General features: G+C 71.9%; 48 protein-coding genes and 1 pseudogene (1 of these 49 running past the window's edge). 38 read left to right on the top strand and 11 right to left on the bottom strand.

Annotated features, from left to right (window positions below; genetic code table 11):
* The 6 genes from ABKA17_RS46480 to ABKA17_RS46455 all read left to right on the top strand — a co-directional run.
* Positions 1-325: the 3' end of a dienelactone hydrolase family protein gene (locus tag ABKA17_RS46480; RefSeq protein WP_353698521.1), read on the top strand. The gene continues 494 nt to the left of window position 1, outside the view; only the last 325 of its 819 coding nucleotides appear in the window; the start codon falls outside the window, past its left edge; its stop codon occupies positions 323-325.
* 113 nt (positions 326-438) lie between these two features.
* On the top strand, positions 439-2,073 hold the full coding sequence (locus ABKA17_RS46475; protein WP_353698520.1) for an MFS transporter: 1,635 nt from the start codon (positions 439-441) through the stop codon (positions 2,071-2,073).
* 62 nt (positions 2,074-2,135) lie between these two features.
* Complete coding sequence (locus ABKA17_RS46470; RefSeq protein ID WP_353698519.1) at positions 2,136-3,635, top strand: FAD-binding oxidoreductase; 1,500 nt, start codon at positions 2,136-2,138, stop codon at positions 3,633-3,635.
* A gap of 36 nt (positions 3,636-3,671) precedes the next feature.
* Positions 3,672-4,226 (top strand): flavin reductase family protein, encoded by a 555-nt coding sequence (locus tag ABKA17_RS46465; protein WP_353698518.1) that lies wholly within the window; start codon positions 3,672-3,674, stop codon positions 4,224-4,226.
* A 25-nt stretch (positions 4,227-4,251) separates the two neighbouring features.
* Complete coding sequence (locus ABKA17_RS46460) at positions 4,252-4,668, top strand: nitroreductase/quinone reductase family protein (RefSeq protein WP_353698517.1); 417 nt, start codon at positions 4,252-4,254, stop codon at positions 4,666-4,668.
* A gap of 27 nt (positions 4,669-4,695) precedes the next feature.
* Positions 4,696-6,042, top strand: coding sequence for a cation:proton antiporter (locus ABKA17_RS46455; RefSeq protein WP_353698516.1), 1,347 nt, complete (start codon positions 4,696-4,698; stop codon positions 6,040-6,042).
* An 11-nt stretch (positions 6,043-6,053) separates the two neighbouring features.
* On the opposite strand, the gene sigJ is transcribed toward ABKA17_RS46455, so the two are convergent.
* A complete protein-coding gene (gene sigJ / locus ABKA17_RS46450; RefSeq protein ID WP_353698515.1) occupies positions 6,054-7,067 on the bottom strand; it encodes an RNA polymerase sigma factor SigJ in 1,014 nt (337 codons plus the stop codon).
* 265 nt (positions 7,068-7,332) lie between these two features.
* Here sigJ and ABKA17_RS46445 point away from each other — a divergent pair, with 265 nt between their 5' ends.
* From ABKA17_RS46445 to ABKA17_RS46380, 14 genes are all read left to right on the top strand, one after another.
* Positions 7,333-7,959, top strand: a complete 627-nt coding sequence (locus ABKA17_RS46445; protein ID WP_353698514.1) for a hemerythrin domain-containing protein — start codon at positions 7,333-7,335, stop codon at positions 7,957-7,959.
* Between the two features lie 302 nt (positions 7,960-8,261).
* Entirely contained in the window at positions 8,262-8,531 is a 270-nt protein-coding gene (locus ABKA17_RS46440) for an acyl carrier protein (RefSeq protein WP_353698513.1), read from the top strand.
* Between the two features lie 27 nt (positions 8,532-8,558).
* On the top strand, positions 8,559-9,341 hold the full coding sequence (fabG, locus tag ABKA17_RS46435; RefSeq protein ID WP_353698512.1) for a 3-oxoacyl-ACP reductase FabG: 783 nt from the start codon (positions 8,559-8,561) through the stop codon (positions 9,339-9,341).
* 41 nt (positions 9,342-9,382) lie between these two features.
* Positions 9,383-10,321 (top strand): aromatase/cyclase, encoded by a 939-nt coding sequence (locus ABKA17_RS46430; protein WP_353698511.1) that lies wholly within the window; start codon positions 9,383-9,385, stop codon positions 10,319-10,321.
* A 2-nt stretch (positions 10,322-10,323) separates the two neighbouring features.
* The gene (locus ABKA17_RS46425; RefSeq protein ID WP_353698510.1) at positions 10,324-13,416 is read left to right on the top strand and encodes an FAD-dependent monooxygenase; all 3,093 of its coding nucleotides are present in this window, start codon (positions 10,324-10,326) and stop codon (positions 13,414-13,416) included.
* A gap of 32 nt (positions 13,417-13,448) precedes the next feature.
* On the top strand, positions 13,449-14,942 hold the full coding sequence (locus ABKA17_RS46420; RefSeq protein WP_353698509.1) for an FAD-dependent monooxygenase: 1,494 nt from the start codon (positions 13,449-13,451) through the stop codon (positions 14,940-14,942).
* Positions 14,943-15,391: 449 nt separating this feature from the next.
* Positions 15,392-16,285 carry an alpha/beta hydrolase gene (locus tag ABKA17_RS46415; RefSeq protein ID WP_353698508.1) on the top strand — a complete coding sequence of 298 codons (894 nt, stop codon included), beginning with the start codon at positions 15,392-15,394 and terminating at the stop codon, positions 16,283-16,285.
* A gap of 69 nt (positions 16,286-16,354) precedes the next feature.
* Positions 16,355-16,693, top strand: coding sequence for an acyl carrier protein (locus ABKA17_RS46410; RefSeq protein ID WP_353698507.1), 339 nt, complete (start codon positions 16,355-16,357; stop codon positions 16,691-16,693).
* Positions 16,690-17,508, top strand: coding sequence for a 4'-phosphopantetheinyl transferase family protein (locus tag ABKA17_RS46405; RefSeq protein ID WP_353698506.1), 819 nt, complete (start codon positions 16,690-16,692; stop codon positions 17,506-17,508). Before ABKA17_RS46410 ends, ABKA17_RS46405 begins: the two co-directional genes overlap by 4 nt.
* Positions 17,509-17,543: 35 nt before the next feature.
* Positions 17,544-19,073: an acyl-CoA carboxylase subunit beta gene (locus tag ABKA17_RS46400; protein WP_353698554.1), complete on the top strand. Its 1,530-nt coding sequence runs from the start codon at positions 17,544-17,546 to the stop codon at positions 19,071-19,073.
* A 10-nt stretch (positions 19,074-19,083) separates the two neighbouring features.
* Positions 19,084-19,293: an acyl-CoA carboxylase subunit epsilon gene (locus tag ABKA17_RS46395; protein ID WP_353698505.1), complete on the top strand. Its 210-nt coding sequence runs from the start codon at positions 19,084-19,086 to the stop codon at positions 19,291-19,293.
* 30 nt (positions 19,294-19,323) lie between these two features.
* A complete protein-coding gene (locus tag ABKA17_RS46390) occupies positions 19,324-19,812 on the top strand; it encodes a nuclear transport factor 2 family protein (protein WP_353698504.1) in 489 nt (162 codons plus the stop codon).
* Between the two features lie 87 nt (positions 19,813-19,899).
* Positions 19,900-20,424: an anthrone oxygenase family protein gene (locus ABKA17_RS46385; protein ID WP_353698503.1), complete on the top strand. Its 525-nt coding sequence runs from the start codon at positions 19,900-19,902 to the stop codon at positions 20,422-20,424.
* 90 nt (positions 20,425-20,514) lie between these two features.
* Entirely contained in the window at positions 20,515-20,811 is a 297-nt protein-coding gene (locus tag ABKA17_RS46380) for a DUF1330 domain-containing protein (protein WP_353698502.1), read from the top strand.
* Between the two features lie 407 nt (positions 20,812-21,218).
* Here ABKA17_RS46380 and ABKA17_RS46375 read toward each other — a convergent pair whose 3' ends face one another.
* Positions 21,219-23,918, bottom strand: a complete 2,700-nt coding sequence (locus ABKA17_RS46375; protein ID WP_353698501.1) for an AfsR/SARP family transcriptional regulator — start codon at positions 23,916-23,918, stop codon at positions 21,219-21,221.
* A 221-nt stretch (positions 23,919-24,139) separates the two neighbouring features.
* Between ABKA17_RS46375 and ABKA17_RS46370 the strand changes: the two genes are divergently transcribed.
* Together ABKA17_RS46370 and ABKA17_RS46365 are read left to right on the top strand one after the other, a co-directional pair.
* Positions 24,140-25,924: an acyl-CoA dehydrogenase family protein gene (locus tag ABKA17_RS46370; RefSeq protein ID WP_353698500.1), complete on the top strand. Its 1,785-nt coding sequence runs from the start codon at positions 24,140-24,142 to the stop codon at positions 25,922-25,924.
* Between the two features lie 56 nt (positions 25,925-25,980).
* Positions 25,981-26,826: a 4'-phosphopantetheinyl transferase family protein gene (locus ABKA17_RS46365; protein ID WP_353698499.1), complete on the top strand. Its 846-nt coding sequence runs from the start codon at positions 25,981-25,983 to the stop codon at positions 26,824-26,826.
* A 44-nt stretch (positions 26,827-26,870) separates the two neighbouring features.
* Here ABKA17_RS46365 and ABKA17_RS46360 read toward each other — a convergent pair whose 3' ends face one another.
* The 4 genes from ABKA17_RS46360 to ABKA17_RS46345 form a co-directional block, all read right to left on the bottom strand.
* Entirely contained in the window at positions 26,871-27,869 is a 999-nt protein-coding gene (locus ABKA17_RS46360; RefSeq protein ID WP_353698498.1) for an AfsA-related hotdog domain-containing protein, read from the bottom strand.
* Between the two features lie 211 nt (positions 27,870-28,080).
* The gene (locus ABKA17_RS46355; protein ID WP_353698497.1) at positions 28,081-29,118 is read right to left on the bottom strand and encodes a LuxR C-terminal-related transcriptional regulator; all 1,038 of its coding nucleotides are present in this window, start codon (positions 29,116-29,118) and stop codon (positions 28,081-28,083) included.
* A gap of 125 nt (positions 29,119-29,243) precedes the next feature.
* On the bottom strand, positions 29,244-30,272 hold the full coding sequence (locus ABKA17_RS46350; protein ID WP_353698496.1) for an AIR synthase-related protein: 1,029 nt from the start codon (positions 30,270-30,272) through the stop codon (positions 29,244-29,246).
* Between the two features lie 205 nt (positions 30,273-30,477).
* Positions 30,478-31,437, bottom strand: coding sequence for an AfsA-related hotdog domain-containing protein (locus ABKA17_RS46345; protein ID WP_353698495.1), 960 nt, complete (start codon positions 31,435-31,437; stop codon positions 30,478-30,480).
* Between the two features lie 906 nt (positions 31,438-32,343).
* Between ABKA17_RS46345 and ABKA17_RS46340 the strand changes: the two genes are divergently transcribed.
* From ABKA17_RS46340 to ABKA17_RS46290, 11 genes are all read left to right on the top strand, one after another.
* Complete coding sequence (locus ABKA17_RS46340; RefSeq protein ID WP_353698494.1) at positions 32,344-33,543, top strand: DegT/DnrJ/EryC1/StrS family aminotransferase; 1,200 nt, start codon at positions 32,344-32,346, stop codon at positions 33,541-33,543.
* Positions 33,540-34,658, top strand: a complete 1,119-nt coding sequence (locus ABKA17_RS46335; protein ID WP_353698493.1) for a DegT/DnrJ/EryC1/StrS family aminotransferase — start codon at positions 33,540-33,542, stop codon at positions 34,656-34,658. Before ABKA17_RS46340 ends, ABKA17_RS46335 begins: the two co-directional genes overlap by 4 nt.
* Positions 34,659-34,671: 13 nt before the next feature.
* The gene (locus ABKA17_RS46330) at positions 34,672-35,490 is read left to right on the top strand and encodes a class I SAM-dependent methyltransferase (RefSeq protein WP_353698492.1); all 819 of its coding nucleotides are present in this window, start codon (positions 34,672-34,674) and stop codon (positions 35,488-35,490) included.
* 37 nt (positions 35,491-35,527) lie between these two features.
* The gene (locus ABKA17_RS46325) at positions 35,528-36,466 is read left to right on the top strand and encodes a UbiA family prenyltransferase (RefSeq protein WP_353698491.1); all 939 of its coding nucleotides are present in this window, start codon (positions 35,528-35,530) and stop codon (positions 36,464-36,466) included.
* Between the two features lie 23 nt (positions 36,467-36,489).
* Positions 36,490-38,109 (top strand): class I adenylate-forming enzyme family protein, encoded by a 1,620-nt coding sequence (locus tag ABKA17_RS46320; protein ID WP_353698490.1) that lies wholly within the window; start codon positions 36,490-36,492, stop codon positions 38,107-38,109.
* 44 nt (positions 38,110-38,153) lie between these two features.
* Positions 38,154-39,422 carry a nucleotide sugar dehydrogenase gene (locus ABKA17_RS46315; protein ID WP_353698489.1) on the top strand — a complete coding sequence of 423 codons (1,269 nt, stop codon included), beginning with the start codon at positions 38,154-38,156 and terminating at the stop codon, positions 39,420-39,422.
* Positions 39,419-40,381 (top strand): NAD-dependent epimerase/dehydratase family protein, encoded by a 963-nt coding sequence (locus tag ABKA17_RS46310; protein ID WP_353698488.1) that lies wholly within the window; start codon positions 39,419-39,421, stop codon positions 40,379-40,381. The genes ABKA17_RS46315 and ABKA17_RS46310 overlap by 4 nt, the downstream gene beginning before the upstream one ends.
* 117 nt (positions 40,382-40,498) lie before the next feature.
* The gene (locus tag ABKA17_RS46305; RefSeq protein ID WP_353698487.1) at positions 40,499-42,076 is read left to right on the top strand and encodes an FAD-dependent oxidoreductase; all 1,578 of its coding nucleotides are present in this window, start codon (positions 40,499-40,501) and stop codon (positions 42,074-42,076) included.
* Complete coding sequence (locus ABKA17_RS46300; protein WP_353698486.1) at positions 42,073-43,077, top strand: alpha/beta hydrolase; 1,005 nt, start codon at positions 42,073-42,075, stop codon at positions 43,075-43,077. The genes ABKA17_RS46305 and ABKA17_RS46300 overlap by 4 nt, the downstream gene beginning before the upstream one ends.
* Before the next feature lie 35 nt (positions 43,078-43,112).
* Positions 43,113-45,383: an MMPL family transporter gene (locus tag ABKA17_RS46295; protein ID WP_353698485.1), complete on the top strand. Its 2,271-nt coding sequence runs from the start codon at positions 43,113-43,115 to the stop codon at positions 45,381-45,383.
* 108 nt (positions 45,384-45,491) lie between these two features.
* Positions 45,492-47,105: an AMP-binding protein gene (locus ABKA17_RS46290; RefSeq protein WP_353698484.1), complete on the top strand. Its 1,614-nt coding sequence runs from the start codon at positions 45,492-45,494 to the stop codon at positions 47,103-47,105.
* Positions 47,106-47,197: 92 nt separating this feature from the next.
* On the opposite strand, the gene ABKA17_RS46285 is transcribed toward ABKA17_RS46290, so the two are convergent.
* On the bottom strand, positions 47,198-47,794 hold the full coding sequence (locus ABKA17_RS46285) for a TetR-like C-terminal domain-containing protein (protein WP_353698483.1): 597 nt from the start codon (positions 47,792-47,794) through the stop codon (positions 47,198-47,200).
* Between the two features lie 218 nt (positions 47,795-48,012).
* Between ABKA17_RS46285 and ABKA17_RS46280 the strand changes: the two genes are divergently transcribed.
* The 4 genes from ABKA17_RS46280 (at position 48,013) to ABKA17_RS46265 (ending at position 53,095) form a co-directional block, all read left to right on the top strand.
* On the top strand, positions 48,013-49,257 hold the full coding sequence (locus ABKA17_RS46280) for a cytochrome P450 (RefSeq protein ID WP_353698482.1): 1,245 nt from the start codon (positions 48,013-48,015) through the stop codon (positions 49,255-49,257).
* Positions 49,258-49,291: 34 nt separating this feature from the next.
* Entirely contained in the window at positions 49,292-50,035 is a 744-nt protein-coding gene (locus ABKA17_RS46275; protein WP_353698481.1) for a nuclear transport factor 2 family protein, read from the top strand.
* A gap of 174 nt (positions 50,036-50,209) precedes the next feature.
* On the top strand, positions 50,210-51,154 hold the full coding sequence (locus ABKA17_RS46270) for a bifunctional transcriptional activator/DNA repair enzyme AdaA (protein WP_353698480.1): 945 nt from the start codon (positions 50,210-50,212) through the stop codon (positions 51,152-51,154).
* 258 nt (positions 51,155-51,412) lie between these two features.
* Positions 51,413-53,095 carry an FAD-binding oxidoreductase gene (locus tag ABKA17_RS46265; protein WP_353698479.1) on the top strand — a complete coding sequence of 561 codons (1,683 nt, stop codon included), beginning with the start codon at positions 51,413-51,415 and terminating at the stop codon, positions 53,093-53,095.
* A gap of 85 nt (positions 53,096-53,180) precedes the next feature.
* On the opposite strand, the gene ABKA17_RS46260 is transcribed toward ABKA17_RS46265, so the two are convergent.
* The gene (locus ABKA17_RS46260; RefSeq protein ID WP_353698478.1) at positions 53,181-55,145 is read right to left on the bottom strand and encodes an FAD/NAD(P)-binding protein; all 1,965 of its coding nucleotides are present in this window, start codon (positions 55,143-55,145) and stop codon (positions 53,181-53,183) included.
* A 335-nt stretch (positions 55,146-55,480) separates the two neighbouring features.
* Here ABKA17_RS46260 and ABKA17_RS46255 point away from each other — a divergent pair, with 335 nt between their 5' ends.
* Positions 55,481-55,771, top strand: a complete 291-nt coding sequence (locus tag ABKA17_RS46255; protein WP_353698477.1) for an acyl carrier protein — start codon at positions 55,481-55,483, stop codon at positions 55,769-55,771.
* 31 nt (positions 55,772-55,802) lie between these two features.
* Here ABKA17_RS46255 and fdxA read toward each other — a convergent pair whose 3' ends face one another.
* The 3 genes and pseudogenes from fdxA to ABKA17_RS46240 all read right to left on the bottom strand — a co-directional run.
* On the bottom strand, positions 55,803-56,123 hold the full coding sequence (gene fdxA / locus ABKA17_RS46250) for a ferredoxin (RefSeq protein ID WP_353698476.1): 321 nt from the start codon (positions 56,121-56,123) through the stop codon (positions 55,803-55,805).
* A 49-nt stretch (positions 56,124-56,172) separates the two neighbouring features.
* Positions 56,173-57,198, bottom strand: coding sequence for a 2-oxoacid:ferredoxin oxidoreductase subunit beta (locus tag ABKA17_RS46245; protein WP_353698475.1), 1,026 nt, complete (start codon positions 57,196-57,198; stop codon positions 56,173-56,175).
* Positions 57,188-57,500 (bottom strand): annotated as a pseudogene (locus tag ABKA17_RS46240) (2-oxoacid:acceptor oxidoreductase subunit alpha); the annotation flags it as partial. The pseudogene ABKA17_RS46240 and the gene ABKA17_RS46245, both read right to left, overlap by 11 nt.

Below are 57,500 nucleotides of genomic sequence, written 5' to 3'. Positions count from 1 at the left end.
CCGCAAGGCCGACCCCGGGCTCGCCGCCGACGAACTCGACGCGGTCACCGCCCGCACCCGCGGCGAGGGACTGTGCGTGCTGGGCCTGCGCTTCAGCAAGGACGGCATCTCCCCGGCCGAGCGGTTCGGCACGCTCCGGGCCCGGCTCGGGGACGCCTTCGAGGTCATCGAACTCGACTCCGCCCCCGGCAACACGGGCGGCTTCGCCAGGAGCGCCCACTCCGTGCTGACCGCCGAAGTACGCGAGACACCGGGCCACCAGGCGCTCGCCGCCCGCACCCGGGTCGTCGCCTTCCTACGGGAACGCCTCACCCCCACGGCCTGAATGTGACGTGCGTCTCACCGCCGTCCCTGCATGTCACACCCGGACCCGAACCGCCCTCTTGGGTGCACCGCCACACAACGTGCGCGCTCTGACGCCGCGACAAGGAGAGGAACATGACTCGAGAACGGCAGACAAATCCGTGGGCGGTTCTGAGCGTCCTGTGCCTGGGGTTCGTGATGACCCTGGTCGACCTGACGATCGTGAACATCGCCATCCCGGACATGACCGACGACCTCGGCGCGTCACTGGACAAGGTCCTGTGGGTCGTCAACGCCTACACCCTGGTCCTCGCCACCCTGATCATCACCGCCGGACGCCTGGGTGACATCCGGGGCAAGGGCAACCTCTTCCTCTCCGGCGTGGCCCTGTTCACGCTCGCCTCCCTCGCCTGCGGACTGGCCCAGGACCCCTCCCAGCTGATCGCGTTCCGCGCGCTCCAGGGCGTGGGCGCGGCGATGCTGATGCCGCAGACGCTGTCGATCATCACCGACGTGTTCCCGGCGGAGAAGCGCGGCGCCGCCTACGGCGTGTGGGGTGCGGTCGCGGGCGTGTCCGGAGCGATCGGCCCGACGCTCGGCGGTCTGCTGGTCACGCACCTGGACTGGCGGTGGGTGTTCTTCGTCAACATCCCCGTGGGCCTGCTGGTCCTGGTCCTCGGCTTCCGGCTCATCCCCAAGAACGTCCGGGTGGTCAAGCACCGCTTCGACGTGATGGGCGTGCTGATCGCCTCCGCGGCCCTGTTCTGCCTGGCCTTCGGCCTCATCGAGGGCGAGCGCTACGAGTGGAACGGCTGGATCTGGACGCTGCTCGCCGGCTCCGCCGTCCTGATCGGCGCGTTCCTGCTCTACGAGCGCGGCCAGCAGGACAACGAACCGCTGCTGCCGTTCTCCCTGTTCAAGGACCGCAACTTCTCCGTCGTCAACCTCGTCGGCATCGCGGTGTCCTTCGGAGTCCTCGGCATCCTGCTGCCGACCACGATCTACCTCCAGTCGGTGCTCGGCTTCAGCCCCATCAAGACCGGCCTGGTCCTGGTGCCCCTCGCGCTCGGCTCGATGTTCACGGCCGGCCCGGCCGGCATCCTGTCGGAGAAGTTCGGCGGCAAGTACATCCTGACGGCCGGTCTGTCGATGTTCGGCATCGGCATCACCTGGATCTTCCTGGTCGCCGACACCAGCAGCTCCTGGACCGCGTTCGTCGGCCCGCTCTTCGTCGCCGGTCTCGGCGCCGGCTGCACCTTCGCCCCGATGGGCTCCGAGGTCATGCGCAACGTGCCGCCGCAGCTGACCGGCGCCGCCTCCGGCGTCAACAACGCGCTGCGCCAGGTCGGTTCGGTGCTCGCCGGCGCCATCATCGGCGCGGTGCTCCAGGCCAAGCTGGTCTCCGCGATGCGCGAACAGGCCACCACCGCGGCCCAGTCGCTGCCGCAGGACTACCGGGCCGACTTCGTCTCCGGGTTCGCCGACGGCGCCCAGCACGTCGAGGTCGGCACCCAGCAGGGTGCCTCGCTGCCGGCGGACGTGCCGCAGGACGTCGCCCAGCGCATCCAGGAACTGGCGGGCAAGGTCTTCTCCGAGGGCTTCGTCGACGCGCTCCAGCCCACCATGCTGGTGCCCGCCCTGACGATGTTCGCCGGCGCGGCCCTCTGCCTCGCCCTCAAGGGCGGGCCGACGCCGTCCGGCATGGGCCACGGCGCGCCGCCCGCACGGCCGGAGGCCGCCCCCGCGAAGGACGCGACCGCCGCGCACTGACCGCACCACCGTCTACGCCCCCGGCCCACAAAGGGCCGGGGGCGCTTGTGTTGGGACCGAACATGATCAGTCGAAGAACACTCCTCACAGCCTCCGGCGGCGCCCTCGCGGTCGCCGCCCTGCGACCATCCCCGGCGCTCGCCGCCGCGCCCTGGGAGCGACTGCGCGGCCATCTCACCGGCACCCTCGTGCTGCCCGGCGAGGCCGCCTACGCCACCGCCAAGCAGCTCGAACTCCAGCAGTTCGACACCATCGACCCGCAGGCCGTCGCGTACTGCGCGAACGCCGCCGACGTCGCCCTGTGCCTGGCCTTCGTCCAGGACCACGACCTGCCCGTCGCCGTCCGCAGCGGCGGCCACAGCATGGGCGGCTACTCCACCACCACCGGCCTGGTCGTCGACGTCTCCCGCCTGAACTCCGTCGGCCTCACCGGCACGACGGCCACCTTCGGGCCCGGCGCCCAGAACGTCGACCTGCTGACCGCGCTCGCCCCCGCCGGGCGGGCCGTGGTCGTCGGCGCCGGCCCCACCGTCGCGGCCGGCGGCTTCGTCCAGGGCGGCGGCCTCGGCTTCCTCACCCGCTCGCTGGGCGTGGCCTGCGACGCGCTGACCTCCGCGACCGTCGTCCTCGCCGACGGCCGCACCGTGACCGCCGCCCCGAACCGCAACAGCGACCTGTTCTGGGCGATACGGGGCGGTGGCGGCGGCAACTTCGGCGTCGTCACCTCCTACACCGCCACCACCGCCGCCGTCACCGACGTGGCCACCTCCACGCTCGTCTTCGCCTACGACAAGGCGCTCGACATGCTCGACGGGTACGCCCGCTGGCTCGCCGACGCCCCCCGGGAGATCGGCGGCGCCAGCGTGATCACGCTCCCGGACGCGGCGCCCGGCGCCACCCCGGTGCCCGCGATCCGCCTGGTCTCCACCGGCACGGCCGCCGGGCTCGCCGACGAGGTGGGCCGGCTGCTCGCCCTGACCGGGCCGCCCGCGAGCCGGACGGACGCCGTCCTGCCGTACCGCTCGCTGATGATGGGCGTCTACGGCTGCGCCACCAAAACCACCGAGCAGTGCCACCGGGCCGCCGACATCCACCCCGAGGGGCAGCTCACCCGGCCCGCGTTCGGCCTGGAACGCAGCCGCATGGCCAAGGCCCCCCTCGCCCGCAGCGGCTGGGCGGCCGCCCTCGCCGCGTTCGACGCGGACCGGCAGGCCGGCCAGATCCGTCAGCTACAGGTACTGCCGCTGGGCGGCGCCGCATCCGACCTCGCCCGCACGGCGACCGCGTACGTGCACCGCGACAGCCTCTACACCGTCAACTACCTGGCCACCATCCCCGCTTCACCCACCGCAGAAGGCCAGGCGGCCGCCCGGGTGTGGGTGGACCGCGCCTTCGCCGCGATCGACCCCTACTCCTGCGGCGAGACCTACCAGAACTTCGCCGACCCGGCCCTGAAGGACTGGAAGCGGTCCTACTACGCCGAGAACTACCCGCGGCTCGCCGCGACCAAGGCCCTCCACGACCCGTACGGCCTCTTCAAGTACGCCCAGAGCATCCGCTGAGCCCCTTCTGGGGCCTTCTTCCCCCAGGGGGCGCCCATGACCACGACCCAGCCAGACATCCTGCAACAGCGCGCCGACGGTCCCATCGACGGCAAGGTGCTGCGCAACGTGTGCGGCATGTTCGTGACCGGCGTGACCGTGATCACCAGCGGCAGCGGGTCACAGGCGGCCGGCACCACCGTCAACTCCTTCACCTCCGTCTCCCTCGACCCGCCGCTGGTGCTGTTCTGCCTGCACAAGGCGTCCCGGCTGCGCGCGGTGGTGGAGGAGTCCGGCGCCTACACGGTGAACTTCCTCGCCGGCCGCCAGGAGCCTTTGGCCTGGGCGTTCGCGGGCCGTCACACCGCGAACCTGGACGGTGTCGACCACCACTACTCCGCCGCCGGGGTGCCCGTGCTCAGCCGCGCGATGGCGTATCTGTCGTGCCGTCTGGTCAACGCCGTCGAGGGCGGCGACCACACCATCTTCATCGGCGAGGTCGCCGAACTGGGCGTGCCCGGCGGCGAGTTGGAACCGCTGATCTTCTTCCGCGGCTCCATGGGCGCCCTGGAGGCCGAACAGCGCGGCACCCACCCCATGTTCGACGTCTGACCCCGCACGCATAAGGAGTTCTCGGATGTCCGCTGTCCAACGGCGACTGGCCCGCTTCAACCGCACCTTCGCCAACCGCTTCGTGGGACCCGTGCTGACCCGCATGCCCGGGTTCGGCGCCGTCCTGCACGTCGGACGCAAGTCCGGACGTGTCTACCGCACCCCGGTCAAGGTGTTCAAGCGCGACGGCAACTACGTCATGTCGCTGCCCTACGGCCCCCAGTCCGACTGGGTGCGCAACACCCTCGCCGGCGGCGGCTGCGAACTGCACACCCGCGGAAAGCTGATCCGCCTGGACCGGCCGCAGGTGTTCAACGACCCGCGGCAGGCCGTCGTACCGGCACCGCTGCGGCCCGTGCTGCGCCGCTTCAAGGCCTTCGACTTCATCGAACTGCGCCCCGTCGACACGGCCGCCTCCACCACCGCGCAGGCCCGGCCATGAACGCCGCCCCCTGACAGGAGAGTTGCTGTGCCCCACTCCGAGTGGATCACCGTCACGGCGATCGGCGGCATCGCCCTGATCCTCGCCCTGGCGACCGCGATCACGGCCCTGTGCCGCCGTATCAGACAACCCGCGGTGATCGGTGAGATCACCATCGGCATCTGCCTGGGACCGAGCCTGCTCGGCCTGTTCCCCGGCGACCTGCCCGACCGGCTCTTCCCCGCCGAGATACGCCCGCACCTGGGCGTCGTCTCCCAGGTGGGCCTGCTGCTGTTCATGTTCATCATCGGCTGGGAGTTCAACAGCGGCGCCCTCAAGGGCCGTTTCCGCTCCACCGGCGCCATCTGGATCAGCTCGCTCGTGCTGCCCATGGCCCTCGGCGTCGGACTCGCCTGGCTGATCTACGGCTCCCACGACGTGGTGGGCGGAAAGACCGTGCCGTTCACCGAGTTCGCCCTGTACCTCGGTGTCGCCATGTCCATCACCGCCTTCCCGGTGCTCGCCCGGATCATCGCCGAGCAAGGGTTGCAGTCCACCCGCGCCGGCACCCTCGCCCTCGGTCTCGCGGCCGCGGACGACGTGCTCGCCTGGTGCATGCTGGCCGTCGTGGTCGCCCTGACCACCGCCACCGGCGCCGCCGGATTCCTGACGGTGATGGCCTGGTCGGCGCTCTACCTCGCCGTCATGCTGTGGCTGGTACGCCCCGTGCTCGCCACGATCAGCGACCGGCTGCGCGTCACCCACACCCAGTACGTGCCGGTACTGGTCGCCTCCGGTGTGTTCGCCTCCGCGTTCGTCACCTCCCACATCGGCATCCACGCCATCTTCGGCGCGTTCATGTTCGGCCTGGCGATGCCCCGGCGCCACGACAGCCTGCTGCACCGGGTGGCGCTGCCGCCCCTGGAGAGCGTCGGCAAGCTGCTGCTGCCGGTGTTCTTCGTCGTCACCGGCCTGTCCGTGGACCTCACCACGCTCACCGCGGGCGGCATCGTGCAGACCGTGGCGATCATCGTGGTGGCCTGTCTCGGCAAGCTCGGTGGCGTCGCGCTGTCCGCCCGGCTGACCGGGATGGACTGGCGGGACGCCACCGTGCTCGGGGTGCTGATGAACACCCGCGGACTGACCGAACTGGTGCTGCTGAACGTGGGGTTGAGCCTCGGGCTGCTGACCGTGCAGCTGTTCTCCGCGATGGTGCTCATGGCCCTGGTCACCACCGGGATCGCGGCACCCGTCCTCAACCGCCTGCTGAAGGACCGCGAGGCGGTCTCCCTGGTGGGGAGCGCAGCCGGCACAGCGGACGTCGCCGGGGCAGCGGCCGGCCCGCGGGCCGACGTCGCCCAAGCGGCGGCCGGCCAGGGGCGCGGCGCGCACTGACGCCCACGCGCTCAGCCCTCGCTCTCGGCGGACCCGGCGGACCCGGCGGACCCGGCGGACCCGGCGGACTCGGACTCGCTCTCCTCGGACCGCACCCGGGCCAGCTTGTCCGGGTTGACCACGGCGTAGATCCCACGCACCTGGTCGCTCTCGGGCGTGAGGTCCATGACCAGCACCGCGTAGGGGGAGTCCTCGGAGAACACCACCGCCGAGGGGTCGCCGTTGACGTGCCGGTAGTGGATGTCGATGTCCTTGGGGGTGCGCCCGGCGTAGCCCGCGAGCAGCCGGCAGACCTTCTCCCGGCCGATGACCGGACGCAGGCCCGCGGTACGGACCTTGCCGCCACCGTCGGTCCACATGGTCACGTCCGGTGCCAGCATCTCCATCAGCAGCGCCAGGTCGCCGCCGAGCGCGGCGTCGATGAACCGCTCGGTGACCTGCTGCTGGACCTGCGGATCGGCCTGGTAGCGGGGGCGCCGCGCCTGTACGTGGGCGCGGGCCCGGTGTGCGAGCTGGCGCACCGAGGAGGGGTTGCGGTCGAGGATGCCAGCGATCTCGGCGTGCGCGTAGCCGAACACGTCGTGCAGCACGAACACCGCCCGCTCCAGCGGGGAGAGCGTCTCCAGCACCACCATCAGCGCCATCGACACCGACTCGCTCTGCAACGCCCGGTGCGCGGGCTCGGCGGCGGGCTCCTCGTCGCCGCCCCGGGTCACCAGCGGTTCCGGCAGCCAGGGGCCGACGTAGGTCTCGCGGCGCCGCTTGATGACGGCCTTGCGGGCCAGGGCGTGGTTGACGGCGATCCGTACGAGGTAGGCCCGGGGGTTGTCGATCTCCTCGTACGGGGTGCGGCACTTCTTCGCCGACCACGACAACCAGGTCTCCTGGAGCACGTCGTCGGTGTCGGCGACGGTACCGAGCAGGTTGTAGACGATCGAGAACAGCAACTCGCGGTAGCCGACGAAGACCTCCGTCGAGGCTTCGATGGCATCGGCCGCGGGGTCGCCTGCCTGGCTGTCGGACATGGTGCACCTCCCTGTGACGAGCTCACACCCGAGACGGCTTTCGCCCGGGAAATGTGACATCGACCCGACGACTGTGATTCAGCTCACAAATCAGGCCGCTCGTGTCACAACCGGCCATGGCCGATCCCTCTCATTCGCGAGGGCAACCCGGGCCGCGGGGCGTGGGGAGCTCGGCCGGAAGGGGCCGAACTCCCCACTCGCGACAGCGAGTTCTCCCATCCGCCGACCGGCCGCGGCCGGTCACACACGAAAGGCATCGCAGACCATGGCAGTCGCACAGCAGGCCCCGATCAACTTCGCCGTCATGTACGCCACCCACGACGCATTCCGGCGCGACATGAGGCGGCTCGCCGCGGCGGTGGCCGCCGGCCGGGCCGGGTCCCCGGAAGTGCGCGAGGGCTGGGCCAACTTCAAGCACCAGCTGCATGTGCACCACACCGTCGAGGACTCCGACCTGTGGCCGCGGGTCGCGGCCGCCGTCACCGGCCGTCCGGCCGACCAGAAGCTGCTGGCCGAGATGGAGGCCGAGCACGCCCGCCTGGACCCGGTCCTCGCCTCCGTCGACGACGGCCTGGCCCGCAACGCCCCCGACCTCACCGACCGCGTCGCCGAGCTCATCCGCGTCCTCGGCGACCACATGACCCACGAGGAGAACGAGGCGCTGCCGCTCATCCAGGACGTCTGCACCGCCAAGGACTGGGACGCCTTCCGCGGCGCGATGGCCCGCAAGCAGGGCCCCAAGGGCGCCGCCGTCTACTTCCCCTGGATCACCGACGACCAGAACGCCACCGAGCGCAAGGCATTCCTCGACACCATGCCCGCCCCGGTGAAGGTCCTCAACAAACTCTTCTGGGAGTCCAGCTACAAGAAGCGCCACCTCTGGGGCATCTGACCCCACCCACGGCCCGCACCAACAGGCCACCCCGAACACGCCCCTGCCGGCGACATCCCCCGCCCCGGCAGGGGCGTACCCATGCCCGGGCGGGGCGCAGCCCCTGAGGGGCGCAGCCCCTAAAGGGGCGCGGGGAACTGCGCGACCAGCCACAACGCACCCGCAGCCGCAAGCTCACAGAACCCCCCGAGCTCTTAGGCGACGACTCCCCCCACTCCTCACTCCTCGATGCCCCTGCCAAGCCCCACCGGCAGGGGCATCGCCATGTCCACCCCACCCGATCCCCGAAGGGACCCCAACCCATGAGCTCCACGTTCACCCTCGCCGACCTCAAGCGCATCCTCCTCGAGGGCGCCGGCGCCGACGACGGCATCGACCTGGACGGCGACATCCTCGACCTCGACTTCGAGTCCCTCGGCTACGAGTCACTCGCCCTGCTGGAGACCGGCGGCCGCATCGAGCGCGAGTACGCCATCGCCCTGGACGACGACGTCTTCACCGACAACCGCACCCCCCGCACCCTCATCGCCGCCGTCAACGACCTCCTGTCGTCGACCGCCACCGCCGCCTGACCCGACCGCATCCAGGGAGAAGCCACCATGCAGCAGGACCCGCGCGTCGCCCTCGTCACCGGCGCCACCAGCGGAATCGGCCTCGCCACAGCCCGGCTCCTGGCCACCGGCGGCCACCGCGTCTTCCTCGGCGCCCGCACCGCCGAGAACGTCACCAGCACCGTCAAGCAGCTGCGCGAGGAGGGCCTCGACGTCGACGGAGCCGCCGTCGACGTACGCGACGCGGCGAGCGTCACCGCCTTCGTCGCCGCCGCCGTGGACCGCTTCGGCACGATCGACGTGCTCGTCAACAACGCCGGCCGCAGCGGCGGCGGCGTCACCGCCGACATCGACGACGAGCTGTGGGACGACGTCGTCGACACCAACCTCACCAGCGTGTTCCGGATGACCAAGGCCGTCCTCAACACCGGCGGCATGCGGCACAAGGACCGCGGCCGGATCATCAACATCGCCTCCACCGCCGGCAAGCAGGGCGTGGTCCTCGGCGCCCCCTACTCCGCGTCCAAGCACGGCGTCGTCGGCTTCACCAAGGCCCTCGGCAACGAGCTCGCGCCGACCGGCATCACCGTCAACGCGGTCTGCCCCGGCTATGTGGAGACGCCGATGGCGCAGCGCGTACGCCAGGGCTACGCGGCCGCCTACGACACCACCGAGGACGCCATCCTCACCAAGTTCCAGGCGAAGATCCCGCTCGGCCGCTACTCGACGCCGGAGGAGGTCGCCGGCCTGGTCGGCTACCTCGCCTCGGACACCGCCGCCTCCATCACCGCCCAGGCCCTCAACGTCTGCGGCGGCCTCGGCAACTTCTAGGCCCGACCCCCGACCCCCTTGCCCCTGAACGGAGTTCAGCCATGACGCTTCGCGAGGTCGAGCACACCGTCGACGTCGACGCCCCCGCAGCCGCCGTCTACCGCCTGATCGCGGAGGTGGAGAACTGGCCGCGGATCTTCCCGCCCACCATCTACGTCGACCACGTCGAGCGCGACGGCGACAGCGAGCGCATCCGCATCTGGGCCACCGCCAACGGCGAGCCGAAGAACTGGACCTCGCGCCGCACCCTGGACGCCGAGGGCCTGCGCATCACCTTCCGCCAGGAGGTCTCCACCCCGCCGGTCGCCGCGATGGGCGGCACCTGGGTCATCGAGCCGCTCACCGCGGCCACGTCCCGGGTGCGGCTGCTGCACGACTACCGGGCGATCGACGACGACCCCGAGGGCCTGGCCTGGATCGACGAGGCCGTCGACCGCAACTCCCGCTCGGAGCTCGCGGCGCTGAAGACCAACGTCGAACTCGCCCACGCCACCGAGGACGTGACGTTCTCCTTCGAGGACTCCGTGACGATCGCCGGCTCCGCCAAGGACGCCTACGACTTCGTCAACGAGGCCGGCCGGTGGCCCGAGCGGCTGCCGCACGTGGCCACCGTCCGCTTCGAGGAGCCCGCCCCGGGCCTGCAGAGCCTGGAGATGGACACCCGCGCCAAGGACGGCTCCACGCACACCACCAAGTCGTACCGGGTGGCGTTCCCGCACCAGAAGATCACCTACAAGCAGGTCACGCTGCCGGCGCTGATGACCCTGCACACCGGCTACTGGACGTTCACCGAGGACGCGGACGGCACCACGACCGCCTCCTCCCAGCACACGGTGGTCCTCAACACCGCGAACATCGCCCGCATCCTCGGCGAGGACGCCACGGTCGCGGACGCCCGCGAGTACGTGCACGGCGCGCTGAGCACCAACAGCCGCGCCACCTTGGGCCACGCCAAGGACCACGCCGAGAACCAGCGCTGACGATGGCTGCCCTGCGGCTCAACACCGACGTCGTCGTCGTGGGCGCGGGACCGGTCGGGCTGATGCTCGCCGGTGAACTGCGCCTCGGCGGCGCCGACGTGGTCGTCCTGGAGAGGCGCGAGGCCCCGACCACCGAGTCGCGGGCCTCGACCCTGCACGCCCGCACCATGGAGATCCTCGACAGCCGGGGCCTGCTGGAGGCGTTCGGCACCCCGCCGTGCGAGACGCGCGGGCACTTCGGCGGCATCCCGATGGACCTCACCCTGCCCAGCACCCACCCCGGGCAGTGGAAGGTCCCGCAGACCGAGACGGAACGCCTGCTGGAGGACTGGGCGTCGGGCCTGGGCGCGAGGATCCACCGCGGGCACACGCTCCGCGCCCTGCGCACCTCGTCCGAGGGCGTGGAAGCGGTGGCGGCGGGACCGGACGGCCCGCTCCGCGTCCGGGCTGCGTACCTGGTCGGCTGCGACGGCGAGAACTCGACCGTACGCCGTCTGCTGGGCGCCGACTTCCCCGGCGAGGACGCCCGCCGCGAGCTGCTGCGCGCGGACGTGGCGGGCATCGACGTCCCGAACCGCCGGTTCGAGCGCCTGGAGCGCGGCATGGCGGTGGCCGCCCGGCGCGGCGACGGCGTCACCCGGGTGATGGTCCACGAGTTCGGCCGCGAGGCCCGACTCCGCAGCCGGGAGCCGGACTTCGCGGAGGTGTGCGAGGTCTGGCAGCGGGTGACGGGCGAGGACATCACCTCCGGCACCCCGCTGTGGGTGAACTCCTTCGGCGACGCCAACCGCCAGCTGTCCGCCTACCGGCACGGAAGGGTCCTGTTCGCCGGCGACGCCGCCCACCGCCAGATGCCCATCGGCGGCCAGGCCCTCAACCTCGGCCTCCAGGACGCGGTGAACCTCGGCTGGAAGCTGGCCGCGGTCGCCACCGGCAGGACCCCGGCGGACCTGCTCGACACCTACCACGCCGAACGCCACGAAGTGGGCCGCCGGGTCCTGGCGAACATCAAGGTCCAGTCCCAACTGCTCCTGGGCGGCCCGGAATCCAACTCGACCCGGGCCCTGTTCACCGAACTCCTCGCCTCCCGGAAGGTCCGCACCCACCTGGCGTCGATGATCGCGGGCCTGGACATCAGCTACGGCGACCAGGGCGCCCGCCTCCCGCGCACGACCCTGACGACACCCCAAGGCCCGTACACGACAACGGAGTTGCTCCACCCGGCCCGCCCCCTGCTGCTTCTCCTGACCCCGAGGGCCGCCGCCTTCCAGGAGCAGGCGGCCCCCTGGTCCGACCACGTCACCACCGTCACCGCCACCGCGGACCTCCCCGGCACCGACGCCGTCCTGCTCCGCCCCGACGGCCACATCGCCTGGACGTCCCCGAGCGAGACACCGCTGCCCGAGGCCCTGACCCACTGGTTCGGCACCCCGAAGACCGAACGACCGACAGCCGCCAACGACTCCCCGAAGGGTGACCCCATGAACACGAACGCCCCCGCGCCGCAAGAGCGCTACGACGTGGCCATCCTCGGTGCGGGCATGGCCGGCGGCATGCTCGGCGCGGTGCTCGCCCGCAACGGCGTGAAGGTGCTCCTCATCGACGCCGGCACCCACCCCCGCTTCGCCGTCGGCGAGTCCACGATCCCGTACACCTCCGCGATGACCCGGATCGTCGGCGAGCGTTACGACGTGCCGGAGATCGTGCACCTGGCGAGCTTCCGCGGCATCCAGGACCACGTCTCCCCGATGAGCGGCCGCAAGCAGAACTTCGGTTTCGTCTACCACCGCGAGGGCCAGGACCAGAACCCCGACGAGATCAACCAGCTCGTCGTCCCGGAGTGGCAGCGCACGGAGAGCCACCTGTTCCGGCAGGACACCGACGCCTACCTGTTCAACCTGGCCGTCCGGCACGGCGCGACGCCGCTGCTGGGCACCCGTATCACCGACATCGAAACCGGCTTCGACGGGGCGGTGCTGCGCTCCGACCGCGGCGAGGAGTACCACGCCGAGTACCTCGTCGACGGCAGCGGCTTCCGTTCCCCCGTCGCCGACGCGTTCGGTCTGCGCGAGGAGCCCACCCGGGCCCGCCACCACTCCCGCACCCTGTTCACGCACATGGTCGGCGTCACCCCCTACGACGACGCGCCCTCGGCGGCCGCGCACAAGCAGCCCAGCCCCTGGCACCACGGCACGCTGCACCACGTCTTCGACGGCGGCTGGCTGTGGGTCATCCCCTTCGACAACCACGACGGCGCGATCAGCCCGCTGTGCAGCGTGGGCCTCACCTTCGACGAGCGGAAGTTCCCCAAGTCCCAGGACCTCACCCCGCAGCAGGAGTTCGACGCCTTCCTGGCCCGGTTCCCGCAGATCGCGGAGCAGTTCACCGACGCGCGCGCGGTACGCCCCTGGGTCGCCACCGGCAGGTTGCAGTACTCCTCCTCCAGCACGGTCGGCGAACGCTACTGCCTGACCGCGCACGCCGCCGGCTTCATCGACGCGCTGTACTCGCGCGGCCTGACCAACACCCTCGAGGTCGTCAACTCCCTGGCCTGGCGCCTGATCGAGGCCTCCCGCGACGGCGACTGGTCCACCGAGCGCTTCGAGTACATCGACCGGCTCCAGCAGGGCCTGTACGACGTCCACGACGACCTCGTCTACAGCTCGTTCGTGGGCTTCGGGCACTACGACCTGTGGAACGCGGTCACCCGCGTGTGGGAGTCGACGAGCATCATGCCGACGATGACGGTGGAGCGGGCGTACCGCCGCTTCATGGAGCACAAGGACGACCAGATCCTGAAAGACCTGGAGAAGACCACGACCCCCGGTCTGCCCGCCCCCGTCGGCGAGGACATCGCCGCCCTGCTCACCCTGACCCGCACCACCTGCCAGGCCGTCGAGGCCGGGGGACTGGAGCCGTCCGAGGCCGCCGAGTTCCTCTTCGAGCAGCTGCGCGAGTCGAAGTTCCTGCCGGAGCCGTTCGCGCTCGGCGACCCCGGCAACAAGTGCTTCGAGGCGACCCCGGACCTGCTCGGCGCGGCCCTGGAGTGGGGCCGTACCAAGGCCCCGGAGCACATCGCCGGGCTGTTCGGCTGACCACCACCACGAGTAGGGGAGAGGAGAGTGCCATGGACGCCGACGTCATCATCGTCGGGGCCGGCCCGACCGGTCTGATGCTCGCCGGGGAACTGCGCCTGGGCGGCGCCCACGTCGTCGTGGTGGAGCGCCTGGAGCAGCCCACCGGACAGTCCCGCGGGCTCGGCTTCACCGCACGCGCCATGGAGGTCTTCGAACAGCGCGGCCTGCTGCCGTGGTTCGGCGGCCTGGAGAAGGCCCCCATGGGGCACTTCGGCGGCGTGCAGTTCGACTACACCGTCCTGGAGGACGCCCACTTCGGTGCCCGCGGCATCCCGCAGTCGCACACCGAGGATGTCCTGGAGCGCTGGGCGATCTCGCTGGACGCGGACATCCGGCGCGGCTGGGAGTTCCTCGAACTGGAGGAGAAGGGCGACCACGTCGAGATCACCGTCGCCACCCCGCAGGGCGTCCAGCGCATGAGCGCCGCCTACCTGGTGGGCTGCGGCGGCGGCAGCAGCCCGGTGCGGCGCGCGGCCGGGTTCTCCTTCCCCGGCACCGACGCCACCCGCACCATGTACCTGGCCGACGTCGCCGGCTGCGAGCTGCGTCCGCGTTTCCTCGGCGAACGGCTGCCGGGCGGCATGGTGATGGCCGCGCCGCTCGGCGACGGCGTGGACCGCATCATCGTCGTGCCCGACGTCGAACCCGGCCGGGAGCGCGAGCGTACGGTGAGTTTCACCGAGGTCGCCGAGGCCTGGCAGCACATCACCGGCGAGGACATCAGCGCCGGCACCGCGCACTGGGTGAGCTCCTTCACCGACGCCACCCGCCAGGTCACCGAGTACCGGCGCGGCCGCATCCTGCTCGCCGGCGACGCCGCCCACGTCCACCTCCCGGCCGGCGGCCAGGGCCTGAGCACGGGCGTGCAGGACGCCGCCAACCTCGGCTGGAAACTCGCCGCCGAGGTCCGCGGCCGCGCCCCCGCCGGCCTGCTCGACAGCTACCACGCCGAACGCCACGCGGCCGGCGCCCGCCTGCTGATGAACACCCACGCCCAGGGCATGCTGTTCGTCGGCGGCCCCGAGATGAGCCCGCTGCGCGAGCTGATGGGCGAGCTCATCCAGTACGACGACGTCAAGCGCCACCTCGCCGGCCTGGTCTCCGGTCTGGACGTCCGCTACGAGGTCGGCGAGGGCACCCACCCTCTCCTCGGCCGCCGGCTGCCGCCGCGCACCCTGACCGGCCCCGAGGGCCCCCTGAGCACGATGGAGCTCCTCCACCCGGCCCGCGGCGTCCTCCTGGACCTCGCCGACGACCCCGCCCTGCGCGAGGCGGCGGCCCCCTGGCAGGACCAGGTCATCACGACGACGGCCCGCCCCGAGGAGACGGAACCCGTCCTGTCGAGCACCCCGGCGCTCCTGATCCGCCCCGACGGCTACGTCGCCTGGGCCGCCGGCCCCGACACCACCCCGGACGACCTGCGCACCGCCCTGCACCGCTGGTTCGGCACCCCCGAGACCCCCACCCAGGGGAGCCCCGAGTGACAACCCCCGCCCCACCCCCGGGCCCCCGCCGCACCGCGCCGGGGGCCCCGGCCGACCCCGCGCCGGCCTCACCGCCGGGCGGGTCCGCGCCGGCCTCGCCGCCGGATGGATCCGTGCCGGCCTCGTCGCCGGGCGGGCCCGGTCGTACGCCGTCGGCGCTCGCGGCGGCACCGTCCACCGCAACGCACCGCTTCCCGTCCGGGCGCCCGGCCGCGCCGGCTGTCACTGCACCACCTGGCCCCGGCCGTATCGCGGCGGAGGCCGCCCCGGGCAGGCCGGCGCCGGGCGCGTCGCCGGGTGGGCCGGGTCATGAGTCGTCGGCGCTCGCGGGTTCAGCGTCCACGGCGATCCACCGCCCCCCGTCCGGTCGCCCGGACGCGCCGGCGGTCGCCGCGCCGACCGGCCCCCGCCGTACCGCGGCAGAGGCCGCTGCCGCCCCCGGCAGGCCGGTGAGCACCCCGCCCCCGACCGGAACCCGCCGCATCACCCTGCACGCCCAGGGCACCGCGCTCTCCGCCCTCCTCGCCACCCCGCCCACCACCGCGCCCCGCGCCACGGTCGTCGCCCTGCACGGCGGCGGCATGACCGCGGGCTACTTCGACGGCCGGGCCCACCCCGGCCAGTCGCTGCTGACCCTCGGCGTCCGCCTGGGCTACGCGGTCCTCGCCCTGGACCGTCCCGGCTACGGCGCCTCCACCTCCGACCTGCCGCACGGGCAGTCCCTCGCCGAGCAGTCGGCGACCGTCCGGGCGGCCCTCGCCCACTACGCGGCCCGGCACGACCTGGGCGCCGGCGTGTTCGTCCTCGGCCACTCCTACGGCGGCAAGCTCGCCCTGACCTGTGCCGCGGACCGCCTCCCGGCGCCTCTGCTCGGCCTGGACGTCTCGGGCATCGGTCACCGTCTGGCCGTACCGGCGCACGACCTGCCCTCGGCGAGCGGCCAGGGCCACTGGAAGCACAACTGGGGTGCCCTGCGGCTGTATCCGCCGGACACCTTCCGCCACTGCCCGGACATCGTCGCCCCCATGCCCGAACGGGAATGCGCCGAAGTCGCGGCCTGGCCCGCCCGGTTCGCCTCGATCGCCGCCCGCGTCGAGGTTCCGGTCCGCTTCACCTTCGCCGAACACGAGAAGTGGTGGCGCCACGACGAGTCCACTCTGACCGAACTGCCCGCCCTGCTGCCCCGCGCCCCCCGCGTCCTGGTGGAACGCCAGCCGCAGGCCGGCCACAACATCAGCCTGGGCTGGACCGCCCACACCTACCACCTGCGCGCCCTCGCCTTCCTCGAGGAGTGCCTCGCAGGCCACGAGGCCACCGGCACCACCGTGCCCGCGGCCGCCTGACACCGACGCCCCAACCCCCCACTCCCGCACCACAGCCCCGCGTCCCCCCTCGACGGAAGCGACACGTCCATGAACCCGACCACCACCCCGCTGTTCGTACGGCCACCCGATCCGTCCACGCTGCGCGCCATGGACCTCGACGCCCGCACCCGGACCATCACCTCCTGGCTCTGCCGGGAACTCGGCCACGTCCTCGACGTGCCGCCCGCCCACCGGGTGGGCCCCGACCGGCCGTTGCGCGGCCTCGGCGTGGACTCCCTGCTAGCCCTGTGCCTCAAGCGCCGCCTGGAGGACGAGCTCGACGTCCGTATCAAGACCCACGACCTGCTGCGGGACGACACGGTCGGCGAGATCGCCACCCTGCTCGCCGAGTCGGTGGCCGCACCCGCGTACGGGACGGCGCGATGAGCCCAGCGCGCTCCACGGCCGCACTCCTGCGCGCCGCTCCCCGGCTGACCGTCGAGGCGGACCAGGTCCATCTGTGGGTGATCGGCACCGAATGGGCGGGCGACCACCCCGAGCACATGGTCACCGGCGAACTCGACGACCGTGAACGCGAACGGGCGGCGGCCTTCGTACGCCCGCTGGACCGTCTCACCTACCTGATGGCGCACATCGCGCTGCGCCGCATCCTGACCACCTACACCGGCATCCCGCCCGCCGAACTCCCTTTGGGCCGGGACACCTGCCCGTGCTGCGGCGGCCCGCACGGCCGGCCCGTCCTGCACGGCACCGGCCTGCACTTCTCCCTCTCCCACAGCCACGGCATCGCCCTGATCAGCGTCGCGTCCGCCCCGCTGGGAGTGGACGTCCAACGCGTGCCGACGCAGGAGACCGTGGAACTGTGCCTCCCCGAGCTGCACCCGGCGGAACAGCAGGAGTTGCGGGCGCTGCCGGACGCCGAACAGCCCCTGGCGTTCGGCCGGTTGTGGACCCGTAAGGAGGCCTACTTCAAGGGTCTGGGCACCGGCCTGGGCCGTGAACTGAACTCCGACTACCTGGGCGAGCGCACCGACCCGGACGCCCCCGCCCGGCCCCGCGGCTGGCGTATCGAGAACATGCCGAGCTGTCCCGCACATGTCGCCGCCGTCGCGGTCGTGGCCGCCGCCGACGCGGCCCCGCTCGACATCCTCGCCAGGCGACTGCCCACCGAGTGCCTCTACACCGACGACGCCACCGAACGGATCGCCGCCGAGCGGCAGGTCTGCCCGAACTGGGAGTGATGGTCATGCACAGCACACCGTCCACCGCGGCGACCATGGAACTGAAGGAGATCAAGGACCGTATCCTCCAGGGCCCCGACCCCGCCGCCACGGAACGCCAGCACGCCAAGGGCAAGTTGACGGCCCACGAACGTATCGCCCTCCTCCTGGACAAGGGCAGCTTCACCGAGATCGAGGCGCTGCGCCGCCACCGCGCCACCGGCTTCGGCCTCGAGGACAAGAAGCCGTACACCGACGGCGTCATCACCGGCTGGGGCACGGTCGAGGGCCGCACGATCTTCGTCTACGCCCATGACTTCCGGATCTTCGGCGGCGCGCTGGGCGAGGCCCACGCCACCAAGATCCACAAGATCATGGACATGGCCATCGCGGCGGGCGCCCCCCTGGTCTCCCTGAACGACGGCGCGGGCGCCCGTATCCAGGAGGGCGTCTCGGCCCTGGCCGGCTACGGCGGCATCTTCCGCCGCAACACCCTGGCGAGCGGCGTCATCCCGCAGATCAGCGTGATGCTGGGCCCGTGCGCGGGCGGCGCCGCGTACTCGCCCGCCCTGACCGACTTCGTCTTCGCGGTCCGGGACATCTCGCAGATGTTCATCACGGGCCCCGACGTCGTCAAGGCGGTCACGGGCGAGGAGATCACCCAGAACGGCCTGGGCGGCGCGGACGTCCACGCCGCGACCTCCGGGGTCGCCCACTTCGTCTACGACGACGAGGAGACCTGCATCGCGGAGGTCCGCTACCTGATCTCGATGCTCCCGGCCAACAACCGTGAACTCCCGCCGGAGACCCACACGGAGGACCCGTCGGACCGCAGCTGCCCGACCCTCCTGGAGACGGTCCCCGCGGACGGCAACCGCTCCTACGACATCCGCACGGTCATCGAGGAACTCGTCGACGACGGCGAGTACATGGAGGTCCACGCCGCCTGGGCCCCCAACATCGTGTGCGCCCTGGCCCGCCTCGACGGCCGCACCGTCGGGATCGTCGCCAACCAGCCCGCGGCCATGGCCGGCGTCCTCGACATCAAGGCCAGCGAAAAGGCCGCACGCTTCGTCCAGTTCTGCGACGCCTTCAACATCCCCCTGGTCACCCTCGTCGACGTCCCCGGCTTCCTCCCCGGCGTCGACCAGGAACACGAGGGCATCATCCGCCGCGGCGCCAAGCTCCTCTACGCCTACTGCAACGCCACGGTCCCGCGGGTCTCGGTGGTCCTCCGCAAGGCGTACGGCGGCGCGTACATCGTCATGGACTCCCGCTCCATCGGCGCGGACGTGGCCCTGGCCTGGCCGACGAACGAGATAGCGGTGATGGGCGCGGAGGGCGCGGCGAACGTGGTGTTCCGCCGCGAGATAGCGGCGTCCGACGACCCGGAGGAGACCCGAGCCCAGAAGATCGACGAGTACAAGCGGAACCTGGTCCACCCGTACTACGCGGCGGAGCGCGGCTTGGTGGACGACGTCATAGATCCCTCGGACACCCGCTTGTCACTCATCAGCGCCCTGAGGATGCTCGCCGCCAAGGACGCGGCCCTGCCGCGCCGCAAGCACGGCACACCTCCCCAGTGAAAGGCACCCCATGACCCTCCAGTTGAGGATCGAGCGAGGCAACCCCACTCCCGAGGAGTTGGCCGCGGTCATAGCGGTACTCCACCAGCGTCTGAGCGCCGCGCCCCAGGCCACGGACGCGGCTCGCCGACCACCCACGGCGGCCCGCTGGCACCGCCAGCAGCCCACCCCGTTCCAGCCCCGAGCCTGGCGCAGCATCCAGTTCCAACGAGCGGCCTGACCCGCCCCCTCACTAGAGAAGGACTTGAAGATGCCCATATCCCAGGACGAGGCCGGCTTGGAAACCCTGACCCGCCAACTCCAGCTCCTCAACGACCGCCTGGAGCTCACCCAGCTCTGCGACCGCTACGTCCACCACCTCGACAAGGACCGCGGCAGCGACGCCTGGCTGGAGAGGATTTTCACCGAGGACGTCCACCTGTCGTTCCCCTTCGGGGAGTTCAAGGGTCTGGAAGGCCTCGCGGACTTCCAGCAGATGGCCCGTACGACGTTCGCCCGCACCCACCACATCAGCGCGAACCACACCGTCGACCTCGACGGCGACGAGGCCCGCGTGGCCGCCCACCTGACAGCCGTTCACGTACGCCAGGCAGACGTACCGGCGGCCGACTTCACCATCGGCGGCCACTACGAGGCCGAGGCCCGCCGCACCCCCCACGGCTGGCGCATCCACCGCTTCGTCTTCGACCTCGTCTGGCAGTCCGGCGACGCCCCGGGCGCCAAGACGGCAGCCGCCTGAAATCTCCAGCGAAACTCGACCGGCCCTGTGGAAGCCTGACTGAGTGAGCGCCAGCGACACGACCCCACAGCCGCCCTGGAGTGACGAATGAAGCAAGGCCCGCTGTTCACGATCGCACGCTGGATAGGCCTGCTCTTCGGCGGCGTCTTCACCGGATTCCTGGTCTGCGTACTGATCCTGGAGAACTCCCTGCGCGACTACGACGCCAAGGTCTACACCCAGGTCCGCCAGGTGGAACTCGACTCCCTGGACACCCTGGCCTCGGCCACCCTGATCCCGACGATCATCGCGACGGCGATCCTGGTGATAGGCGCCTGGAAGACAAAGGGCAAGGACCTCTACGTCCCTCTCGCGGCCCTGGCCCTGTTCCTCCTGATCCTGATCCTGACGATCGCGGTGAACCTCCCGATCAACGCGGACCAGAACGACTGGACGGTCACGTCCCCGCCGTCGGACTGGGCAGACGTGAGGGACAAGTGGCAGGCGTCCCACGCGGTACGCACCGTTGCCTCCCTGGCGGCCTTCGCCCTGCTGTCCTTCTCCGCGATCACCCACCGAACGCAGCCCCCGACGACCAGCCCCACCGAAACCCCCCTGGCCACTCGCTCCTAGCCAGGCCACAGCCCCCAGACACCACAACGCGTCCGGCCCGCCAGCACCAGCTGGCGGGCCGGACGCGTTCGCGACCCACAAGGACACGACATGCCCGCCTACGTCATAGCCGAGGCCGAACTGACCGGCGACCCCGAGACGGTGGCCACCTACAGCGCCAAACTCGTCTCCACGATCGAACCCCACGGCGGCCGCTACCTGGTCCGCGGCGCCCCCTGGCAGATCCTCGAAGGCGAAAGCAAAGCCTTCACCGGCGTCATAGAGTTCCCGACCCCCGAAGCAGCCCGACAGTGGTACGACTCCCCGGCCTACCAGGAGATCGTCCCCTTGCGCGTCCGCAACACCAGGGGCAGGATCCTGATCTTCGAAGGCGTCCCAGCCGCCTGACCCCGACATCCCCACGGCTCCCGCCGCACCGGACTCCCCGGTGCGGCGGGAGCTTTTTCGCGTTTCCGGGCGGCCCTTGAAAAGGCGTACAGACCGGGTCCTGAGCATCTGGACATTTCCGGGCCGCAAGGGCTCCCGGGTGTTAGATGAAGTGCGTACCCCGACATCCTTCACGACGCGCGGGAGAGGTAGTTCGACATGGTTCACACCGCTGGTCCACGCGACATGTTCACCTCGGCGCCGGTGATTGCGGACGGAGGCGATGTCGTGCTGTCTCTCGCCGACGAGAAGTGGCAGTAAGACCTCTGCCACCTGCCGCCGACCCACAGCTACGGGGCCGTCCGAACGCCGGACGGCCCCGCTGGTGTCTACCGGACCGGACCGGACAGGACCGGGCCCGCCCGCGCTCAGCGCAGGCTCGGCACCCCCCGGCGCGCCGACCGCACCGTCGCCCCCGCCTCCGGCCGCGCCTCGGCCGCTCGCCGTCCCCGCCAGACCCCCGGCCGGACCTCTGTCCAGCCCGGGTGGACGGAGCCGTCCCGCAGCCGGACCAGCCAGCGTCGTGCGTAGGCCTCCAGACGGCGGTCGTCCAGCGTGCCGGCGAGGGCGAGGCACTCCCGGAAGTGACGCTCGGCGGCCGCGGATCCCTCGGCGTCCAGGGCGTGCAGGCCGAGCACCCGATGGGCCTCGAAGCAGCCGCGGACGTCACCGGGCGCCCGGAGGGTGGGCGCGACGAGACCGGCAGCGACGGAGCCGGCGCCGTCGCCCAGCCGCACATCGGCCAGCCCGGCCAGAGCGCGGCTGCGCTCGGCGTCGTCGGCCTCCGGGCAGGCCAGCACCTGCTCGTACAGCTCCCGTGCCTCCTCGCACCGCTGCCGCTGCCAGGCCAGGTCGCCCAGCGAGCGCAGCAGCCGGGCCCGGCCCGCCTCGTCCGGCAGGTGCGCGGCGGCGTCCAGGGCCAGGGTGTGCGTGTGCTTCCAGGCGTCCCAGGCCGCCAGCGCCTCCAGGAAGGCGCTCATGGCGTCGGCCATCCGCAAGGTCTGCGCCCACAGGCCCGCGCCGTGGACCTGGTCGAGCAGCGTGACGAGGTCCGGCCGCCGGCGGGTGAACCAGTCCAGCGGGTGCAGTCCCTCGACGCGGGTGGCGCGTTGCGCGCTCGCGATCCGGTCGGCCGCCGCCTCGCTCAGCCGGGTCAGGGCGGCGCGCAGCCGCGCCGGCTCCTCCTCGCCGAGGGCCTCGCCGGCGGTCAGACGCTGGAGCGGGGGGAACCGGTGGGCGGTGCCGTCCGGGGAAGCGGCCAGCAGGCCGGCCGCGACCAGGGACCGTACGCGGCGCTCGGCATCCTGCCGAGGTACGCCGAGAGCGACCGCGGCGTCCGCGCCGGTGAACGGTCCCGGTGGCAGCAGGCTCAGCAGCCGGGCCGTACGGCGCTCCTCCTCGGACGCCGCCGCGTACGCGGCGTACAGCGAGCGGCCGTGCTCCTCGTCGAGGGCGCGCAGGGCCGCCGGGCGACTGACGGCGACCGACAGCCGGGTGGCGATGTCGGCGGGGGAGCGGTGCGGGTTCAGCGCCAGATGCTGTGCGACGGCACGCAGCGCACCGGGGAAGCGTTCGCACTGGTCGGCGAGCCGGTCCCAGACGTCCCCCGCGGCGGGCTCGTTCGAGGGTGCCTCCGGCCCGTCCAGGAGCGCCTCGGCGCCCTGGTGCGCAGTGGGGGCGCGGCCGGACGCCGTGAGCAGCAGCTCGCGGGCGTCGGCGGGCGACAGCTCCTCGAGAGCCAGGACGGGTCCCTCGACGCCGGGCAGCGCGGCGGGCCCGGTGACCAGCGTCGTGCAGCCCGTGGGCAGGGGCAGCAGCGCGCGCAGTTGCCCGGCGTCCACCGCGTCGTCCAGGACCAGCAACAGACGGCGCCCCTCGGTCAGCCGGTGCAGGGTGTCGCGCGCGGCCGCCACGGAGTGCGAGGGCGGGTCGACGCTGCCAAGGGCACGCAGCACCGCGAGCGGGACCCGCTCCGCCGGCAGCGCACGCCCCGACTCGTCGCGCAGCCCGACCAGGACGCGCCCGTCGGGGAACAGCTCCGCCACGCGATGTGCCGCGCTCACGGCGAGCGCGGTCTTGCCCATCCCCGCCGGGCCGGTCACCTGGACGCAGCCCCCGCCGGGCAGGTGGCGCAGCCATCCGGCGAGCTGCTCCAGCTGATCCTCGCGGCCCGTGAAGAACTGTTTGGCGAAAGGGAACCGAGCCGGCGTCGGCACGTCGGAGGGGGACTGCTCGGTGTCGGTCGCCGCGGACGGCCGGTCCCGGTCGACGGTGATCCGCTGCTGCCGCCTGGCCGCCGGCTGGAGCAGCGCCGGGTCACCGGTCAGGATGCGGCCGTGCAGCTGCTGGAGTCGCCGGCCGGGCTCGATCGCCAGCTCCTGGACCAGGGTGCGCCGCAGCTCGCCGAAGGTGCGCAGCGCGTCCGCCTGCCGACCGGTGCGGTACAGCGCCACCATCAGGTGCGCGTGGAAGTCCTCGTGCAGCGGCAGCTCGGTGGTCAACGCCTGGAGCTCGCCGAGGATCTCCTGATGCCGGCCCAGCTGGAGTTCGGCGCGCACCCGCTGTTCGAGGGCGGCGATACGGGCCTCGGCGAGCCGGACGGACATGCTCTTCAGCAGGCTGCCGTGCGGGGTGTCCGACAGCAGCGGCCCGCGCCACAGGGCGAGCGCCTGCCGCTGGAGATCGGCGGCGGCCGCGTGGTCCCCCTGGCCGAGCTCCTCGCGGCCCCGACGGTGCAGCTCCTCGAAGACCGCGAGGTCCAGCTGGCCGGGGTCCACACGCAGCAGATAGCCGGGGGCGCGGGTGAGCAGGGCGTCGCGCCCCAGCTCCGGCTGGACGTCCTGGAGCAGCTTGCGCAGCTGGGAGATGTACACCTGCAGCGTGGTCATCGCGGTGCGCGGCGGCTGTTCGCCCCACAGCTCGTCGATCAACCCGTCGACGGAGACGACCTCGTTGGCGCGCACCAGCAGCGTCGACAGCACCACCCGCACCTTCGCGGCGCGCGGTGTCACCGTCCGGGCGTCGGCCGCCGTGGACACCTCCAGAGGCCCCAGCACCTTGAATCGCATACGAGAACCCCCGCTCTTCGACGTCGGTACGGGACGTGCCGACCCCCTGATCCGGACAGGCACACCCAGTCTCCCGGCTCACGCGCGGTTTCGCTGAGAAGAGCCCCGTGCGAGGGGCTGTTCGCAAGTGTCTCTTTAGCCGGTCTCGACAGGATCCGGACCGAGAACACAGTGCCGTGCGGAGCGGGCCGCGGTGCCGAAGCGCGTCAGAGGGGGCCGACTTGAGTTCTTCTTCCACGATCACGGCCACCCTCACCCGGCCGTCGCGGGCCGGCGCGGAGCCGGATCCGGCGGCGGCGCGTGAGCGGGTGCGGCGGCTCGAGGCCCTGCTGGGCGACCCGGCCGAGGACGGCAACCCCTGCGGCCACCGGACCCTGCTCGCCGCCGACCGGGCCGGGGTGATCTGCGACCCGGCCGAGGCGGTGCTGGACTCCTTCGGGATGAACGAGGAGTTCGTCCCCACCGCTCTGGGCGGCCGCTACGACTCGGCCGAGACCCTGCTCCAGGTGATGCGGGCGGTCTTCCGCCGGGACGTGGGCCTCGGCATGGGGTACGGCATGACCACCTTCACCGCCGCCAACCACGTATGGCTGCGGGGAACCGCCCCGCAACAGCGCGTGCTGGCGGGGCAGTTGCTGAGCGGCTCCAGGGCGTCCCTGGCCCCGCACGAGACCGCCCACGCCAACGACTTCGTCCGCGGCCGGGTGCGTGGCGTCCGCCGGCCCGGGGGACTGTCGGTGACCGGGGCCAAGCAGGTCGTCAACAACCTGCAACGGGCCGACGCGCTCGTCATGGTGCTGTCCACCGCGCAGGGACCCGACGGCGGTCGGCTGTCCACGCTGCTGCTGGACCCGCGTGAGCTGCCGCCCGACCGGTTCGAGGTCACCGGCCGGCCGGACTTCGACCTGGTGGGACTGCGGGGCTACTTCCGCACCGGTGCCCGTTTCACCGACTGCCCGGTGCCCGAGAGCGCCCTGCTCGGGCCGCCGGGCAGCGGCGCGACCACATCGCTGCTCGCCTCCCGGACGAGCCGCACCCTGGTCTCCTCCCTCGCGGTCGCGGCCGTCGACACCGGTCTGCGCACCGCCCTGCACGCAGGCCGCGGCCAGGTCCCGGGCGCCGGCGTCGACGCGGCCCCGGACCCGCACAGCACGGCGGCGACCCTCACATGGGCGTTCGTCGATCTGCTGCTGTACGACAGCCTGGCGGTGGTGACCACCCGGGCGCTGCACCTGCGGCCCGCCGAGACCAGCCTGTACGCGGCTGCCCTCAAGTCGCTGCTGCCGAAGGTCCTTCGGGACACCCTCCACGACCTGGCCGGCGTGCTCGGCTCCCGGATCTACACCCGTGAGGGCCCGGCCGGCGTCTTCCACAAGCACCTGCGCGACGTGCCGATCATCAGCCTCGGACACGCGGGTACGGCCGCCTGCCAGGCCACGATCATCCCGCAACTGCCGCTGCTGGCCCGCCGCGCGTGGTTCGCGGGTGAGCAGGCCCCGGCCGCGATGTTCCGTCCGGGCGACCCCCTGCCGCCGTTGTCCTACGACGCACCCGTGCTGACGGACGGACGGGACGGCCTGAGCGCCTCGCTGTCGGCGACCGTCGCCGAACTGCCCACCGGCGATGCGGTGCACAGCGCCCTGCGCACCCTGGCCGAGCGGATGGTCGACGAACTGCGGGACCTGCGCGGCCGGGTGCTCGCGCTGGAGCCGCCCGGCCCGCAGGGCACCGTCGGTGCGGCGTGGTTCGCCCTCGCCGACCGCTATGTCCTGGTGCTGGCCGCGGCCGCGGTGCTCGGGGTGTGGCGCCGCGGTGACGCGCACCGAGAGCCCTTCCTCGCCGATCCGGCGTGGGCGGCCGCCGCGCTGTACCGCATCGCCGGCCGCCTCGGCGTCAGGGACGTCGAGCTGCCCGCGGAGTGCCTGACACGGGTGCACCGGGAGGTGCTGGCCCGGTTCCGCGACCCGCACGGCTTCGACCTCTACAACATGCCGCTGGCCGGCTGACGCCCCCGCACGGGCGGGACGACGCCACACCCGCCACGGAAGTGAGGAGTTGACCGATGGACTGTCTGCCGCGCCCGTCACCGGGCGAGCCGATCGCCATGACGCCCGAGGGCGCCGACTGGTCGCCGCTCCGCGCCGACCTGCGCCGTCACGGCACCGCGCTGGTGCACGGCCGCCTCACCGACTGGCAGGTGCCGCCCGGCGAGGAGCACCTGCTGCACGAGGTGCTGGGCCGTGACCTGCCGAGCCATCTCGCGCTCGGCCACGCGGACCTGCGCGCCCGCTACGCCGCCTCACGCCGCCTGCTGAAACGGGCGGCCGCCGCCGCGCTGGGCGTCCACCCCGCCGACCTGGAGCTGTCGTACGGTCCCACCGGGCGCCCCTCCCTGCGGGGCTTCGACCAGATCGACATCAGCCTCAGCCACACCGCGGACCTGCTCCTGGTCGGCCTGACCACCCGGGGGCTGATCGGGGTGGACGCCGAGCCCGCCTCCCGGCAGCTGTACCGCAGAGGTCTGCGGCGGCACACCTGCACCCCGCAGGAGAGCCGGGACCTGGAGCAGCTGCCCGAGGAGGACCGGGACGGCGCCCTGCTGCGGCTGTGGACGCTGAAGGAGGCCTACAGCAAGGCGATCGGACAGGGCTTGGCGTTCCGGTTCACGGAGTTCGGCTTCGGCCCCGCCGACGAGCCGGTCCGCGTCAACCGGCCCGACGGCCGTGCGGGCACCGGCGCCGAGTGGTCCTTCTCCACCCACACCGTCGACGTGGGCGGAGCCGCCTTCGTGGTGAGCGCGGCCGTCCACGACACCGGTCTGGGCCGCACGCTCGACACCGAGGTCGCCACGATGCTCGATCCGGAGACGGTCACCGCCATCACCGGGGCACTGGCCGCGGTCGGCTGACGGGGTACGGAGACCGCCCGTCGACGAGGCGGGGCGGTGGCCGCTCACAGGTCCTCCACCACCGTGGCGACCGCTTCCAGTACGGCACGTCCGGACTGGGCCAGGGTCAAGGTCACCGGGCTGAGCCTGCGGCCCTCGGCGTCCCGTGCGCACAGGCCGACCACCGCCGAGCACCGCATCGGCAGATCCGGCTCCGCGTACCCGCGGAAGTGGACCTTCAGCGAGCCCAGGGTGCACCGGTCGGTGGCCAGATGGTGCATCCGGCCGGCGGCGAGCAGGGAGGTCTGGCGCAACGCCTCCAGCTGGACCAGGCCCGGCACATGACCCTCGGCCGACCCGTCCGGCAACGGCCAGCCCTCGGGTACGCGCACGGTGGCCGACAACCGGCCGTGGGTGAGCTCGAAGGGGCCGTGCACGAGGACGGTGTCCGGGTGACTGCGCCCCACCTCGGCGGGGTCGGCCGGCCGTCCTGCGGCGGGCTCGCCGTCGGACGCGGCCAGGACCGTCGCGAGGCTGAGCACACGGTGGTTGCGGTGCACCACCGGCGGCAGGAAGACCACGTCGGCGCTGCCCGAGCCGCACGGCACGTCGTCGATGCTCAGCAGGGCGGCGAACCGCAGGGCGCGTGGCACCCCGTCGATGACCTTGTCGGGGCGCACCCGCAACTCGCTGGTCAGCAGCGGGGCACGGTCGCCCGCGCCCGCGGCGGTGCGCCAGGCGGAGATGTCCTGGGTGGCGACGGCGATCCGGTAGAAGACGGCGGTGCGGTTGGCGGGCACCGAGAAATGGGTCTGCCCGATGAACTCGCCGGTCTCCCGGACCATGTCGACGGCCGTCTGCAGATCGTGGAAACGGTGGGATCCGGCTGCCAGCAGTGGGTGGGCGGTGGGCAGTTCCCCGGTCAGTACGAACTCCTGGCCGTGGTCGGCGTCCGCGTCGGACAGGCCGAACGGCTCCCAGGAGCGCTGCCGGTGGATCAGGCCGCGCGGGGCGCCGCCGGGGGCCGGTGGGTCGGCCAGTGCGGAGGAACTCGAGCCGTCCACGCCGTCACCACCTTCCGTCGCGTTGCACCGCGATCCGGCCCTCCGGAAGGGGTTTCGGGCCGGACCGCGGTCTGTGTGCCGCCTGTACCAGGGTGGACGAGCCCGCCCCGACGGCACCAGCGCGGACCGGCGGCAGCAAGCTGCGCGGCAGCAACTTCCCCGCCGGGGACGCCCGTTGTCGTCCCCACCGACGGCCCGCTGTTCCCCCAGGTCAGGAGGGCTGTGGTGGGTCGGAGTCGCGGAACAGGCCCGAGAGCACCGCGTTCACCCCGGCCTGGAAACGGCTGGTGGCGTCCAACTCCTCCATGATCTCCGAGATGTGGCGACGGCAGGTGCGCACCGACATGCCGAGCCTGCGGGCCACCATCTCGTCCTTGTAGCCCTGCGCCATCAGCTTGACGACGGCCCACTTCAGGTCGTCGGAGATGTCGGTGTGTTCCTCGGCGTCGGGCTCGAACGGCGTGGCCTGCACCCACAGATGGTCGTAGAGCTTGCACAGGAAGGCCACCAGGGTGGGTTCGCGCACCACGATGGCTCCCGGCGGCCGCCCCTCGACGCCCTGCTCGGGCAGGAACACGATCTCCCGGTCGTAGATGATCATTCGGTCGATCAGTTGGTCCGTGGTGCGTACGTCGGCGCCGAGCGCGGTGACGTCGCGTATGTAGGCCGTGTTGGCGAGGTCCCCGCGCACGGTGTGCTGGTAGAGGTGCTGGACCCGGATGCCGCGGGCGAGGCGTTCGGCGGTGAGCGTGCGCGCGCTCTCCAGCAGATGGGTGGGGCGGGGGCCGCCGGGCTGGACGGTGAGCACCTCGGTGCGGCAGCGGTCGCCGCAGTCCTTCAGCAGCGCTTCGACGACGAGGTAGTCGCTGATGATGTCGAAGGACTCCATCGGATTGCGTCGGCGACGGCTCTCGAAGTAGGCGGGCAGCAGGGCGAGCAGGCCGTCACGGGTCCTCGAGACGGAGTGCTGGAGCTCGCGGATCTGTTCCTCGGCGGGCCCGACCAGGTTCGCGGCCGCCGCGTCGGGGCTCACCGGCACCAGGACGTCCGGCGAGCCGGGCATCGGACGCAGCAGGCACAGGTGCACGAGCCGTTGCCCGATCGTCTCCGCTTCCCGAAGGGGGATTCCGATCGCCTGGGCGATGTGATCGGGCGCGTAGCGACCGGCCTGGACGGCTTCCCGGTACGCCGACACCCCCCTCTCGTCCAGCTCGTCGAAAGCGGCGTCAGAAAGGGATATTTCCGGCATCCTGCGTTTACCCCCCGCGGAATGGAAATCAGTCGCCCGGCAACCTTACGGGCCTGGGCGCCGCTGCCGCGTCCTTTGGTCATCCGGCTCATGCACGCGGCCCTCGGCCCGCGCCCCACCCGGGATCAGGCGAGCCGGGCGGGAGGTTCGGCGGCGGGCCTGACGGGGACCGTGCGCGCGCCGGCGAGACCCAGCTCGACCGGATGACGGCCGGGCGGCGTCACCTCGCCGACGACGGCGGCATCACGGCCGTAGGGATGGGCGCGCAGCGCGGCCAGGACGTCGTCCGCGGCCTCGGCGGCGACGACGAGGCACACACAGCTCACGGTCGCCGCGTGCACCGGCTCCACGCCGAGCTCGTCGAGGGCCACCCGCACCTCGTAGTGCACCGGCAGCGCCGCCTCCGCCACCCGCATACCCAGACCCGTGGCGGACGCGTACGCGTGCAGCGTGCCCGACAGCCCGGCCCGGCCCACGACGCGCACCGCGCGCAGCGCCCCGCCGACCCGCGCCCCGCGCACCTGCTCCAGCAGTCCGGCGAGCGGCACGCACGCGGCGGAGACCACGCCCTCGTGCCCGAGCCCCGCCCGGGCCGACAGCAGATGGGCGCCGAACCCGCCGAGCGGGGCGCTGACCAGGAGGCGGTCGCCCGCGCGCGGCGGGGTCTCCTGGCCGGCGCCGGGGGAGAGCACCCCCAGTCCGGCGGTGTGCAGATAGATCTGGTCGGCCTCGCCCGCGCGCACCACACGGGCGTCCACGTCGAGCACCGCCACCCCGGCCGCCCGGGCCACGTCGCGGACCGAGTCGGCCACACGGCGCACCTGACGCAGCGGCAGCCCGGCCTCGACCACCGCCGACACCGACAGGCCGAGGGGACGGGCGCCCGCGGCCGCCAGTTCGTTGACCGCGCAGCACGCCGCGAGCTGGCCGATGTCGCCGTCGCCGTAGAACGGGGGGTCGGCCACGTACGTTCCCGACAGCAGCAGGGGCCGGCCCTCGCCCAGCGGCGGGCACGGGCCCCGCGCCTCCTCGAGCGCGTCCCGCAAGAACGTCCGCAGCCCGCCCCCGGCGAGGCCGTCGAGGTCGTCCGGCAGCGCGACGTGTCCGGCCAGGGTCGGGGCGGACCTGGGGGAGAAGGCACCACCGGCAGTCATGAGGGCTTGCCACCTCTTCGTACGGTCGACGGACAGAGGGCGGGCCGGACCGCTGAGACCGGTCCGGTCCGCGGTCGAGGACCCACAGGCCGCCGGCCGACCCCACGGCCACCCACCGACCCGTTCCGCGCCACGCGCCCCGCGCGCCGACCGGGCCCGCGGTCGCCCGCCGGGCTGTCGTGCGACGTGTGCCGCGCGTTCCCGCTCATCCGGCCTCCGCCGTCACCGCCTCTGCCTGGGCGGTGATCCGTCCCGCCTGGCGCAGCGTGAGGAGTGTCCGGGTCAGACGGCGGCCCGTGCCGTCGATTCCGCCGGGTTCGGCGCGGGCGGTGCACAGGAGCGGCAGATCCAGTTCGGCGTGGCCGCGCAGGTGCACCGACAGCCGGTTCAGGGCCGTCGGACAGGGCGTGGCCCCGTCGGAGGCGACCGCCAGCAACGCGCTCTGCCGCAGGGCCTCCACGAGCAGCAGCCCGGGCACCGAGTCGGTGGCCTCGGTGAAGAAGACCGGATGGGAGGGGTCCACCAGGACGGTCGTGGTGAGCGTCGCACCCCGGCGCACCGGCTGCGACACCACCACGCTGTCCGGGGTGCACCGGCCGACCAGCGAGGGGACGGCGGGCCGGCGGCCGGGACGCGGGCCGTCGTCGGCGCCTGTGCGGGCCAGCGCCGCGAGGCGACTGGTGGCGCGGTGGTTGCGGGCCACCGTCGGGGTGACGAAGACGAGTTCGGCCGAACCGCTGCAGCCCTCGGCGCCGTCGAGACGCAGGGTCCCGCCCAGCCGCAGACTGCGCGGCACACCGGCCACCGTCCGGGTCGGCTCGGCCCGCATCTCCAGGGCCAGCCGGGCGCCCTCGGCGCAGTCCTGCCAGACGGCCGGATCGGACAGGCGCAGCGCGAACCGGTAGAACAGCGCGGGCCGTTCGGCCGGCACCCCGAAGTTGCGGTGACCGACGTGCAGGCCGGCCCTGCGGATCAGTTCCACGAACATCAGCGGGTCGTGCGGGTTCGGGGTGTCGTTGAACAGCGGGTGTCCGACCGGCATGTCGTCGCGCAGGACGAAGTGCTGCTCACCGGCGGTCGGGACACTGCGCAAACGCTCGCCGGCCCGCAGGCGTCGGGCGCCGGGAGAGGTGGGGGGAGCGCCGAGGACTGCGTGCTGGGACATGGTCGGCTCCTCGGTCGGGGCGGGCCGATTGGTGCCCGGGGTCACGGGTGTGGTGGTGCCCGAAGACACAGGCGGTCCCACAGGACTGCGCACCAGCCTCACCGTCCGGCCGGCCGGGGCCAAGTACATGGCGATGGCAGCAAGTTGCGCCGCAGGCATTACCGCCCCCCACTCCCGCAGATCAGGACACCCCCCGACCCCGCCACCGACCCCCGCCCCGGACCCGCTTCCGAGGCCCGCCACCAAGGCCCCCGACCCCGTCACCGACCCCCGCCCCGGACCCGCTTCCGAGGCCCGCCACCAAGGCCCCCGACCCCGCCACCGACCCCCGCCCCGAGCCCGCTTCCGAGGCCCGCTACCAAGCCCTCCGAGCCCGCCACCAGGGGCCCCGACCCCGCGCCCCGGCCCCCGCCCCCGCCGAGCCCGCCACCGAGGTCCTCCCCGAGCCCCGCCGCCAACCCCCACCCCGCCCCCCGCCGCCAAGGCCCCCGCGCCCGCCATCTCGGCCTTCCGCGCGCACGCCGTCCCCGCCCTCCTCGCGCCCGCTTAAGCGACCGCTCGTTCGCGGCTTTAGCCGGACACAGGTCGTGCTGCGCAGACTCACCGGCGCAGGGTCACTCCCCGCAACCGCGGTTTTGCACCCCTCAACCCCAGCGGCGCACCCCCAGGCGTCCCCTCCCATCGCCAGGAAGGTCATGTCCATGATCGAGCCGTCGGACGTACGCCGATGAGCGTCGTCGTCCGGGCACCGGCCAGGACCGACCTCCCCCACGGCAGTGCGGACGCCGCTGCCCTCCCGCGGTCGGGCCGTCGCACGACGGACCCCGCCCAGGACCCGGCACCGGTCGCGACCGTGCCGAGAGACACCGCGTACCGCGGCGGTCCCCCTATCCGTGAAGGAGCAGCGTGAACAGTGTGGCGACGTCGGCCCCGGCCGGCGCACAGACCGCGGCCGGGGTGCCGTTCTTCTCCCAGGCGGCCACCTTCGAACGGCTGTGGCCGCAGATCGCGGCCCACACCTCCGACGTCATGGACCGCGGCAAGTACTCGCACGGCCGCAAGGTGCTGGAACTCGAGCGGGCGATCGCCGAGTACACCGGCGCCCGGCACGCCATCGCCATGAACAACGGCACCGACGCCCTGGTGCTGCTGCTGCGGGCGGCCGGAGTCCGGCGCGGCGACGAGGTCGTGGTCCCCGCCTTCACCTTCGCGGCGACCGCCACCTCCGTGGCCCTCGCCGGAGCCACGCCCGTGTTCGCCGACATCGACCCGGTGACCTACGCGATGGACCCGGAGTCGTTCGCGCGGGCGGTGACCGAGCGCACCAAGGCCGTCATGCCGGCGCACCTGTTCACCCAGCTCGCCGACATGGACGCGATCGGCGAGGTCGCCGCCGCGCACGGCGTGACGGTACTGGAGGACAGCGCCGAGTCGATCGGCATGCGGTGGAACGGCAAGCACGCCGGCCTGCTCGGGCGCGGCGGCGTGCTGTCGTTCTTCCCGACCAAGACCCTGGGCGCCATCGGTGACGCGGGCATGGTCCTCACCGACGACGACGAGGTGGCCGAGCGGGCCGGAATCCTGCGCCACCACGGCCGTATGGGCAAGACCATCGACCACATCGCCGGCATCTCCAACCTGTCCGGCGCCTCCGGCACCAACTCCAAGATGGACGACATCCAGGCCGCCGTCCTGCTGGCCAAGCTGACGGACCTCGATCAGGACATCGCCCGCCGCGCCCACCTCGCCGAGGCCTACACCGAGCGCCTCAAGGACCTCCCGGGCGTCCTGCGCGTCCCCACCGTCGTGGAGCGCGCGGTCCCCACCACCCCGGTCTTCTACGTCTACGAGATCGAGGTCGAGCGGCGCGACGAACTGGTCGCCCACCTCAACGGGCGCGGCATCGGTACCGAGACGTACTACCCGATCCCGCTGCACGTACAGCCCTGCTTCGCCGAACTCGGCTACAGCGAGGGCGACTTCCCCGTAGCGGAGGCCGCCTGCCGCAACGCCGTGGCGCTGCCGTTCTACCCGGACCTGTCCGAGGCGCAGCTCGACCACGTCGCCGACACCATCCGGGATTTCTTCCAGGGGAGCCAGAGTTGAGGACACTGCCTTTCTTCCCGCCCGACCTGTTCGAGGCGGACCGCGACGCGTTGCTCAAGGCGATGTTCGAGGTGGGCACCGACCCCGAGCAGCGCTTCATCCTCGGCCGCCGCACCGCCGAGTTCGAGCAGGAGATCAAGAAGGCCACCGGCGCCGGTGACGTCGTGGCGTGCGGCAGCGGCACCGGCGGCCTGGAGCTGGCCGTCGGCGCCCTGGACATCGGGCCCGGCGACGAGGTCATCGTGCCCGCGTTCTGCTGCCAGCCCGTCGCCTCGTCCGTCGTCAACGCCGGCGCCACGCCGGTCTTCGCCGACGTCGACCCGTGGACGATGGTCATCGACCCGGACTCGGTGGAGTCCCTCGTCACCGACCGCACCCGCGCCGTCATGCCCGCCCACCTGTTCAACAAGATGGCGGACATGCCGCGGATCAACGAGATCGCGCGGCGCCACGACATCGCGGTGATCGAGGACGCGGCCGTCGTGCAGGGCGCGGTCCTCGACGGCGTCCCGGCCGGCCGCTGGGGCACCCTCGGTGTCTTCTCCTTCTTCCAGGTCAAGGCGTTCGGCACGGCCGGCGAGGGCGGTGTCGTCCTGACCGACGACCCCGAACTGGCGCGCGCCGTACGCATGCTGCGCAACCACGGCCAGGACGGCGTCAACCGCTTCCTGCACCACCGCATCGGCCGCAACAGCCGCTTCGACGAGGTCATCGCGGCCTTCCAGATGCACCGGCTGCCCACTCTCGCCGACCGTCTGGAGCGCCGCGCCACCATCGCGGACTACTACACCGAGCGGTTCGCCCCGCTGGCCGAGCGAGGCGTCAAGCCGCCGCCGGCCGGCCGCAACGGCCGCTGCTTCTACGTCTATTCGATCCAGGTGTCGCGCCGCGACGACCTGCGCGCCTACCTGACCGAGAACGGCATCGGCTCGCACGTCTACTACCCCACGCCGCTGCCGTTGCAGCCCGCCTTCAACGAGTGGGCCCCCGAGGGCGCCGACTGGCCGGACGCGCGCTGGGCCAGCCGGTCGAACCTGGCCATCCCGATCTGGCCGCACCTGACCGACGCCGACGTCGAGCGCATCGCCGACACCATCTGCGACTTCTTCGCCTAGGGAGCCACCTGCCATGACGACAACCGTCCAGAGCGCCGACGCCGCGCAGGAGTACGTCTTCGACTCCTCCTGGGACAAGGAGACCGAGCGGCTCGTCACCAACGAGGCCATCTGGGACCCGGGCACCTTCGAGCGGTTCGACAGGCTCGGTGTGAGCGAGGGCTGGCACGTCCTGGAGGTCGGCGCCGGCTCCGGCGCGGCCGCCCGCCGGCTCGCCGAGCTGGTCGGCCCCACCGGCCGGGCGGTCGCCGCCGACCTGAAGACCGTGCGTCTGCTCGAGGACCAGAAGAAGGGCACGCTCGACGTCTGGGAGCTCGACATCCGCGAGGACGAACTCCCCGAGAACTCCTTCGACCTGGTGCACGCCCGGATGCTGGTCCAGCACCTGCCCGGCCGCCAGGCCGTCATCGACAAGTTCGTGCGCGCGCTGCGCCCCGGCGGCCTGCTGTTCCTGGAGGACACCGACTCCTCCACCCTGTTCCGCTCCGGGTCCGGCGAGGACTTCCTCCAGGACGTGCGCGCGGCCGGCTACGGGCTGATGCGCGAGGCCGGTCACGACCCGCGCGGCGGTCACGTCGACCTCCAGCTGGCGCTCGCCTCGGGTCTGGAGGACGTCACGGCCGAAGGCCGCGTCGTGATGGTGCGCGGCGGCTCCGACCAGGCCCGCCACTACCAGCTGTGGCTGGAGTTCATGGCCCCGCAGATCGTGGCCGCCGGCCTGGTCACCGAGGAGCGCATCGCCGAGGCGATCGGCGAGATGGGCGACCCGGCCCACAACTGGCTCAGCCAGATCCAGATATCCACCGTCGGCCGCAAGCCCCGCACCGCCTGACGGCCACGCAGGAACGACGAAGAGAGGAGGAGCGGACATGAGCCAGGCCCTCGCGGTCAAGCCGACCGGGCGGCTGCGCGCCTACGCGCGGCTGGCGAAGCTGTCGTTCTTCGACTACTACCTGGCCGCGCCGGTCGTCTGGGCGCTGCTGCCCTCCGATCTGCGCGACGACCCCAAGGTGCTGTGGACGCTGGTCGTCAGCACGCTCGGCTGGGTGGCGATGACCGCCGCCACGGTCGCGTTCGACGACGTGCACGGCTTCAGGGACGGCAGCGACGACGTCAACTACGACCCGAAGGCCGCGCTGCGCAACCGTGAGCGCAAGCCGCTGCTCAACGGCGACCTGACGGAACACCAGGCCCTGCGCTTCGGATACCTGACGCTGCTGGCGAGCGTGGCGTGGATGGGCGTGGCCGTCGCCGTCGCCCCGCACACCCCGGCCTGGGTGCTGGTGCTGATCCCGTTCCAGATCGCGATCAGCGTCCAGTACTCGCACGGCATGCGGCTCAGCTACCGCGGCGGACAGGAACTGGTGCTGCTGCTCAGCCCCGGCCTGATGGCGCTGATCCCCTACGGCCTGACCGACGGCCACTTCACCGGCGTCATCGCGCTGGAGACGTATCTGATCGGCGTCTGGTCGCTGCTGGTGTCGGTCTACTCCAACGTCAACGACCGCGACGGCGACCGCGCGGCCGGCCGCAAGAACCTCGCCACCGTGCTGTCACCGTCCGCCTACTCCGTGGCCATCGCCCTGATCTCGCTGACCGAGACCGCGGCGCTGCTCGTCGCCTGGGCGGCCGACGCCGTACCGGGCTGGTTCCTGCTGTGCATGGTCCCCGTCCTGGTGATGCGGGCCCGGCAACTGCGAGCGGGTCTGGGCCAGAACAACGCGCTGCTGGCCCGAAAGCTCGGCGTCGACACCCACCGACTCGGGGTGGCGGCCCTGCTGATCGCCAACCTGCTCGTCATCCGCTGAACCCCAGGAAGGCAAGGCAGAGCATGAAGAAGACCCCACGCCCCAAGAACCTGGGTGCGTTGTTCGAGTACTACGCCGAGGCGAAGACCCCCACCTGGCACCTCGACCGGCCCTACGACATCGCGCCCGAGGGCGGCCGCACCTACGACGTCGCCGGCCTGGCCCGGCTGGTCGCGGACATGTCCGGACGCCTGCACGCGGCCGGTCTGCGCCGCGGCGACCACCTGGCGATCATCAAGGAGAACCACCACGACGTGGTGCTGCTCGCCGCGGCCGCCGCCCGCATCGGCGCGCTGCCCGCGATGATCTCCTCCTCCAACGCCCCGGACGTGCACGCCAAGATCATGGAGCGCTTCCAGCCGAAGGTGCTCGTGGCCTCCGGCTCGGTGCTCGGCGCGGCCGCCGCCCAGGGCGTGAAGCTGACCGGTCCCGGCTGCCAGGTCATCGCCATCGACGGCGACCCCGCGCTGGCCGAGGGCGGCATCAGCCTCGCCTCGCTCGCCGGCGCGGACATCCCGCCGATGAACCTGCGCCCGGACCACGAGCCGATGATCTGCACCCACACCTCCGGCACCACCGGTGTGCCGAAGCTGGTGGTGCACTCGCCCAACACCCTGATGGGCGTGCTCACCAAGCTCGAGACGATGCCGCTGCCGGGCCTGTCCATCCGGCCCGACGACGTCTTCGCCTCCTGCATCGCCTTCGTCCACGGCCGTTCCATCACCTGGACCTTCGCCCAGCTGGCCCGCCCGCCGAAGAAGGTCGTCATCCTCGGCGGCAACGAGCCGGAGCTGGTCGCCGAAGTGCTCAGCGAGCACCGGCCCACCGTGCTCGAGGCCTGCCCGAACATCTTCCAGCGCTGGGAGCGGCTCACCGAGACGCACCGCCCCGCGTTCAGCCGGGTCCGGTTCTTCGTCAACACCTTCGACGCCATCCACCCGCCCACCGTGCGGGCGTTCATGGAGGCCTCGGACCACAGCCGCCCGGTGTGGGGCCAGGTGTGGGGGCAGAGCGAGACGGGCCCGGTCGCCATGGCCGTCTACTCCCGCAAGCAGATCCGCAAGAACGAGGGGGCCCTCGACCCGGTCACCAACGTCGTCGGCCGCCCGATCCCCTTCATCACCCAGGTCAGGATCGTCGACCCCGACACCCGCAAGCGGGTGCCGGCCGGCCAGGCCGGCGTGGTCCTCGTCAAGACCAAGGGCCGCTGCCTCACCTACCTCGGCGAGGACGACCGGGCCCGGGAGAAGGACTGGGACGGCTGGTGGAACACCGGCGACCTCGGCGTGAAGTCCCGCACCGGCGCGCTGCGCCTGCAGGACCGTGAGGTCGACCTCATCCCCGGCACCAGCTCCATCGCCCTGGAGTCGATCCTGCTGGAGCGCATCCGGCGGGCCACCGAAGTGATCGTCCTGGGCGACCCCGAGGGCGGCAGGCCCGTCCCGGTCCTCAGCCTCTCCGAGGGCGAGCTGAGCGAGACGCAGTGGCGCGAGGCCACCCGCGGCCTGCCCGAGCTCGCCCCGCCGCACGTCATCGCGTGGGAGGACTTCCCGCGCACCGGCACCTGGAAAGTACGGCGCTTCGACCTGCGCCGGCAGGTGCTCGACTCACAGGCCACCTTCGGCACCGGCCGCTGGACCTGAGCCGCGACCGCCACCACACGACTTCATCAGAAACGGACGGGTCGATGCCAAAGATCGTCATCATGGGCCAGGGGTACGTCGGCCTGCCGCTCGCGGTACGCGCCGTGGAGGCCGACGAGGACACCACGGTCGTCGGTTTCGACGTCGACGAGGACCGCGTCAAGCGGCTCGCCGCGGGCGAGTCCTTCGTCGAGGACGTCGCACCGGAGCGGCTCCTTGCCGCACTGGCCGGCGGGCGCTATCTGCCCACCACCGAGGAGCGCGCGGTCGGCGGCTTCGACGTCGCAGTCATCAGCGTCCCGACGCCGCTGCGCGAGGGCGTCCCCGACCTGAGGGCCATCGAGTCGGCCGCCCGGATCCTGGGCCGGTTCCTGCGCCAGGGCGCCACGGTGATCCTGGAGTCCACCACCTACCCCGGGACCACCGAGGAACTGGTCGCCCCGATCCTGGAGGAGTACTCCGGACTCACCGCGGGCGCCGACTTCCACCTGGGCTACAGCCCGGAGCGGATCGACCCGGGCAACCGGGTGTGGACCCTGGAGACCACCCCCAAGGTCGTCTCCGGTGTGGACGAGGCCTCCCTCGCCGCCGTCGACGCCTTCTACCGCACGGTCGTCGACACCACCGTGCCGGTGAAGTCGCCCAAGGTGGCGGAGCTGACCAAGCTGGTCGAGAACACCTTCCGGCACGTCAACATCGCCCTGGTCAACGAACTCGCCGTCTACGCACGGGAGTTGGGCATCGACGTATGGGAAGCGGTGGACGCCGCCTCCTCCAAGCCGTTCGGCTTCATGCGCTTCACCCCCGGCCCCGGCGTCGGCGGCCACTGCCTGCCCGTCGACCCGGTCTACCTGTCCTGGCGGGTCAACCGGGCCCTCGGCCGCCGCTTCCGGTTCGTCGAGCTCGCCAACGACGTCAACGACCACATGCCCTCCTACGTCGTGCAGCGGCTGCTGACCGCGTTCAACGAGCGCGGCCGTGCCCTGTCCGGCTCCCGTGTGCTGGTGCTCGGCCTGGCCTACAAGCCCGACACCGGCGACGCCCGCGAGTCGCCCGCCGTCCGCGTCGTCGACGGGCTGCTGCGGCTGGGCGCCGAGGTACGGGCCGTCGACCCGCACGTCGTGGAGAGCGCCCCCATCGACCCGCGGGTCGTCCGCACCGAGCTCGACGAGCAGGAGATCGCCGCGGCCGACGCCGTGGTCCTGCTCACCGACCACAGCGCGTTCGACCTCGACCTCATCACCCGGCACGCCTCGTTCATCCTGGACACCCGTCACCGGCTGCCCGCCGGCCCGACGGTGGAGTACCTGTGACCGGCACCGCCCGCCGCGTCCTGGTCACCGGCGCGAGCGGGTACATCGGCGGCGCCGTCGCCCATGCCCTGCTCGCCGCCGGGCACCGGGTCACCGGTCTGGTGCGCGACCCGTTCCGGGCGGCCGCGCTGGCCGCCGCCGGGGCCGACCTGCGCACCGGGGACATGCTGCGCCCCGAGACGTACATGCCGCTCGTCCAGGACGCCGACGCGGTGGTGCACGCCGCGCAGCTGCGGTTCACCGGCCGCCTCACCGAGGCGCGCATCCGGCGCATCCGCCAGGCCGACGCCGTCATGGCCGGGGCCCTGGCCGACGCCTGCCTGACACACGGCCGGCGGCTGCTGTACGCGAGCGGCGCCTGGGTCTACGGCGACCACGGCGAGCAGTGGATCGACGAATCCGTGCCGCACCGCCCCGCCCCGCTCGGGGTGTGGCACGCCGCGGCGACGGCCCGGCTGCGCGCCAAGGCCGCCGACGGCCTCGACGCGGTGGTGCTGCACGCCGGTTTCGTCTACGGACCCGGCGGCAACTTCCGGGCCGCCTTCGCCGACCAGGCGGACCGAAGCGGACGCATCCGGCACCCCGGAGACGGCTCCAACTACTGGAGCTGCGTCCACCTCGAGGACCTGGCGGCCGCCTATGTGGCCGCCCTGCACAGGGCACCGGCCGGCGCCGAGTACAACATCGCCGACGACCAGCCGCTGCCGCTCGCGCAGTTCACCCGCGAAGCCGCCCGCGCGCTGGGCGCCGAGCCGGCCGCGCCCGTACCCCGGGCCGTGGCCTCGCTCGTCCTCGGCCGCTCCGTCACCACCTCACTGACCACCTCCTACCGGTTGAGCAACGCCCTGGCACGGGACGAACTGGGCTGGCGCCCGGCATATCCGACCGTCGCCGACGGCCTGCCCTCGGCCGTGGCCGCCCTGCGCGGCACCCCCACCGCGAGCCCGACCCCGACCTGACCCCCGTACCGGAGGCCCGGTCACCGGCAGCGCCGCCCACCGCTTCCCGCGGACCTAGCCCCGGGACGCGGAGGCACCGCACCACGCAACCCACAACGCACGAGAGAGGGCGCACACATGAGCCTCAACCCAGGTGCCCGAGGCGGGCACGGCGGTGACGGCCACGCCGTCGTGATCGGGTCGAGCCTCGCCGGAATGGCCACAGCGCGAGCTCTGTCCCCGTACCTGAGCAAGGTCACGATCATCGAGCGTGACCAGCTGAGCGTGGAGCCCCGCTGGCGGCGGGGCGTGGCCCAGGCGCGGCACGCGCACAACCTGATGGCCGCCGGCCACCAGGGACTTGAGCAGCTCTTCCCCGGCGTCACCGACGAACTCATCACGGCCGGCATGGTCCGCGTCCGGATGCCCGAGGACATGCTCCTGCTCGCACCGGGCGGCTGGATGTCCCGCTTCGAGACCGACATGTCGATGCTGACCGGCACCCGCGACGTCATCGACGCGGTGGTGCGCGAGCGGCTGCGCAAGGACCCCAAGGTCGAGTTCGTCACGCAGCACGAGGCCCTCGGTCTGCAGGGCGGACGCGACGGCAGCGTCGTCGGCGTGTGGGTGCGCGGCAAGGACGGCCAGGCGCGCACCGGCTGGGGCGAGAAGTACCTGATCGACGCGGACTTCGTCGTCGACGCCACCGGCCGCAAGTCCAAGGCCCCGCAGTGGCTGGAGGAGCTCGGCTACGAGCGCCCGCAGGAGTCCGTGGTCGACGCGAAGACCGCGTACGCCACCGGCATCTACGAGCCGCCCGCCGGCCATGTCGCCGACTGGTCGTGCATGCTGCTGATGGCCTCGTCCGAGATCCCCCGCCAGGGCATCCTCAACCCCATCGAGGGCGGGCGCTGGATGGTGTCGGTGTCCGCCGGCGGCGGAGACCGCCTGCCCACCGACCACGAGGGCCTGCTGCGCGCCGCCGGCACCCTGCGCGACCCGGTGCTGCGCGACGTCGTCGAGTCCGCCACCCCCGTCGGACCGGTCTACGGCTCGGGCCGCACCGAGAACCGCTGGCGGCACTACGAGAAGCTGAGCCGCTGGCCCGACGGCTTCCTCGTCATCGGCGACGCGTTCGGCGGCTTCAACCCCTCCTACGGGCAGGGTATGTCCGTCGCCGTGCAGTGCGCCCTGGTGCTCAGGGACCGACTCGCCGCGCGCGGCACCCACGTCGGTCAGGCCGGCCCCCTGCGCAAGGCCTTCGCCCGGACCATGACCCCCGCCTGGCAGCTGGCCACCGGCATGGACTTCTCCTATCCCTGGGTCTACGAGGTCACCCGCCCCGACACGGCGACCCGGCTCGGCAAGCGCTACGTGGACCGTCTCACCGCCGCCGCCGTCACCAACCGGCACGCGGCCGTGCTGATGCTCCGGCACACCCAGCTCATCGCCTCGCCGACCGAGATGTTCCACCCCCGCGTGATAGCCGCGGCCCTGCGCGGCCCGAGCGGCCCCGGCCCGGTCGGACCGCCCAGCACCACCCACGGCATCGGTGCCCGGCACTCCCGCGCCGAAGAGCTCGCGGTCACGAACATCGCGGACCTGGCCGCCCGCCGGAGCACCAGACCGGCGCAGCCCGCGCCCGAACAGGTGCCGACGGCCTCCGTACCCAGCACCCCCGGCACGCCCGTGCACAACGCGAGGAGAACCCCATGACCGTCGTCCCGGCGCCGCTGCCCGAGGCGGACACCCCGCCCTGCGTCGGCGAGGACATCACCGTGCGGGTGCCCGTGGACGGCACCGACCGGCACATCGCCGGCCGGCTGCTCGTGCCCGAACAGGGGGCGGACACCGTCCAGGTGCTCATTCCCGGTCTCACCTACGACCGCCGCTACTGGACCCTGCCCGGCGGCTACGACTACAGCGCCCACATGCTGCGCGCCGGATACGCCGTGCTGCTGCTCGACCGCCTCGGCACCGGCGCCTCCAGCAGGCCGCACGGCGACGACGTCAACCTCGACAGCCACGTGGAGAGCATCCACCAGGCGATCGCGCTGCTGCGCTCGGGCACCCCCGGGGGCCATCGCTTCGAGCACGTGGTGAGCGTCGGCCACTCCTACGGGTCGGGCATCGCCCTCGTCGAGGCGGCCCGGCACGCGGACGTGGACGGCCTGGTCATCACCGGCATGCTGCACACCACGACCGACTTCTACGAAAAGGTCGACAAGGTCCACGACTTCTTTCACCCGGCGAGCAAGGATCCCCTGCTCGCCGGACTCGGCGCGCCCGCCGAGTATCTGACGCAGCGTCCGGGACGCCGCGCCAGGATGCTCGAGTTTGCGGGCGGCATCGAACCGGAACTGTCCGCGCACAACGAACTGATCAAGTCCACCGCCACCTGGGGCGAGGGCAACTCGTTGCCCGAGACCTACCGGCCCGAGCACTCTCGGGCCGTCAAGGTGCCCGTCCTGGTGGTGGTCGGGGAACACGACGCGCTCTTCAGCAGCTCGGCAGTGGGCTTCGCCGCCCAGTCCGAGTCCGTGCACGCCTTCGAGCGGGAGTACTACGCACCCGAGGCCCGGCTGGAGACCCACGTGGTCGCCGGCGTCGGCCACTCGCTGAACGTGCACCGGGGAGCGAGCGAGTTCTACGACCTGGCACGTGACTGGTTCGACCGCACCTTCGCGGCTGTCAGCGGACCCTCCCGGCCGGCGTGAAGCCGAAGTTCTCACCCACACCATAGGAGGAAACGATGTTCGACAGGCTTTCACGCCTGGTGCTGCGCTCACCGCGCAAGGTGGTTCTCTTCACCTTGCTGCTGGTGGTCCTCGCCGGTGCCGCAGGCGGCGGCCTGCAGGACCGGCTCACCTCAGGCGGCTACGAGGCCACCGGCACCGAGTCACGTGCCGCGGCCGAGGAGCTCGAGAAGACCTTCAAGCAGGGCGAACCGAACCTGCTGCTGCTGGTCGAGGACAAGCGGGGCGTGGACGACGCCTCCGTCGCCGCGGCCGGCCGTGACCTGACGCAGAAGCTGTCCAAGGAGTCCGACATCACCGATGTCGTCTCCTACTGGACCACCGGCAGTGAGGCGCTGCGCAGCAAGGACGGCGACAAGGCCATCGTGCTGGGCCGGATCAACGGCGACTTCGACGACCAGATCGACTGGGCCAAGAAGATCGACGAGAAGTACTCCGGCAAGGTCGACGGCATCGAGGTCAAGACCGGCGGCTCGGCCATGATGTGGCACGAGAACATCGAGACCTCCAGCAAGGACGCCTCCAAGGCCGAGGGCATGGTCTTCCCGCTGCTCCTCATCGTGCTGGTCATCATCTTCGGCAGCGCCCTGGTCGCGCTGCTGCCGGTGGCCGTCGCGTTCGGAGCGATGCTGGCGTCGATGGGTGCGCTGTTCACCATCACCTTCTTCAACGACACCTCCAGCGTCGTCGTCAACACCACGACGTTCCTGGGCATCGGTCTGGGCATCGACTACTGCCTGTTGTTCGTGACCCGGTACCGCGAGGAACTGCGGCTGGGCAAGGACATCAACACCGCGATCACCACGACCCTGCGCACCGCCGGACGCACGATCCTGTTCTCCGCGCTGACCGTGGCCGTCGCGTTCGTCGGTCTGCTCGTCCTGCCGTTCACGATGCTGCGCTCGCTGGCGATCGGCTGCATGACGACCGCACTGGTCGCCGCCGCGGTCACGCTCGTCCTCGCGCCCGCGGTGCTGCGCTGGATCGGTCCGCGCGTCGACAAGTGGAGCCTGGTCAAGCGCAAGCAGGACCCGGCCAAGGACGGCGGCGGGTTCTGGCACCGCACGTCCACCGCGGTGATGCGCCGCCCGGTGCGGGTCGCCGTGCTCGTCCTGGCCGTCGTCATCACCCTGGGCCTGCCGGCCCTGGACATGAAGCTGCGGCTGCCCGACGAGGCGGTCCTGCCCGCCGACGCCAAGTCCGCCCAGGTCGCCCAGGTGCTCCGCGCGGACTTCGACACCCGTGAGCAGCAGGCGCTGACGGTGGTCGCGGCCAACGCCGGCGACCCGCAGACGAAGACCGCCGCCATCGACACCTACGCCAAGGACCTCTCCAAGGTCGCCGACGTCAGCCGCGTGGACGCCCTGACGGGCTCCTACGTCGACGGCGCCAAGGTCGCCGAGGCGACCGAGGCCAACACCCGCTTCGGGGTGGCCGCGGGCACCTACCTGTCCGTGGTGCCCTCGGTCGACGCGTACGGGTCGCAGGGCGAGAGCCTGGTCGACGCGGTGCGTGACACCAAGGCGCCCTTCGACGTGAAGGTCGGTGGTCCGGCCGCGGTCAGCGTCGACACCTTCGACACCCTGCGCGACAACCTGCCGCTGTCCGGGGCGATCCTGTTCATCGGCATGTTCCTGCTGCTGTTCCTGCTCACCGGCAGTGTGCTGCTGCCGCTGCAGTCGATCCTGCTCACCGTGCTCAGCCTCACCGCCACGTTCGGCGCCCTGGTCTTCATCTTCCAGGAAGGCCACCTGGCGAGCCTGTTCGGTGACTTCATCATCACCGGCAGCATCACCTGGACCGTGCCCATCATGTGCTTCGGCCTGGCCTTCGCCCTGTCGATGGACTACCAGGTGTTCATGCTGTCGCGGATCAAGGAGGAGTACGACCGCACCGGCGACAACGAGCTGGCCGTCGCCAACGGTCTCGAGCGGGTCGGCAAGGTCGTCACCTACGCGGCGGTCCTGCTGTCGCTGGTCTTCCTGGTCCTCATCACCTCCGGCATCAGCTACATGAAGGCGATCGGCCTCGGAATGGCGCTGGCGATCCTCATGGACGCCACGCTCATCCGCGGCGGTCTCCTGCCGGCGCTGATGAAGCTGTTCGGTCGCGCCAACTGGTGGGCGCCCGGCCCGCTGCGTGCCTTCCACTCCCGCTACGGCCTCAGCGAGGCCGAGGCGGAGACGGAGGCGGCGCCGCGGATCCCCGGAGCCCGCAGCGGGAGCGACAGCGACAGCGACGCCCCGGTCACCAGCCGACCGCACTGACACCACACCGGCCGCCGCCGGCCCGACCCCGCGCACCGCGGGACCGGGCCGGCGGCGGCCCCGGCTCCAGGTGCCCCCGAGAGGTCCTACGACGGAAGAGAACGGCCGATGCCCAAGACCAAGCGCCCCAAGAACATAGGGGCCCACTTCGATCACTTCGCCGGCAAGCCGGGGCCCATCTGGCACCTGGACCGGCCCTTCGACATCGCCCCGGACGCGGGCCGCGCCCACGACTCCACGTCGCTGGCGCACCTCGTGCAGGACATGTCGGGACGCCTGTACGCGGCGGGACTGCGCCGCGGGCACCGGCTGGCGATCATCAAGCACAACCACATGGACGTCGTCCTGCTGGCCGCGGCCGCGGCCCGTATCGGCGCCCTGCCCGCCATGATCACCTCGACCTTCCCGCCGGACACCCTCGGCAAGATGATGGACCGTCTGGATCCGAAGGTGATCGTCGCCGCCGACGACGTCCTGGTGGCCGCCGAGGAACAGGGCGTCCAGCTGGCCGGTCCCGACACCCGGGTCCTGGCCGTCGAGGGCGAGCGGCTGCCCGGCGGCGCCACCCGCCTCGCCGACCTCGCCGGCAGCGACATCCCGGCACCCGATCTGCGCCCGGACTCCGAGCCGATGCTGCTCACCCACACCTCCGGCACCACGGGTGTGCCGAAGTTCGTGATGCACTCGGCGGACACCATCGGCGTGTACGGGGTGATGGAGACCATCCGCATCCCGTTCCTGTCGACGAGGTCCGACGACACCGTCGCCTCCTGCATAGCCTTCGTGCACTCGCGCGCGGTGACCTGGGTGATGGCCCAGTCGGTGCTGATCCCGTCCAAGGTCGTGGTGCTCGGCGGTTCCGATCCGGACGTGGTCGTCGAGACGCTCCAGCGCAACCGTCCCACCACGCTGGAGGCCTGCCCCAACATCTTCCAGCGCTGGGAGCACCTGCCCAAGGCACACCCGGAGCTCTTCAGCGACGTGCGGATGTTCGTCTCCACCTTCGACGCCATCCACCCCAGCACGATCCGCACCTTCATGCAGACCAGCCGCCGGCGCCGCCCGGTGTGGGCGCAGAGCTGGGGACAGAGCGAGATCGGCCCCGCCACCCTCGCGCAGTACCCCAAGCGCAAGGTCATGCGCCAACGGGCCGACGACCACGGGACGTTCACCCGCAACGTGGGCCGGCCGGTCCCCTTCGTCACCAAGATCAAGGTGGTCGACCCGGAGACCCGGCGCCCGGTCCGGCGCGGCAGGAGCGGCCTGGTCCTGATCAACGGCAAGGGCCGCTGTCTGGGCTACCTCGGCGAGCCCGAGCGCTACGACGAGAAGGTCTGGGACGGCTGGTGGAACACCGGTGACATCGGCGTCCACCGCTGGGACGGCACCGTGGACATCCTCGACCGCGAGGTCGACGTCATCCCCGGCACCAGCGGCATCGAGCTGGAGAGCCTGCTGCTGGAGCGCCTGGAGGACGCCTCCGAGGTCATCGTGCTCGGCAACCCCAACGGGCGGCCCGTGCCGATCGTCTCCACCCACAGCGGCACCCTGGACCGCGCCGCGTGGGAGCGTGCCACGGCCGGACTGATCCCGCTCGACGAGCCGCGGATCATCGACTGGGAGGAGTTCCCCCGCACCGGGACCTGGAAGGTGCGCCGGTTCGACCTGCGCGAGAAGGTGCTCCAGAGCCAGGAGACCTTCGGCAGCGGCCGGTGGACGTGAGCGTGCCCGACAGCTGAAAGGGCGAGCGAGCCCTGAACATGGCGTTGCCCTGCCGACATCGGCCGGGCAACGCCATGTTCAGGGCCGCTTTCTCACGCGGGCGGCAGTCCCAGGCCGGCCAGCGCATGCTCGGCGATCGAGGCGGCCAGCTGCGGTGTGAGCGGGCCGGTGGCCAGCAGCAGCCGGAACCACAGCGAGCCGAAGACCAGGTCGACGGCCGTGTCCAGGTCGATGTCGGTACGCAACTGGCCCTGTTCCTGGGCGAGTTCGAACCGGGCGCGGGCGACCGTCCGGTTGGGTGTGTACACCGTGCGCAGAAAGGTCTCGGAAAGACGTGTGTCCGTGTGCATCTCGGAGATCACCGCCCGCAGGTGCGGGCCGATCCCGGGATCGGCGAACAGCCGTGCCGTGGCGGCCAGTTGCTGCTCCAGGTCGGCCCGGATGTCACCGGTGCGCGGGAACCTCATGTGCGGCGCCACGGCATGCAGCAGCGCTTCCATCACGACGAGGTTCTTGGCGGGCCGGCCGGCCAGCACAGCCTCCTCGTCCACCCCCGCGCGGCGGGCGATGTCACCGACGTCGAACGCGTCGTAGGCCCGCTCACGGCACAGACCGAGCACGGCCTCGAAGATCCGCTGACGTGTCGTCACATCGTCTGCCGCCAGGGCGGATTGCTCCACGCTTGTCATGTGCAAAAGCCTATGGCCCACCTCCTTCACGGCCCGAGCCGAGAGCCCTGACAACAACTGGCCATGCAGGAAATGACAGCTCCCCCACCTCCTGTCCGCTGTGGTTCGGTGAGGCCCACTGGCCGAAAGAGACAGCGAACCCGCGCGGATCAGCGTGGGCGGAGCCGAATGTCCTGAGCGTTCTGCGACAGGGGACAGCAACTCCATTCGGAGGACATGTGAGCGGCACGACGACAACGCGGGCCGGCGCCGGGGGCATGCTCGGCTTCGATCCCACCGACCCCGAGTTCCAGAAGGACCCCTACCAGCACTACCGGCGGCTGCGCGAGAGCAGCCCCGTCTTCCGCAGCCCGGCGGGCTTCTGGGTGCTCACCCGGCACCGGGAGTGCGACCTCGTCATGCGCGACGAGCGGTTCGGCTACCCCTCGCCCGCGGCGGCGACCCAGGAGGCGGCGGGCGAGGGGGCGCTGCCCGGCGGGTTCGCCGACCAGCGCCACATGCTCATCTTCATGAACCCGCCGGACCACACCCGCATGCGCCGCGTCCTGCGCGACACCTTCGGACCGCGGGTGATGCGCAGCGCCAACGGCTACATCGAGGAGCGCACCGAGCAGCTCCTCGACGAGGCCCTGGGCCAGGGCCCCGAGTTCGACCTGATCTCCGCCCTCGCCCACCGGCTGCCGTTCGGCGTGATCTGCCACCTGCTCGGGGTGCCGGAGCCCGACCACCTCATGATCGAGAAGTGGGCGCAGGACTACCTGGCCGGTGTGAGCCCCTCCTTCACCGTCTCCCAGGCCAACCACCAGGCCAGGGACGAAGCGCTCGCCGCGCTCAACGACTACTTCCTCGCGCTGGCGGCCGAGCGGCGCCGGACGCCGGGGGAGGACGTGCTCAGCCGTCTCGCGGTCGCCGCCGACGCCGGGCAGATCAGCGAACAGGAGCTCCTGGGCACCTGCATCCTGCTGTTCATCGCCGGACACGGCACGACCACCAACCTCATCGGCAACGGTGCCCTCGCCCTGCTGCGCCACCCCGACCAGCTCGCCCGGTTCCGCGCCGAGCCGGAGCTGGCGGGCAGCGCCGTCGAAGAGCTGCTGCGGTACGACTCGCCCTCGCATCTGTCCATCCGCGTGGCGTTCGAGGACGCGGACCTCGGCGAGGGGAACGTCGTCAGCGCCGGCGACCAGGTCATCATCGTCCGGGGCGCCGCCAACCGTGATCCCGAGGCCTTCGCGGACCCCGACACCCTCGACCTCGGCCGCACCGACAACCGGCACCTCAGCTTCGCCTCGGGCCTGCACGTCTGCTTCGGCGCCCCGCTGGCCCGCACCCAGGGCAGGACCGCGCTCGGCACGCTCTTCCGCCGGGCCCCCGGGCTGCGGCTGGCCGCCGACCGGTTCGACTACAAGCCCAGCCTGCTCTCCCGCGCGCTGGAAGCGCTGCCGGTCACCACCGGCAGCTGAACTCCCCGGCCACGATCACACCTTGGAGATTCGTATGAGCACGAAGAACCTCATCGTGGAGGGCGTGCTGGCGCTGACCGGGGGGCCCGACACCGACGGTGCCCTCGAGAAGTACTACGCGCCCGACTTCATCCAGCACAGCCCGCTGTGCGCCGACGGGCCGGAGGGCCTGCGCCGGCTGACCGAGCGGGCCAAGGGCGCGGGCGCCCGGTACGAGCTGCTGCGCTCGATCGGCGAGGGCGACATGGTGCTGCTGCACGCCCGGGTCACCGGCCTCGCCGAAGTGCCGCTCATCCTGTTCAACCTGTACCGCGCCGGCGACGGCAGGATCCAGGAGCACTGGGAGGCGGTGGCCCCGGAGATCGGCCCGACCGCGTCCGGCCACGACATGGGCGACGGCGTCGCCGAAGTGACCGACCTCGACCGCACGGCCGCGAACAAGGAACTCGTCGGCCGCCTGGTCGAGGAGGCCTTCGTCGGCGGCGATCTGGAGGCGCTCGACGGCTGCACCGAGGGCGGCGAGCTGATCCGGCACGCCCCCGGCGTCGCCGACGGCGTGGCCGGGCTGCGGGAGACGCTCGCCGGCACGGAATACCTCAAGGTCCACCGCGTCGTCGCCGAGGGCAACTTCGTGTTCGCGTACTCCGAGGGCACCCGCGACGGCAAGCCGCACGCCTTCGGTGACCTGTTCCGCGTCGCCGACGGCAAGGTCGTCGAGTACTGGGACGTCCGGACCGAGGTTCCGCAGAACCTGGCGCACAGCAACGGCATGTTCTGAGCGGGGAGATCCCATCATGATCGATCCAGCGGGTCACACGCTCTGGAACACCCCCTCGGCACACACGTATCGGGAACGTCCGGTCGCACACGGGCTCCCGGCCGAGGGCGACGACACCAGGACGCGCGACGCCGGGGCCGCTGGCACCTGCGCGCCCGGCCACGGGCGGAGAGGATGACGGCGGCGCCGGCACCGACACGGCTGCCGGCGGCCGCCGACGCCGAGACGTACGCGTACGCGAGCGACGAACAGCGCTGGCGCGCGGTGCGCGAGCGCGACGACGCCGCGGACGGGGCGTTCTACTACGCGGTGACGACGACCGGGATATACAACCGGCCCTCCTGCGCGGCGCGGCTCGCCCGCCGGGAGAACGTGGAGTTCCACGCCTCGCTGGAAGAACTGCGCCTGCGGGGCTACCGGCCCTGCCGCCGCTGCCGGCCGGGCGAACCGGAGCCGACCCGGGAGCACGCCGCCCTCGTGGCCCGTGTCTGTCTGCTCATGGACACGGCGGCGGCGCCCCTGAACCTGGACGAGCTGGCGCAGAGCGCCGGCTACAGCCGGTTCCACTTCCACCGCATGTTCAAGTCGCTGACCGGGCTGACACCGCACACCTACTGGACCGCCGTGCGGGCCCGACGGGTCCGCGAGGAGCTGATCCGCGCACGGACCGTCTCCGACGCCATCTACCAGTCCGGCTTCACCACCACGGGCCAGTTCTACGCGGTCTCCACGGCGATCCTGGGCATGACCCCACAGGAGTTCCGGGCCGGCGCCGCCGGCGTCGAGATCCGCTACGCCATGGCGGTCACCGACGAGGCCCCGGTGCTGGTGGCCGTGACGGACCACGGCGTGTGCGCGGTCCTGGAAGGCCCCGAACAGGCGGCGCGCGAGCAGCTCGCGGAGCTCTTCCCGTACGCGGTACGCCGAGCCGACGACCGGTGGTTCGAAGCACGGCTCGGCCGGCTGATGGCCCGTCCCGCGGCCCGGTATCCGGTGGATCCGCTGCTCCCGCGCGAGATCCGCCGGCTCTGCCGGCACGAGCGGATCCGCCAGTTGCTCCGCATCCATCCGGACGCCGTCGCGGATGTCCCCAAGGCGGCGGCGCTGGGCGCCGGTTGACCACACGCGCCCCGGCGCCCCCTTCACACACCCACAGTGCCGGTGCCCGACGCATGCCGTCGGGCACCGGCACTGTGGCGTGATCTTTACTGTGAGAAACCCCCGTCCGAGCCCCGTGACCGGCCTGTCGGCCGCTGCGCCAGGGCTCGGGACGGCGTGCAAAGCCGCCGAGTACGAGCGCAACTTTCTGAGTGCCCGTGGCGTGAACCGATCTATAGCGTGGCCGTATCGACTCATCAGGACAAAGGGGTTGGCGCGATGGCTCGCCACGCTGAAGGCATCCACAGACGGAACTTCCTCACCGGGGGCGCGGCCGCCGGAGGCGCCGCCCTTCTGACGGGTACGGCCCTGGCCGCACCGTCCGCGGCGGCGGAGAACGCCGCGAGCACGGTGTCACCGATCACCTCGGTGGGCCCCGGCGACAAGCGGTACAAGGACCTGATCCAGGGCTGGAACCAGCGCTGGGCCGCCACACCGGAGAAGATCTGCCTCGCCGAGACGACCGCGCAGGTCCGCTCCGTCGTCCAGGCCGCCGTGACCGCAGGCAAGCGCCTGACGGTACGCAGCGGCGGTCACTGCTTCGAGGACTGGGTCTTCAACCCCGAGGTACAGGTCATCCTCGACATGACCAGGATGGACCGGGTCTACTACGACGCCGACAAGAACGCCGTCTGCGTCGAGGCCGGCTCCCAGGTCCTGAACGTGTACGAGCGCCTGTACCGCACCTGGGGCGTCACCGTCCCCGCTGGCACCTGCTTCCAGGTCGGCGTCGGCGGCCATGTCAGCGGCGGCGGCTGGGGCCTGCTGTGCCGCCAGCTCGGCCTGGTCGTCGACCACTTGTACGGCGTCGAGGTCGTGTGTGTCGGCGCCGACGGCACGGCGACGGTCAAGGTCGCCACCCGCGAACCGAACGACCCCAACCGCGACCTGTGGTGGGCCCACACCGGCGGTGGCGGCGGCAACTTCGGTGTCGTCACCCGCTTCTGGTTCCGCTCACCCGGCGCGACCGGCACCAACCCCGCCAAGCTGCTCCCGCAGCCTCCCGGGGAGGTGTTCCTGCACGCCACCGCCTGGCCCTGGGCCGACATGACCAAGGACCGCTTCGCACGGCTGGTCAGGAACTTCGGCGACTGGCACACCAAGAACCTCAAGGCCGGCACCGTCAACGACAACCTGACCAGCGTGCTGTGGCTGAACCACAAGTCGGCCGGCTACATAGGTCTGGTCACCCAGGTCGACGCCACCGTCCCGGGCGCGCAGGCGATACTCGACGACTATCTGGGTGCCATCACCGAGGGCCTGGACGTCGCCAACGAGCCGATGAGCGTCGACATGGGCGAGATGGCGGCCATGCCCGACCTCGCCGCACCGCGCCGCATGCCCTGGCTCCAGGCGGCCCGCTACATCGGTACCACCAACGCCACCCTGAACGACCCCACCTTCAGGTCCGACTTCAAGTCCGCCTACTACCGCAAGACCATGCCGACGGCGCACATCGACGAGTTCTACAAGCACCTGACGCGCGACGACCTGGTCAACCCCACCGCCGCGGTGCAGGTCAGCTCCTTCGGCGGCCAGGTCAACGCGGTCGCCCCGGACGCCACCGCCGCCCCGCACCGCGAGGCCGCGTTCAAGGCCGCCTGGGGACTGTGGTGGAACGACCCGGCCGCCGAGGAGATCTCGCTGCGCTGGATCCGCGAGTTCTACCACGGTGTCTTCGCCGCCACCGGCGGTGTCCCGGTCATCGACGACGTGACCGACGGCGCCTACGTCAACTACCCGGACATCGACCTCAGCGACCCGAAGTACAACACCTCCGGGGTGCCCTGGCACGACCTGTACTACAAGTCCGGCTACGCCCGGCTGCAGAAGGTCAAGAAGGCGTACGACCCGCGGGACTTCTTCCGCCACAGCCAGTCGGTGCGGCTGCCGACCACCTGAGCCCCGCCTGGCGACCCGCCCCGGCCGTCGGACACCGGCACCCCCACCGGCGCCCGACGGCCGAGCCACGCCCGCCCGGCAGTCGTCAGGCGGCCTCGGTCCCGGCCACCGCGCCCGGCAGCGTGTACGCCGGCACGGCCGCCAGCGCCAGCACGGCACGAGCGATCGCGTCGGAGTCGCCCAGCGTCACCGAGTTCACCCCGGGCCGGATCCCGGCGGCCGTCACCCAGTGCACGGACTCGGTCGGCACGCCGTAGGCGAACCGCCGCGGATGTGCCCGGCCCGAGGCGTCCACCAGCCGGTAGGGCCGCTCCGTGACGGCGAGACCACCGGTCTCGTACGCCCGCGAGCCGGGACCGTGGATGCGGTAGCGGCTGCACTGACCGGTCCGGCGCAGATGCAGCAGCAGCGGGTCGGCGGTGCGCCGCAGGTCGATGTCGGGCAACCGGGCCTCGATCAGCACCTCCGCCCGCACCTGTGAGCCGGGCACCTTCGGCGAGGACGCCACGAACTGCCGTGCCTCCTCGTCCAGTTCCATCCGCACATCGGGCCCCACGACGGACAGGACACCGGCCTCGATCAGCGCGATCATCTCCCGGATGCGGGAGGCGGGCGGCCCGATCGACAAGAACGCGTTGAGCGGGGTGTACCAGCGGTCCAGGTCGTCGCGGTGCGAGTCTGCGGTCAGACCGTTGTGGTCGATCAGTAGCCGTATCTCGTTGCGCAGATCCCGCAGCGCGTCCAGCGCCGCCTTCACCGGCCCGGACACATTGCCCTCGACGGCGTCCGCCACATCCTGCCCGAGCCGGGTCAGCAGCCACTCCCGCCAGGCTCCCGCGCTGTCGAACGCGGCGCCCTCGTCGGGGCGGGCGACCCGCGCCCAGTCCCAGCGGTCGGCGGCGGCCACCCCGTACGCGTCCAGCACCGCGCGCTCGGCGTCGCTGTCCCACGGCGTCTCCAGCAGCCGCTCACGGAAGGCGTCCACGACGTCCGCCTCCTCGGTGCGGGTCAGCAGCGCCGTGTAGTAGACCGACTCCGCCTCCTTGGCGATCAGCGGCCAGATGTCGGCCTTGAAGTCCAGGCCACCGCGGAAGACGGCCCGCGCCCGCAACTCGGCCACCGTCGCCTCGTCGAGCAGCGCCGGGTGGTACCGGCCGTGCGCGCCCTTCTCGTTCTCGCCGCGGGCGTGGTACGGCACCCCGCGCCGGGAGCCGGCGTGCAGCGCCGGCTCGCGCCCCGAGGGCCGGTAGACCAGCTTCCCGTCGACCTCCTCGTACACACCGCCGCGCCCCTCGGTGAACAGCGCCATGTAGTCGAAGAAGTTGAGGCCCAGACCGCGCAGCAGCACCGGCTCGCCCGCCTTGACGAAGTCCAGGTCGATGTCGGCCGGGTTGACGGGCCGTACATGCCTCAGTCCCAGTGCCCGCGCCTTCTTGTGCAGCCGGGCCAGTGTGTCGGGATCCTCGGCGTCCACGTGGCCCAGGGAGAGCACCACCGCGTCCAGGTCGGTCAGTTCGCGGCCGTTGGCCAGACGCACGGTCTGCGAGGGATCGGCGCCCTCGGCCGCGTCGTCCAGGGCGACGGCACGGGTGTGGTGGACGACGACGTCGACATGGGCCGGCGCGAGCGTGACGACCCGGTAGAACACCCACTCCAGATAGTGGCCGTAGAACGCGCGGGTGGGATACGTGTCGGGCCCCATCCTGCGGGCCTCCGCGAGGATGCCGTCGTCCAGACCACACTCCCCTGGCTCCAACGACGCCATGAGCTGCGCCCATTCGTACAGGCTCGGCCCGGTCTCCAGCGGTCCCTCCATCTCCACCGACTCGTCGGTGAAGAGGGTCACCTGCGAGGCGACGGTGTTCATCAGCAGATGCCGGGACTGGCTGCCGCGCCAGACACGTCCCGAGCCCGGCCGCTCGGATTCGACCACGTGCACGGTCAGCTCGACGCCCGGGTCGAGGGCGGCGTTGGCGCAGACACGTGCCAGCACCGACAACCCCCTGGGCCCGGTGCCGATGATGCACATGCTCAGTCGCTGGTTCCCCATTGTTGCTCCTGCTCGGCGTGGAAAGGCACGGAAAGGCATGGAAGACGCGGCTCCAGTACGTGGGAAGGAAAACCGCTGTGCCGAACGGGGGTCAACGAATGACCGCCCCGAGCGCCGTGCCGGTGCCGACGACCGGAAAAACGTGCCAGTGTTCTGCCGCGTCCCGTGTGCCGAGCAGCTCTCTTGTGTGCCCCCGGGCCCCTGTGCCGGCGCGCATTGTCATACGGCTGTCATGCCGACCCTCTTCAAGCCCGGCTTTAGCCCCCTTGCGGACACTGGCAGAACCCCGCGCCTTCAGGGACCGGACCCAGGCCGCCATCGCCGAGGAGCTCTCCATGACGACCCGTACCTCCGGGCAGGCCGCGCTCGCCGCGGGACTGCACGGCTGGCTCACCGCTCGTCTCGCGCTCTATCTCGACCGCCCCGAGGCATCCCTGGACGACCGCACCCCGCTCGTCGCCTACGGCATGGACTCGGTGACGGCACTGAGCCTGTGCGGCGATCTGGAGGACGAGCACGGTCTGATCGTCGACCCGAACCTGGTCTGGGACCATCCCACGATCGCCGGCATCGTCGACCACCTGACACCGCGTCTGACCACCCGAGGCACGGACACGAACCAGTAGGCCGTGCGGGGGCTCGCCCCTCGTGCCCGGATCAGGCGCTGACGACGGACGTCTCCTCGACCACCGGGTGGTCGCTGCCGAGTGGGCCCGTCGCACTCGCGCCACCCGGCGAGCCGACCGTCTCGAAGACCTCGGCGGCCGCCGGCCCGAACGCACTCCATTGCTCGGGCAGGTCGTCCTCGTAGAAGATCGCCTCGACCGGGCAGACCGGCTCGCACGCCCCGCAGTCCACGCATTCGTCCGGGTGGATGTACATCATGCGCGGCCCCTCGTAGATGCAGTCCACGGGGCATTCGTCGATGCAGGCCTTGTCCTTGACGTCGACGCAGGACTGAGCGATGACGTACGTCATGAGGGGACTCCTCGTAGAGGGAAGACGGGGGTGGGCGGGCAGGGGCGGATCACGCGCCGACGGTCCAGGTGTCGTTGCCGGCCAGCAGGGCGGCCAGGTCGCCCTTGCCGTTCTGTTCGATCGCCATGTCGAGCTGGTCGGCCATCTGGGTGTCGTAGACGGGCCGTTCGACGTCACGGAACACACCGATGGGCGTGTGGTGGAGGGTGTCCGGGTCGGCGAGGCGGGAGAGGGCGAAGGCCGTGACGGGGGAGGGGGAGTGGGCGTCGTGGACGAGGATGTCCGCCTCGTTCCGCGGGGTCACGTCGACCACCTCCAGGCCACCGGTGCCGACATCGCGGATCACGCCCCGCGCCCCGTCCGTGCCGAAGCGGATCGGTTGCCCGTGTTCCAGGCGGATCACCGCCTCTTCGGCCTGCTGCCGGTCCTTGAGGACCTCGAAGGCGCCGTCGTTGAAGATGTTGCAGTTCTGGTAGATCTCGACGAGGGCCGTGCCGGGGTGGGCGGCGGCCTGCCGCAGGACCTCGGTGAGGTGTTTGCGGTCGGAGTCGACGGTGCGGGCGACGAAGGACGCCTCCGCGCCGACGGCGAGAGACACCGGGTTGAAGGGGGTGTCGAGGGAGCCCATCGGCGTCGACTTGGTGATCTTGCCGACCTCGGAGGTGGGGGAGTACTGGCCCTTGGTCAGGCCGTAGATCCGGTTGTTGAAGAGGAGGATCTTGAGGTTGACGTTGCGGCGCAGGGCGTGGATGAGGTGGTTGCCGCCGATGGAGAGCGCGTCGCCGTCGCCCGTCACCACCCACACCGACAGGTCCCTGCGCGAGGTCGCCAGGCCGGTCGCGATCGCGGGTGCGCGGCCGTGGATGGAGTGCATGCCGTAGGTGTTCATGTAGTACGGGAAGCGGGAGGAGCAGCCGATGCCGGAGACGAAGACGATGTTCTCCTTGGCCAGGCCCAGCTCCGGCATGAAGCCCTGGACCGCGGCGAGGATCGCGTAGTCACCGCAGCCCGGGCACCAGCGCACTTCCTGGTCGGACTTGAAGTCCTTGGGCAGGAGGCGGAGTTCAGTGGTCATGGATCGTCGCCTCCAGCGCGTGGGCCAGTTGTTCTTCCTTGAACGGCATGCCGTTGACCTGGGTGAAGGACCGTATGTCGGTCAGGTAGCGGGCCCGCAGAAGTCCCGACAGCTGGCCCAGGTTCATCTCCGGGACGACGACGTGCTCGTACCGCCCCAGTACGGCGCCGAGGTTGCGTGGGAAGGGGTTGAGGTGGCGTAGGTGGGCCTGTGCGATGGATTCGCCGGCTGTGCGGAGTCGGCGGACGGCTGCGGTGATGGGTCCGTATGTCGATCCCCAGCCCAGGACGAGGGTGTGGGCC

Origin of the sequence: Streptomyces sp. RG80, from assembly GCF_040446465.1 — a bacterium.
GTDB lineage: Bacteria > Actinomycetota > Actinomycetes > Streptomycetales > Streptomycetaceae > Streptomyces.
This window is presented reverse-complemented; position numbering and strand designations above follow the sequence as displayed.

What these genes read in the sequence shown, in the direction of transcription:
- ABKA17_RS46475 (WP_353698520.1), top strand. Translation starts at nt 439, where the DNA reads ATGACTCGAGAACGGCAGACAAATCCGTGGGCGGTTCTGAGCGTCCTG.
- ABKA17_RS46470 (WP_353698519.1), top strand. Translation starts at nt 2,136, where the DNA reads ATGATCAGTCGAAGAACACTCCTCACAGCCTCCGGCGGCGCCCTCGCG.
- ABKA17_RS46465 (WP_353698518.1), top strand. Translation starts at nt 3,672, where the DNA reads ATGACCACGACCCAGCCAGACATCCTGCAACAGCGCGCCGACGGTCCC.
- ABKA17_RS46460 (WP_353698517.1), top strand. Translation starts at nt 4,252, where the DNA reads ATGTCCGCTGTCCAACGGCGACTGGCCCGCTTCAACCGCACCTTCGCC.
- sigJ (WP_353698515.1), bottom strand. Translation starts at nt 7,067, where the DNA reads ATGTCCGACAGCCAGGCAGGCGACCCCGCGGCCGATGCCATCGAAGCC.
- ABKA17_RS46445 (WP_353698514.1), top strand. Translation starts at nt 7,333, where the DNA reads ATGGCAGTCGCACAGCAGGCCCCGATCAACTTCGCCGTCATGTACGCC.
- ABKA17_RS46440 (WP_353698513.1), top strand. Translation starts at nt 8,262, where the DNA reads ATGAGCTCCACGTTCACCCTCGCCGACCTCAAGCGCATCCTCCTCGAG.
- fabG (WP_353698512.1), top strand. Translation starts at nt 8,559, where the DNA reads ATGCAGCAGGACCCGCGCGTCGCCCTCGTCACCGGCGCCACCAGCGGA.
- ABKA17_RS46430 (WP_353698511.1), top strand. Translation starts at nt 9,383, where the DNA reads ATGACGCTTCGCGAGGTCGAGCACACCGTCGACGTCGACGCCCCCGCA.
- ABKA17_RS46425 (WP_353698510.1), top strand. Translation starts at nt 10,324, where the DNA reads ATGGCTGCCCTGCGGCTCAACACCGACGTCGTCGTCGTGGGCGCGGGA.
- ABKA17_RS46420 (WP_353698509.1), top strand. Translation starts at nt 13,449, where the DNA reads ATGGACGCCGACGTCATCATCGTCGGGGCCGGCCCGACCGGTCTGATG.
- ABKA17_RS46410 (WP_353698507.1), top strand. Translation starts at nt 16,355, where the DNA reads ATGAACCCGACCACCACCCCGCTGTTCGTACGGCCACCCGATCCGTCC.
- ABKA17_RS46405 (WP_353698506.1), top strand. Translation starts at nt 16,690, where the DNA reads ATGAGCCCAGCGCGCTCCACGGCCGCACTCCTGCGCGCCGCTCCCCGG.
- ABKA17_RS46400 (WP_353698554.1), top strand. Translation starts at nt 17,544, where the DNA reads ATGGAACTGAAGGAGATCAAGGACCGTATCCTCCAGGGCCCCGACCCC.
- ABKA17_RS46395 (WP_353698505.1), top strand. Translation starts at nt 19,084, where the DNA reads ATGACCCTCCAGTTGAGGATCGAGCGAGGCAACCCCACTCCCGAGGAG.
- ABKA17_RS46390 (WP_353698504.1), top strand. Translation starts at nt 19,324, where the DNA reads ATGCCCATATCCCAGGACGAGGCCGGCTTGGAAACCCTGACCCGCCAA.
- ABKA17_RS46385 (WP_353698503.1), top strand. Translation starts at nt 19,900, where the DNA reads ATGAAGCAAGGCCCGCTGTTCACGATCGCACGCTGGATAGGCCTGCTC.
- ABKA17_RS46380 (WP_353698502.1), top strand. Translation starts at nt 20,515, where the DNA reads ATGCCCGCCTACGTCATAGCCGAGGCCGAACTGACCGGCGACCCCGAG.
- ABKA17_RS46375 (WP_353698501.1), bottom strand. Translation starts at nt 23,918, where the DNA reads ATGCGATTCAAGGTGCTGGGGCCTCTGGAGGTGTCCACGGCGGCCGAC.
- ABKA17_RS46365 (WP_353698499.1), top strand. Translation starts at nt 25,981, where the DNA reads ATGGACTGTCTGCCGCGCCCGTCACCGGGCGAGCCGATCGCCATGACG.
- ABKA17_RS46355 (WP_353698497.1), bottom strand. Translation starts at nt 29,118, where the DNA reads ATGCCGGAAATATCCCTTTCTGACGCCGCTTTCGACGAGCTGGACGAG.
- ABKA17_RS46350 (WP_353698496.1), bottom strand. Translation starts at nt 30,272, where the DNA reads ATGACTGCCGGTGGTGCCTTCTCCCCCAGGTCCGCCCCGACCCTGGCC.
- ABKA17_RS46345 (WP_353698495.1), bottom strand. Translation starts at nt 31,437, where the DNA reads ATGTCCCAGCACGCAGTCCTCGGCGCTCCCCCCACCTCTCCCGGCGCC.
- ABKA17_RS46330 (WP_353698492.1), top strand. Translation starts at nt 34,672, where the DNA reads ATGACGACAACCGTCCAGAGCGCCGACGCCGCGCAGGAGTACGTCTTC.
- ABKA17_RS46325 (WP_353698491.1), top strand. Translation starts at nt 35,528, where the DNA reads ATGAGCCAGGCCCTCGCGGTCAAGCCGACCGGGCGGCTGCGCGCCTAC.
- ABKA17_RS46320 (WP_353698490.1), top strand. Translation starts at nt 36,490, where the DNA reads ATGAAGAAGACCCCACGCCCCAAGAACCTGGGTGCGTTGTTCGAGTAC.
- ABKA17_RS46315 (WP_353698489.1), top strand. Translation starts at nt 38,154, where the DNA reads ATGCCAAAGATCGTCATCATGGGCCAGGGGTACGTCGGCCTGCCGCTC.
- ABKA17_RS46305 (WP_353698487.1), top strand. Translation starts at nt 40,499, where the DNA reads ATGAGCCTCAACCCAGGTGCCCGAGGCGGGCACGGCGGTGACGGCCAC.
- ABKA17_RS46300 (WP_353698486.1), top strand. Translation starts at nt 42,073, where the DNA reads ATGACCGTCGTCCCGGCGCCGCTGCCCGAGGCGGACACCCCGCCCTGC.
- ABKA17_RS46295 (WP_353698485.1), top strand. Translation starts at nt 43,113, where the DNA reads ATGTTCGACAGGCTTTCACGCCTGGTGCTGCGCTCACCGCGCAAGGTG.
- ABKA17_RS46290 (WP_353698484.1), top strand. Translation starts at nt 45,492, where the DNA reads ATGCCCAAGACCAAGCGCCCCAAGAACATAGGGGCCCACTTCGATCAC.
- ABKA17_RS46285 (WP_353698483.1), bottom strand. Translation starts at nt 47,794, where the DNA reads ATGACAAGCGTGGAGCAATCCGCCCTGGCGGCAGACGATGTGACGACA.
- ABKA17_RS46275 (WP_353698481.1), top strand. Translation starts at nt 49,292, where the DNA reads ATGAGCACGAAGAACCTCATCGTGGAGGGCGTGCTGGCGCTGACCGGG.
- ABKA17_RS46270 (WP_353698480.1), top strand. Translation starts at nt 50,210, where the DNA reads ATGACGGCGGCGCCGGCACCGACACGGCTGCCGGCGGCCGCCGACGCC.
- ABKA17_RS46265 (WP_353698479.1), top strand. Translation starts at nt 51,413, where the DNA reads ATGGCTCGCCACGCTGAAGGCATCCACAGACGGAACTTCCTCACCGGG.
- ABKA17_RS46260 (WP_353698478.1), bottom strand. Translation starts at nt 55,145, where the DNA reads ATGGGGAACCAGCGACTGAGCATGTGCATCATCGGCACCGGGCCCAGG.
- ABKA17_RS46255 (WP_353698477.1), top strand. Translation starts at nt 55,481, where the DNA reads ATGACGACCCGTACCTCCGGGCAGGCCGCGCTCGCCGCGGGACTGCAC.
- fdxA (WP_353698476.1), bottom strand. Translation starts at nt 56,123, where the DNA reads ATGACGTACGTCATCGCTCAGTCCTGCGTCGACGTCAAGGACAAGGCC.
- ABKA17_RS46245 (WP_353698475.1), bottom strand. Translation starts at nt 57,198, where the DNA reads ATGACCACTGAACTCCGCCTCCTGCCCAAGGACTTCAAGTCCGACCAG.